33 protein-coding genes (2 of these 33 cut by a window edge) are annotated in these 57671 nt (G+C 65.6%); 12 read left to right on the top strand and 21 right to left on the bottom strand.

Features of this window, described 5'->3' with window-relative positions; all coding sequences use genetic code 11:
• The 19 genes from ligA to J2808_RS14315 form a co-directional block, all read right to left on the bottom strand.
• Positions 1–152 carry the 5' portion of an NAD-dependent DNA ligase LigA gene (ligA, locus tag J2808_RS14405; RefSeq protein ID WP_309818317.1) on the bottom strand. 2107 nt of this gene lie to the left of the window's left edge, so only the first 152 of its 2259 coding nucleotides appear in the window; it begins with the start codon at positions 150–152; the stop codon falls past the left edge of the window.
• A 185-nt stretch (positions 153–337) separates the two neighbouring features.
• Entirely contained in the window at positions 338–601 is a 264-nt protein-coding gene (locus J2808_RS14400; protein WP_309817848.1) for a WXG100 family type VII secretion target, read from the bottom strand.
• 166 nt (positions 602–767) lie between these two features.
• Positions 768–1355, bottom strand: coding sequence for a hypothetical protein (locus J2808_RS14395; protein ID WP_309817846.1), 588 nt, complete (start codon positions 1353–1355; stop codon positions 768–770).
• Between the two features lie 121 nt (positions 1356–1476).
• Positions 1477–5922, bottom strand: coding sequence for an FtsK/SpoIIIE domain-containing protein (locus J2808_RS14390; protein WP_309817844.1), 4446 nt, complete (start codon positions 5920–5922; stop codon positions 1477–1479).
• Entirely contained in the window at positions 5919–6623 is a 705-nt protein-coding gene (locus tag J2808_RS14385; RefSeq protein WP_309817842.1) for a hypothetical protein, read from the bottom strand. The genes J2808_RS14390 and J2808_RS14385 overlap by 4 nt, the downstream gene beginning before the upstream one ends.
• Before the next feature lie 61 nt (positions 6624–6684).
• Positions 6685–8493 carry a serine/threonine-protein kinase gene (locus tag J2808_RS14380; RefSeq protein WP_309817840.1) on the bottom strand — a complete coding sequence of 603 codons (1809 nt, stop codon included), beginning with the start codon at positions 8491–8493 and terminating at the stop codon, positions 6685–6687.
• Positions 8490–10430, bottom strand: a complete 1941-nt coding sequence (locus J2808_RS14375) for an FHA domain-containing protein (protein ID WP_309817838.1) — start codon at positions 10428–10430, stop codon at positions 8490–8492. The genes J2808_RS14380 and J2808_RS14375 overlap by 4 nt, the downstream gene beginning before the upstream one ends.
• On the bottom strand, positions 10417–11319 hold the full coding sequence (locus J2808_RS14370; protein WP_309817835.1) for a PP2C family protein-serine/threonine phosphatase: 903 nt from the start codon (positions 11317–11319) through the stop codon (positions 10417–10419). The genes J2808_RS14375 and J2808_RS14370 overlap by 14 nt, the downstream gene beginning before the upstream one ends.
• Positions 11316–12731, bottom strand: coding sequence for an RDD family protein (locus J2808_RS14365; protein WP_309817833.1), 1416 nt, complete (start codon positions 12729–12731; stop codon positions 11316–11318). Before J2808_RS14365 ends, J2808_RS14370 begins: the two co-directional genes overlap by 4 nt.
• Before the next feature lie 218 nt (positions 12732–12949).
• Positions 12950–15559: a transglutaminase-like domain-containing protein gene (locus tag J2808_RS14360; RefSeq protein WP_309817831.1), complete on the bottom strand. Its 2610-nt coding sequence runs from the start codon at positions 15557–15559 to the stop codon at positions 12950–12952.
• Positions 15556–16887: a DUF58 domain-containing protein gene (locus J2808_RS14355; protein WP_309817829.1), complete on the bottom strand. Its 1332-nt coding sequence runs from the start codon at positions 16885–16887 to the stop codon at positions 15556–15558. The genes J2808_RS14360 and J2808_RS14355 overlap by 4 nt, the downstream gene beginning before the upstream one ends.
• Positions 16888–16939: 52 nt before the next feature.
• Positions 16940–17911 (bottom strand): AAA family ATPase, encoded by a 972-nt coding sequence (locus tag J2808_RS14350; RefSeq protein WP_309817827.1) that lies wholly within the window; start codon positions 17909–17911, stop codon positions 16940–16942.
• A gap of 50 nt (positions 17912–17961) precedes the next feature.
• Positions 17962–24084: an Ig-like domain-containing protein gene (locus J2808_RS14345; protein ID WP_309817825.1), complete on the bottom strand. Its 6123-nt coding sequence runs from the start codon at positions 24082–24084 to the stop codon at positions 17962–17964.
• A 144-nt stretch (positions 24085–24228) separates the two neighbouring features.
• Positions 24229–30363, bottom strand: a complete 6135-nt coding sequence (locus J2808_RS14340; protein WP_309817823.1) for an Ig-like domain-containing protein — start codon at positions 30361–30363, stop codon at positions 24229–24231.
• Between the two features lie 174 nt (positions 30364–30537).
• Positions 30538–36624 carry an Ig-like domain-containing protein gene (locus tag J2808_RS14335; RefSeq protein ID WP_309818315.1) on the bottom strand — a complete coding sequence of 2029 codons (6087 nt, stop codon included), beginning with the start codon at positions 36622–36624 and terminating at the stop codon, positions 30538–30540.
• A 410-nt stretch (positions 36625–37034) separates the two neighbouring features.
• The gene (locus J2808_RS14330; protein WP_309817820.1) at positions 37035–38156 is read right to left on the bottom strand and encodes an adenylate/guanylate cyclase domain-containing protein; all 1122 of its coding nucleotides are present in this window, start codon (positions 38154–38156) and stop codon (positions 37035–37037) included.
• Entirely contained in the window at positions 38146–38745 is a 600-nt protein-coding gene (locus J2808_RS14325) for a PH domain-containing protein (RefSeq protein WP_309817818.1), read from the bottom strand. Before J2808_RS14325 ends, J2808_RS14330 begins: the two co-directional genes overlap by 11 nt.
• Positions 38738–39646: a biotin--[acetyl-CoA-carboxylase] ligase gene (locus tag J2808_RS14320; protein ID WP_309817816.1), complete on the bottom strand. Its 909-nt coding sequence runs from the start codon at positions 39644–39646 to the stop codon at positions 38738–38740. Before J2808_RS14320 ends, J2808_RS14325 begins: the two co-directional genes overlap by 8 nt.
• A gap of 66 nt (positions 39647–39712) precedes the next feature.
• On the bottom strand, positions 39713–40627 hold the full coding sequence (locus tag J2808_RS14315) for an SDR family oxidoreductase (RefSeq protein WP_309817814.1): 915 nt from the start codon (positions 40625–40627) through the stop codon (positions 39713–39715).
• A gap of 237 nt (positions 40628–40864) precedes the next feature.
• Here J2808_RS14315 and J2808_RS14310 point away from each other — a divergent pair, with 237 nt between their 5' ends.
• The 4 genes from J2808_RS14310 (at position 40865) to J2808_RS14295 (ending at position 46175) form a co-directional block, all read left to right on the top strand.
• Entirely contained in the window at positions 40865–42448 is a 1584-nt protein-coding gene (locus tag J2808_RS14310) for an acyl-CoA carboxylase subunit beta (RefSeq protein WP_309817812.1), read from the top strand.
• Positions 42445–42702: an acyl-CoA carboxylase subunit epsilon gene (locus J2808_RS14305; RefSeq protein ID WP_397428061.1), complete on the top strand. Its 258-nt coding sequence runs from the start codon at positions 42445–42447 to the stop codon at positions 42700–42702. The genes J2808_RS14310 and J2808_RS14305 overlap by 4 nt, the downstream gene beginning before the upstream one ends.
• A gap of 9 nt (positions 42703–42711) precedes the next feature.
• Positions 42712–44397, top strand: a complete 1686-nt coding sequence (locus tag J2808_RS14300; RefSeq protein WP_309817810.1) for a DUF885 domain-containing protein — start codon at positions 42712–42714, stop codon at positions 44395–44397.
• Positions 44398–44726: 329 nt separating this feature from the next.
• Complete coding sequence (locus J2808_RS14295; protein ID WP_309817808.1) at positions 44727–46175, top strand: dicarboxylate/amino acid:cation symporter; 1449 nt, start codon at positions 44727–44729, stop codon at positions 46173–46175.
• Between the two features lie 126 nt (positions 46176–46301).
• On the opposite strand, the gene J2808_RS14290 is transcribed toward J2808_RS14295, so the two are convergent.
• Complete coding sequence (locus tag J2808_RS14290; RefSeq protein ID WP_309817805.1) at positions 46302–46877, bottom strand: hypothetical protein; 576 nt, start codon at positions 46875–46877, stop codon at positions 46302–46304.
• A gap of 159 nt (positions 46878–47036) precedes the next feature.
• Between J2808_RS14290 and J2808_RS14285 the strand changes: the two genes are divergently transcribed.
• From J2808_RS14285 to J2808_RS14260, 6 genes are all read left to right on the top strand, one after another.
• A complete protein-coding gene (locus tag J2808_RS14285) occupies positions 47037–47675 on the top strand; it encodes a TetR/AcrR family transcriptional regulator (protein ID WP_309817802.1) in 639 nt (212 codons plus the stop codon).
• Positions 47676–47711: 36 nt separating this feature from the next.
• On the top strand, positions 47712–50237 hold the full coding sequence (locus J2808_RS14280; RefSeq protein ID WP_309817801.1) for an MMPL family transporter: 2526 nt from the start codon (positions 47712–47714) through the stop codon (positions 50235–50237).
• 9 nt (positions 50238–50246) lie between these two features.
• Positions 50247–50948 (top strand): Maf family protein, encoded by a 702-nt coding sequence (locus J2808_RS14275; protein WP_309817797.1) that lies wholly within the window; start codon positions 50247–50249, stop codon positions 50946–50948.
• Between the two features lie 129 nt (positions 50949–51077).
• The gene (locus J2808_RS14270) at positions 51078–52892 is read left to right on the top strand and encodes an acetyl/propionyl/methylcrotonyl-CoA carboxylase subunit alpha (RefSeq protein WP_309817794.1); all 1815 of its coding nucleotides are present in this window, start codon (positions 51078–51080) and stop codon (positions 52890–52892) included.
• Positions 52893–52910: 18 nt separating this feature from the next.
• Positions 52911–53363 (top strand): YybH family protein, encoded by a 453-nt coding sequence (locus tag J2808_RS14265; protein ID WP_309817791.1) that lies wholly within the window; start codon positions 52911–52913, stop codon positions 53361–53363.
• A gap of 118 nt (positions 53364–53481) precedes the next feature.
• Complete coding sequence (locus J2808_RS14260; RefSeq protein ID WP_309817788.1) at positions 53482–54213, top strand: glutamine amidotransferase; 732 nt, start codon at positions 53482–53484, stop codon at positions 54211–54213.
• A gap of 137 nt (positions 54214–54350) precedes the next feature.
• On the opposite strand, the gene J2808_RS14255 is transcribed toward J2808_RS14260, so the two are convergent.
• Positions 54351–55763 (bottom strand): MFS transporter, encoded by a 1413-nt coding sequence (locus J2808_RS14255; protein WP_309817785.1) that lies wholly within the window; start codon positions 55761–55763, stop codon positions 54351–54353.
• A 273-nt stretch (positions 55764–56036) separates the two neighbouring features.
• Between J2808_RS14255 and J2808_RS14250 the strand changes: the two genes are divergently transcribed.
• Both J2808_RS14250 and J2808_RS14245 read left to right on the top strand, forming a co-directional pair.
• The gene (locus tag J2808_RS14250) at positions 56037–57512 is read left to right on the top strand and encodes an MFS transporter (RefSeq protein WP_309817782.1); all 1476 of its coding nucleotides are present in this window, start codon (positions 56037–56039) and stop codon (positions 57510–57512) included.
• Between the two features lies 1 nt (position 57513).
• On the top strand, positions 57514–57671 hold the beginning of the coding sequence (locus J2808_RS14245) for a molybdopterin oxidoreductase family protein (protein ID WP_309817779.1). 2086 nt of this gene lie beyond the right edge of the window; only the first 158 of its 2244 coding nucleotides appear in the window; its start codon is at positions 57514–57516; the stop codon falls past the right edge of the window.

The raw sequence follows: 57671 nt of genomic DNA, 5'->3' as shown, positions 1-57671 counted from the left end.
TCCAGGCGCCGGAACAGATCATCGAATTCCGCGTCCGATACCAGGGGTTCGTCCTCCTGGTAATACGCGAATCGGTATTTTCTGACCAGGTCGACCAGGTTCTCGTATTCTTCGCGGACAGACCCGGAAGGGACGGCTTCCGGTTCAGTCAGGGTCTCAGTACTGGCGGCTGTAGCCTCTGCGGGGCCCGGTGCTGTGCTCACAGACCTATCTTGCCTTACCGCCCTGACATTGCGCCCACACGCCGTATTGCCCGGCACGCCGAACGCACGAACGGAGCCGGGCACACGGAGGGCCCGGACACTTGTGGTGTCCGGGCCCTCCGTCAAGGTGATGGCTAGCGTGAAGCCTGGTCCTGCTCGTTGGCGTTCTGGGTTGCCTTCGTGCCAGCATCCTTCAGCGCCTGGATGACCTGGTTCAGAGCACTGCTGTGCGTGCCGCTCCACTCGCTGCGGAAGAGCTTCGCGTCCGGGCCCTCCCACGTGGTGCTGTCCAGCATGCGGGAAAGGTTAATCCGCTGCTGCTCGATTTCCGAAGCACCGGACTGCAGCCTCGTGCCAAGAGTCCTGAGCTGCTCTACATCTGCGCCCCAAATAGCCATCAGTTTCTCCTCATATGTCATTGGATCCGATCCAGATCGGCATCCCCAGCGGCCCCCGGCTCATCCGGAAGATCCATTACCTAGAACCTATCCCGGCCCCGGAAGCACTGTCGATGGGCACCGCTGCCCATGCACCACTGCCCATGCATCGCACCCATCGGCCCCGTCAGTGGGAGGAGAGGCGGTTCCGGCCCCACCAGGCGAACGCCAGGCCGGCGATGCCCACCAGCAGCACGCCCGCCATGATGGCCAGCAGCCCTGGACTTCCAAAAAGCCCGGAGCCATCGTTCCCGGACACGGCGGCTGCCTGGGTCGCCTTTGCCGACTTCGTGATGGGTTTGTCCCAGTTCGATTCGGTGGACGGACTCGCGGAAGTCGCAGAAGGGGAAACGGAGCTGGTGGTGGCCGCCGGCGTCGGCCTTTCCTGAACTGCAGAAACCGTGGGGTCCGGGGCGACGGCGGAAACCGGAGCGGGGGCGGTTGCCACCGGAACGGCGGGAACTGTTGGCGCGGGTGCGGTCACCACCGCGGAGGGGCGGGAAGTAACTGGCGGCTCGGTCGGCTTCCCGGTGCCGGGAGTGTCCGGCGGGGTCTTCTGGTCCCCGGGCAGAAGCTCACAGACGGCTCCGCAGGTGGTGTCAGAATCGCCGTCGTCGGCCTGCGCGGAAACAGCGGCCGACAGTCCCACGGTAAGCGCCAGCAGCGCTATGGCCGCCGCGGCGGCGGCGTCGCGGAACACGGAAGATCGGATCATGGTTACCTTTGGGGAGGCGCGCGGCACCCTTCCGCGGCGAACGAGTGTTTCCCGTAGTCTCCTATAACGGGCTGCGGGCCCGCAAATCCTTGGACTTACGGGCCCGCACTGACATCTGGACTCAATCCCGGTTTTCCGGCGGCAAAGCGATCTGCAGCTTGCGCGCCTTGCCTCGTCCCACGATGTAGCCGCGGCCCGGGATGAACTCCGGGCTGACGCGGCCCAGCGGGGTGCTCAGCAGGCTGTCCCCTTCGATGTCCCCCGGGTTCATGAGCAGCCCGCGGCGGCCTGATTTGAACGGCTGGGAGAGTGACCAGGCAGAGGACCAGGTGGACGTCTCGGATTCGCCGATAACCCACTGGTCAGCCTTGAGGGACGCCGTCACGAGCTGCGAGACGCCCGATTCCGCCACCGTGTCCGTGAACTCGGTCAGGCCTTCGATGAAGATGGCCACCTTGCCCGGATTGCCGCTGGAGTGCTCCACCAGGTCTTCCACCACCTCGGACAGGTCGTCCGCTCCGACTACCGAGCGGTTCCAGAGCGGCAGTGATGCCACTGCGGACCGGCGCGAGCCGATGTACACCAGCTCCGTATCCGGGTTGGAACGGCGCAGCGCGTAGGCCAGGCTGACCAGTGCCACCGTTCGCCCGGCACCCGGAGGCCCTGCCAGCAGCAGCGGGCCCTTGGCCAGGATCTCGGCAGGCTGGAGGGTTTCGTCGTCGACGCCGATGACAGGGAGGTCCGGGCTTCCGGCCGGCAGCAGATCCAGGTCAACCTGTTCCGGGAGCCGCTGGATCTTTGGTGCCTGGTCCAGTCCCTGCCGCAGCATCGCCTGGCTCAGTTTGTGGACCTCGCGGGCCTGCAGGGCGAGGTTGGAGTTCCCGCCCAGGACTGCAAGCTGCACTTCGAGGCCGCCCAGCAGGCCGCGCCCTGGCGGGGAGGAGGCACTGAGGACATCCTTGGGGACGTCCATGGACATGTAGTCGTCTTCGGAGGACAGCCGCAGCACCAGGCGGCGCTGGATGGAGGCCAGCAGGGACGCCGGCACCGAGTTGGGCCGGTCGCCGGTGATGACCAGGTGGACGCCCAGAGGACGGCCGTCCGTGGCCAGCTGCAGGAAGATGTCCCACAGCGCAGACAGCCGGCTGTATTCGTAGGTCTCACGGAATGCAGACATGCCATCGAGCAGGACAAAGATGCGCTTCTCATCAGGGCGGTTTGCCAAGGTTCGGTACTCGACGATGGTGGAGGCCCTGACATCGGCGAAGCGGGCGGACCGTTCATCCGCAATGTCGCGGAGCAGGCGCAGCAAGCGGCCTACGCGTTCCACATCGTCGCCGTTAATGATTTCGCCGACGTGCGGGAGCTCGTCGAGCATCTTCAGCCCGGAGGATCCGCAATCAATCCCGTAGATGTGGACGGGGCCGCCGCGGGGCGTGACGGCGGCGGCGATGGCGATCCCGCGCAGAGCCGCGGACTTGCCGGAGCCGCCGGTGCCGAAGATGGCCATGTTGCCGTCTTTGTCCGGTTCGTAGAACACGGTGGGCTGGTCCTGGCGGGTGGGATCGTCCGCCACTCCCAGCAGCAGCCGCTCGTCCGTTCGCGGGTTGGGCAGCTTGGAGAAGTCGTAGGTGGTGGCGAGCTCGTCCAGCCACGGCTTGCGCGGCGGCCGGATAGCCAGCGACTCTGCTGCCCGGACGATGTTGGTGGTCATCCTGGCGATGTCGTTGGGACCGGCAGGAGCTTCCTTGACGGGCTTCTCAGGGGCGGGCGCTTCCCAGCTTTGCCCTGACCCGAACGCCATTTCCACGATGTCGATCTGTGGGCGCTGTGGCTTTTCGGTAGTCCAGCCGCCGGCGTAGCCGGTCTGGAAACCCTGAATGCGGCCAGGGCCAGTCTTCGCCGCACCGCGTCCCGGGATGGAGGGGTCGAAGTACGCGGCATCGGGGACGCCAAGGATGTCCGAGGCGTCGTCGGCATCAGCCATCCGCAGCGCCACGCGGAGGTTGGTGTTCGCGCGCAGGCTGTCCTTGATGACGCCAGCCGGACGCTGCGTAGCCAGGATCAGGTGCAGGCCCAGGGAACGGCCCCGGGCGGCGACGTCCACCACACCGTCCACGAACTCCGGCACTTCGGTGGCCAGCGCGGCGAATTCGTCAACGATGATGACCAGGTAGGGCGGGGCTTCCGGATCGGCTTCGCGCTGGAGCGCCAAAAGGTCCTTGGCCTTCTTCCGGTTCAGCAGGTGCTCCCGGTAGTGCAGTTCCGCCCGGAGCGAGGTCAGCGCGCGGCGGACCAGGTGCTGGGAGAGGTCGGTGACCAGGCCCACGGTGTGCGGAAGGTTGAGGCAGTCAGCGAACGCGGCACCGCCCTTGTAGTCCACAAACAGGAAGCTGACCCTGTCCGGGCTGTAGGCCGCGGCCATTCCCATGACCCAGGACTGCAGGAACTCGGATTTGCCGGCACCGGTGGTGCCGCCCACCAGCGCGTGCGGGCCCTCGTTCTTCAGGTCAAGGTACAGGGGCTCAATGCCCTTCGAACCCACCAGTGCGCGGAGGGTTCCGTTGTCCTTCCGGTTGGCTACTGCGGTGGCATGGACTGAGTTGTTCTCCTTCCAGCGCTCCGCGACGGCCTGCGGGTTGTCCAGGAAGTCCTTGCCGATCAGGGTGGCGTAGGAGACAGCACGCGGCAGGTCCGAATCGTCGGTGACCGGCTTGCCAACATCCACCACCGGCGCCAGCATCCTGGCCAGCTGGGCAGCCAGTTCGGCATCGAGGCTTTCGCAGCTGACGGGATACGTGTGCCGGCCCAGCCGGACCTGGCCTGTGGTGGTGCCGTTTTCGCCGTCCACCACCATGAAGTCGCGGCAGGCGGCGGGCAGGGCCTGGATGTCAGTGGCCACCCACATCACGTGGACGCCGGAGTCCGGCCCGCGTTCCGCGAGGCGGGTCAGCCTGCCGCGGTCAACCGGGGCGTCGTCTTCAACAATCACCAGGACCGCAGGCAGCACCGGGGCGGGAACCTCGTGTTTGGCGGGGTCAATAACTCCCCTGGGTACTTGGGCGGACCGCTTGGCCATGGCCTCCCTGACATCGAGAAGGTCCTCAAGCCGGGCCAGGAGGGAGGAGCCGCTGGCCGAGCCGGCAGCCAGGTGGTCGCCGGCGAGGGGGCTGTGGCCGGAGCCCACGTGGGGCAGCCACTGCAGCCAGTCCCAGCGCTCCCGGGACTGCGCCGAGGTAATGGCCGTGACCACCGCTTCAGCCGGCGAATGCAGCCCCACGAACTGCAGCACCATGCCGCGGGCCACGTCATCAACGAGGCCGCGCGCCCCGGCCACACCGAAAGCCCCCGCCGTGCGCAGCTGGGAGACAACGGGCACACCTTCGATGTCCCGGAACTGCTTGAGGCAGTCCTGGATCTCGCGCATGTATTCAGCTTCGGTGTCGTTGTTGTTAGGTTCCTCGAACATGATGCGGGACGGACTGGTGCCGAGCCCGAACCGCAGGCCCAGGAAGCCGACGTGTTCGGGGCGGTGGGTCCACAGCAGCGGGCCCAGCTTGTAGATCGAATCCACGGTGTCGCTGACTGACGGCGCTTCCTGCAGGCGGACCGCACGTTCCACATGCTGCAGTTCGGTGATGTCCTCCCGGAAGGCGGCCATGGACTCGCGGAACTGTTTGAGCTGCTCCTTCTGCTTCCGTTTGGTCTGCACCTTCTGGTCCACGTAGTGGCCCACAATGAACAGTGGCATCATCATCATGAAAATCACCGAGAGCATGTTCCGGGTGACCGCGAACATGATGCCGCCCATCAGGAGCGGCGCCATCAGCATGATGTACGGGAACGGCTGGTGATCCGGGCGTTTGGGGCCGGCAGGCGGCACCCGTTTGGGCGCGTCGAAACGTGGAACCACCCGCGGGGAGCGGTTGAAATCGACAAGGGGCGACGTCGGCGCTGCCGCATGGTTATGCCCCAGCGGCACCACCGTCACGGTGGTCTCCCCCAGGGTGACAGTGTCCGAGGAGTTCAGGGTGGCCCGGGTGACGGGAAGGCCGTCCATGAGGAGGCCGTTGGCTGAGTTGGTGTCCACGATCTCGACGCTCTCGCCCACCGTGATGCGTGCGTGGCGTTTGGACGTCAGCGGGTCCGTAAGCCGGATGTCCACGTCCCGGTCCCGTCCGATGTAGCTGGTTCCGGAGGGCAGCGAAAACTCCTGGCCGACGTCGGGCCCTGACAGGATCCGCAGGGTGGCGGCGGCCGGACCGCGGTTGGCACCGGGAGCACTGAAGTGTTCGCTGACCTCAGCCAGGGAAACCACGGACCCCGGCCGCAGCCCCGACTCCAGCAGGTTGTCCGTGCGGGTCAGGACGTTGCCGCGTATGCCGCCGCCCACAAACGCCTCGTCGATGCGCAGGGAAAGGTTCTCCGGCGCGGGCGAGCCCTTCCTGTCGGGGTCGGCGACCCACAACTGGGTGGCAATGTCCGCCACTGTTGCCAGGCCGTCGACCGTGACGGCCAGGTCCTTGGTTTCCGCCGGATCCCGGCGGAGTGTCAGCCGGATCCTCATCCTTCGTCCACGCCCCTCATCCTTTCCAAAAGGTACAGATCCTCAGCGGTCACCAGGTGCGTGGTGACGGCGTGTTCGACAAGCCGGGCACGGCGGTTAGTGGCCAGCTTTCCGCCGCCACCACGCAGCCCCACGACGCCGACTCGGTCAAGCTTGTCGCAGACGTTGTCCAGCTTCCGGTTGAACCGGGTCAGTGCCCAGCCCAGGGTTTTGGCCGCGGCGGCCGACGACGGAATGGCGCTGAATCCGGTCCCTTCGCGCCGCAGCATGGGCTCGGCGAGCGCAACGATGAGGGCCTTCTGTGAGTCCGTGAAAACGACAGGGCCGATCGTGGTGTCGCCGTTGCTGTCGTCCTCACGTGACTGCTGCCGGAAGGACGGCGTCTTGAGGTGCACGGCGAACTCGTACGTGGTGGGACCGGCAGTGAAAATGATGTTCGTGTGGCTGAACACCAGCGGAATCCGCGCACCCGGCGACAGCCAGGCCTGCATACCGCCGGAACCGTCCGCCACAGTAGCCGAAAGCATCCTGCCCACATTGCTGAGCCACCAGATCCCGTCGTAGCGGGCCACCTGCAGGAACTGACGGTGAAGGTACGGGTTGTCGTCCACCTCGAGATCGCCTTCGCGGCCGATGTTGAAGATCTCCTCATCGGACGGTTCGTACCACTCGCCACAGAAATCTATTGCTAGATCCCCCATTTTCCGTGCCTCCTCGACGGGCGTTGCCCGCGTTCACTGTCGTTTCGTGTCTGCCGTGCCGTCACTGCCGGATGCAGGCGATCGAGTCATCCTCCAGGGGCGAGAACGCTCCGTCGGTTCTGACGATCATGACCTGGATGCAGGTGGGTTCTACCGGATTCAAGGCCACTTGGGCGGTTGGCTCGGCTGTGGACTGGTACTCGCCGCTTTCGCCCACGGCGTAGACCCGCCATTTGTAGGCGTCACCGGACTTGGGCTGCGGGTTGGTCCAGGTGAAGGTGGCCTTGCCGGCGTCCACTGTGCCAACCAGGTCCGCGACGTCGGGGACGGTCCCGTTGTCCAGAGCATCTGCCGGGGGCTTGCTGACCTGGCCTGTCTCGGCCACCTTTGGCTCCGGTGCTGAGGAGCCCAGCACCACTCCCACAATGATGGCCAGGACCAGCAGCGTCCCGCCCGCGAGGGCGAGCCAGAGGTTCCGTTTGCCGTGGTCCGGGACAGCTTCCGGTGCCGTTTCCGGCACCGCCGCCGGACGGCTGACTGTCGCATCGATCTCGGGTTCTGACCGGCCCGGCCGGCCAGCCTGTTGCGCTGCCTGGGCAGGGAGGAGTCCGGGCCGCTGAACAGTTGAATCGGGTGCCGAGCCGTAGTCGGCGTCGGCAGGCGCGCTGCCGCGGAGCATCGTGGCGTGCGCCCAGTCCCCTGCGGGGTTGCCGGCCTGCTGCCCGCCGGCAGCGTTACCACCATCATGTTGTCCATCCGGCTGACCGGCAAACAGGTTGCCCGGTACCTGCGGCCGGGGCACGGAAGCGGCTGCACCGGCCGGGAGCGTTGGGCCGGCAGGAACGCCCGACGGCGGTTGGCCGGCACCAGGGCCCTGTGGCCGGGTGCGTGCCGGGAAAGTGGGGGCGCTGCCGGTCCGCTCCGGATCGATGGCTGCAATGCTCCGGACCCGGGTCTCCTCGAAGCCGTCATCCGGGTGGCCGTCGTCCTGGTGCGACTCTTCGAGCACCTCAAAAGGCGTGACAGACAGGTTCAGTTCGGCCTGGATCCGCTGCAGTGCCAAGGCGAAGGCATGGGCCGAGGAGTACCTGGACGCGGCAGGTTTTGCCATGGCCGTGGAAAGCGCACCTTCCAGGGACTCCGGAACGTCGGCCCGGCCCAGGCGCGGCAGCGGCGCGCTGGTGATGCGGGAAATCAGTTCGCGCTGTGAATTGTCGGTTCCGGGCAACACGAACGGCGACCTGCCGGCGAGCAGGGTATACAGCGTGGCGCCAAGCGCCCAGACATCCACCATCACGCCGTCGACGGGGCCGTCAGTGAACTGTTCCGGCGGCGACCACGGGATGGACATCCCGGCGTCCTCATCAGCGTCACCGCCCAGCGTTCCCGAGATCCCGAAGTCCGTCAGGGCGGGCCGGTTGTAGTCAGTCACCAGGATGTTGGCGGGCTTGATGTCCCGGTGGGCGATGCCGGCGCGGTGGGCGGTCTCGACGGCGGAGGCCACCTGGATGCCCACGGCAAGGACCTCGTCAACGCTGAAGCGCTGGCGGCGGTAGCGGACGTCCAGGCTGGGCCTGGAGCAGTATTCCATAGCCAGGTAGGAGTGCCCGGCGTCAGTCACCTCGGCCTCAAAAATCGTCACAATGTACGGGTGGGACGAGAGCTGGGCCATCAGGTTGGCCTCGGACTCGAACCTGCGCCGGGCGCCCTCGGTCTTCAGGTCTGAAAGGAGGACCTTGACGGCAACCTTCCGCCGCGGGCGGTCCTGTTCATAGAGGTAGACGTCGGAGAACCCGCCGGAACCGAGCAGGCTGATATAGGTAAACCCCGGGATAGGGGGCGGCGGCGCAACAGGCCGTTTGGAACTCAAAGAATCTCCTCAAAGCGCAATGAGATGTCGTCACCCAGTTCTGCGATATCGCCGTCGAGCAGGATGGCCATCTCGTTCTGGGCAAGGCGGCGGGGCTGCTGGCCCTCACGGACCAGGACCGTCCCGTTCGTGGCCTTCAGATCGCACAGCATGACGTGCCAGCCCTCAAGCCGGACTTCGACGTGCGAGCGGGAAATGTCCCCGCTGGGGCTGGACACCTGGACGAGCCGTGGCATCACGCCGCCCTGCACCCGGGACACAGATGGCTGGCGCCCGATCACCAGGGACTGGTCAAGGTCAACCAGTTCACCGGAGGAGACCCGCATCCGGCCCAGCCGCGGCCGGGCCACCTGGACGGCGTCGGACGGAAGCGGCAGGCTGCAGGCAGCGCACTGGGCATGGGTGGGCGGGTTGGAGTGGCCCCGGTCGCAGACCCTTGCCAGCACCAGCGGCCCGGCGCCGGCGTCCGGCTCCGCTACTGCCGCCGGGTGCGCGGCTATGCCGGCGAGGTCGCTCTTCATGATGGTGTGGCCGTCATGGTCGCCATCGAAGCCGGCGGGATCAGCGGCTGTATCCGGTGCGGGTGCCTGCACGGGAGCCTGCACCGGTGGCAGGAAGGACGACGGAACCTGGGCAGCCGGTGCGTTGCCCGCGGCGGTCCGCCACGGGACCGAGTCGATGAGGCCGCTACCCAGGCCAGTGGCCGGGATTGTTGCCGGCACCGGTGCAGGCGGTGCAGGCGCAGGCGGTGCAGGGTTGATGACGTCCGGCGCGTGCTGCGCGGCGACAGGCAACCCTGAAGTTCCTGCTTCCGCGTCAGCTGCGGGTGTGTCCACCTGAGGTGATGAGCTGGCGGCGGCCTCGTCCGGATCGTCCCGAACGGCTGCGTCCTCGATGCGGCGGACCACAGTCTTCTCCCAAAGGTGGTCGTAGGTGCCGGTCAGTTCGTGGGCGGGCGCCTGGTCGGCGTGCGACGCGGGCTCGCTGTCCGTTGGATGCCCGGTGTCCGCTGCAGGCCCGGGCTCAGCTTCCCGCCCTGGTTCAGGTGACTCCCCGGCATAGTGGGAGTCATCGTCCAGGAGCCCCATCACGGTCTCGGCCGAGACTTCAAGTTCGTTGTTCCCGCTACCGCTGCGGGCGCTGTTAGCCTCTGGCTCCTGTGCAGGTCCTGCGGCCGAGTTGCGCTCCGGCGCTGGTTCGGCGTCCGGTCCAGCTTCCCGTTCCGGGACAACAGAATCCGCCGCCGGGAGGTGTGCGGGCGCCAGGTCAGCTTCCTCGTCAGTGTCCGTTGCCGGCGCTGGTTCAGCGCCCGGTCCCACCAGAATCCCGGGTTTGACGGCGGGGCCGCGGTCAACGCCGGTGTCCGGTACGAGTTCAGATCCCGGGACAAGCTCAGGTGCCGGTGCGGCTTCCGGTGCAACGGCCGCCGCCTGTGCTTGGAGGTTGACCACAGCAGGCGCGGCCGGTTCCCCAGGCAGCGCGGCGGTCAGCCCGACAGTCAATGACTGCAGCAGGACTACGCCCTCGGTGAGGGGAAGCACCTGCCCTGCCTGGGTGTCACCGGCAACAGTCAGGCGGTACCACTCGGGCAGGTCGAGGCGCCGCTCCGTCCAGGTGGTGACGTCCCGCCCGTTCAGTTCGACCGGGCCTGCGGGCAGCTGTACGGTCAGGTCCATGTCACCGCGGAGGAAGACCCGGAGCGCGTCACGGGAGTCCACGATGCCGAATGACGGAATCTGCGCGAGCGAAACGCCGAAGCTGCTGGTGACGGCGTGCAGCACCTCATGCACTTCCGGAGCACCCTCGAGCAGATCCCAGATGGACTGGACAAGGGCCGGCGGGGTGCCGGGTCCCAGGAAGACTGCGGTACGGGACCGGACGAGGCCCAGCCAGGTGCCGGTGGTGTAGTTGGCGGTGGCCATCTCAGTGCTCCCCACTTTCGTTTTCCGCTGCCGCCGGCCGGCTGGCGTCAACAATCTGTGCCCTGGGCAGAGTGACCTCCACTTCCGCGTTGGCGAATGGGCGGGGAGCTGTAGTGGCCATGCCGGCGTCGTTCATCAGGTTCTTTGCGTCAACCACAATGACGGTGACGTTGTCCCGACCACCGTTGCGGAGTGCTGCCTGGATCAGGGCGTCCACTGCATCCTGGGGGTGGCCCACCGTGCTGAGGATGCGGTGGATGTGCTCATCCGTCAGCTCGGCGTTGAGGCCGTCCGAGCAGATCAGGATCCGGTCGCCTTCCTCAACAGGCAGCAGCCAGTAGTCCGCTTCCGTCTCATCGCCGGTTCCCAGCGCACGGGTGACCACATGGCGGCGCGGGTGGACAGTCGCCTCCTCAGGGGTGATCTCACCGGCGTCAACGAGTTCCTGGACCTCCGAGTGGTCCACGCTGACCTGGGCGAAATTTCCTTGGCTCAGCCGGTAGGTCCGGGAATCGCCGATGTTCATGACCAGCCAGTACGGCATGCCCATCTGCTCCACCACCACGGCACCCGTCAGGGTGGTCCCGGCCCGGGCACCGGTCACGTCCCTGATGGAACTGTCTGCCCGGAGCAGGTACTGCTGGAGCACAGCTGCCGTGACGCTGCGTTCTCCGCTGGCGAGCTGCGGCATCGCGGCCAGGGCACGGACGCACATGCCGCTGGCGATCTCCCCGGCTTCGTGTCCGCCCATGCCGTCCGCCACTGCGAAGACTGGGTCCGAGGCGATGAAGGAGTCCTCGTTGAGCTCCCGGCGCAGTCCGCGGTCCGTGCCATAGCCGTAACTCAGGCTGAGGCCGGATCCGTGAACTTCGTCGGGGGAATCACTGGCGGGCTGAGAGTTCATGCCTGTCCTAGGTGGAAGGAACGGTCACCAAAGTGGACAGTGGATCCCGGGCTGACAAAGGCGGGCACACCCGGCTGCAGTGGCGTGCGGCGGCCATCCGGCGTGGTGACGGCACTGCCGTTGGTGGAGTTTCGGTCGGTCACCCAGATGCCTGCACCGTCGGTCAGCACGTGAAGGTGGGTCTTGGAAATCGAGCGGCCCGGGTCGGTTACGGCCAGGAGTTGCGCCTGCTGCTCCCCTGCCTGGCCCACGGGGTTCCGGCCCACCAGGACGCTGCGATCGAGCTGGAAGTCCCTGCCGTCGTCGAGCTTTATCCGCAGCACCGCGACGGGCGCCGCATAGGCCGCACCGCCGCGCATCTGCGTGCGGTCCAGATCGTCGTCAGGATGTGCAGCGCCTTCGGAGGGAACCGGAAGGGTTGCCGTCTGATTTTCCGGTACGTGGAACGGGTTGGCGGCCGGCGGGGAGAACGACTGCGGCGCATAGGACTGCGGCGCGGCATAGGGCTGTGTGGGGGCTGGCTGTGCAGCATACGGCTGGACAGGAGCCGGGTGCTGCTGTGGCGGCTGTTGGGCAGCAGCCTGCGCGGGAGCGGCCTGCGGGGGTGCAGCCTGCGGCTGCCATTGGAAGGGCTGAACCGGCGCGGCGTTCCCTGGCTGGTTCACCGGCGTCGGCGTACCCGCTGCGGGGGCCACTGGCTGGTTCACCGGCTGCTGGTTCACCGGCTGTTGGTTCACAACCCGCTGCGGCAGGGCCGCGCCGGCTACGGGTGAAGCGACCGGCTGGACGGGCGGCAGGTCCAGGGGCGCAAAACTGTACGGGCCCTGGATTCCGCCGGAGGTGATGGGGTTGCGGCCGGCGTTGACGTCGAACATCAGCGTCTTGGCCGCGGCATCATGCCAGCCGCGGAGTTTCCCATTGGCGTCCCAGGTGTTGGAAACCACTACCAGTACAGCCCACACGGCGCCCACCAGAACCAGCGGACCGAGGATGAACAGCGCGATGTCGAACCATTTGAAAATGACCACGGCCACTGCGGCAACAAGCGCCAGGATGATGCCCGCACCCGTGACAAGGCCGCGCAGGAACACTCCTCCGGCCCCAGGAGCGTAGCCGTCCTTGTCAGCGCTGCGGATCCCCATGACCCGGTTCCCGATGGTCGTACCGGAGCGGCCTTCCATACCCAGGAGGACCACCAGATAGACGAGCGTCAGGCCCATGCCGATGCTGCCGAACAGGACCAGGGAGGCCGTGTCGTAGATAATGAATCCGCCGCTGAGGGTCCGGGTTATCCCCGCGAAACCGATGGCGAAAGTCACTACCAGGACTGCGATGGGTGCGAGCCAGTCCAGCACCGCGGCGCCGAGCCTTTTGCCGGCCGTGGCCGGAACCAGCTCAAGAGTGGCTGCCATTCCCGTTCCTCCCCCTGGAGCCGTTTGTACTACCGGGATAGTACCGGGAATCTGTGCTGCATGCGCCGCAGCGCTTTCCATCATGGCCCGCTGCGCATGGTCCACGTTGCGTCCGCTGCGCGCAGATCTGTTGGGCAGCGGAGCACCGCACGCCGTGCAGAAGGTGGCGCCGCCGCGGATCAGTTGCTGGCACCGCTGGCAGCGCTCGGGCTCGTTCATCATGATTCAGTGTGGTTCTTCCTGCCAGGGTTCCTTAGAACGGTGGTCTCATCAGCCTCGGAGGCGGCCGCCGTCGTGCCCGGACCGCCGCCCTGCACCGCAGGACCTGTGCCTCCGGCAACGTCCGGGCCGGTCTCCACCCTACCGGTGGCAGGCGGCCGTCCCGCCGGACCGGTGCCGGCTGGACGCGAAGGCGGCAGGAAACCCAGCCGGGCACTGCGTACTTTGAGCGCCGCGCGCCCGTCGGCCAGAAGCGACCGGGGCGAGAACCTGGCCCGCTGGCGGCGCCAGAAGCCCACCGTCCCGGTGATCTCCTGCAGCGAACCGTCCACGATGGTCCAGTACTCCCGGACTTCTTCCTCGGTCGGCTGGCCGGCCCCGAAGATGGACGCGTCCGCCCGGTGCGCCAGCATCGTGGTGGTCTGCCCCGTGGCAGGAAACGCCTCGGCGAGGACGGTCGCACTTTCGCGCCGGGTTGACCGGGTATCGATTCCGGCACCCATGTCCGTGGCGAGGCTCAGGACCTCATTCCAGCCCCCGCCCACACGCTGGGCCGGGTGCCCCTCGGTGAAACGGGCCTTCCGGCGTCGCGATTTGAGGAGCGCGATGAGCAGCAGCGGCAGGGCAAGGATGGCCAGCGGGATGAGGGCAACGCCCAGGGCCGCAAGCAGGGCACCCCAGAACAGCCACGGGTTGTCCTTCTTCTCGTCCGCGTCAAGCGCGTCCGGCGAGGAATCCGTGGGCAGGTCTACCGGTTCCTGCGGCGGGGGCGGCGGCTGCAGCACCTGCGGCTTGGGCTTGGACTTGTTCTCGGGGTCCGGCGGGATGGGGACGTTGTCCTTGGGCGGCGTGGGGTCGAAGCTGACCCAGCCCACCCGGTCGAACGCCACTTCCACCCAGGCGTGAACGTCCTTGCCCGTGATCCTGACTTCGCCGGCCCCGTTTTCCGGGCTGGTCGGATCAGGGTAGAAACCCATAACAACGCGGGACGGGATGCCCAGGTGCCGGAGCATCAATGACATGGACACGGCATACTGCTCGTCGTCGCCCAGCATCTGCTTGGCGGTCAGCAGGTTCCGGATGCGTGACGAGCTGTGGCCGGACACGCTGGGCAACTGGCCCTCAGTGACCAGCCCGTTGCTGAAGGCACCGGTCTTTTGGAAATGCGCCTCGATCTGCCGCACCCGGTCAATCGGGGTGGGCGCATCGGCCGAGAGGTCATTGGCCTGTGAGCCAACCACCGGCGGGACCTCGACGGCGTCGGGGAGGGCGATTTTCGCGAAGTCGTACTGGGTCAGCTGGCCGTGCTCGAGCTTGACCGGATCGGACACCTGGACGCTGTAGGAATCACCCTTGGCCAGGCCCTGGGTGGTGACCGCAGTGTCCGTGCCTGCGTTGAAGTAAAGGCCCGATGCCGCTGCGGAAGCACTCTGGTCAAAGCTCAGGCCGGTGGTCTTGCGGCCGCCCGGGACGAAGTATCCCTGGTAGTCCTCAATGGTGATGTCCATCGAGTAGTCGTTCGTGGGCACAACCCCGGAGGTATCGGCCAGCGTGTTGATGGACTCGGTGTCACCCACCTTGCTGAAGCTGCCGGAGCCGTGGGGGTCCATGTTGTAGTTGGTGCCGTTGAAGGCATCCAGGGCACCCAGCCGGACCCTGCCGTCCCGGGGAAGTCCCTTGACCACGAACAAGGTGTCGTCCTTCTGGTCTTTGACGAAAGTGCGGAAGCTCGCCAGGGGCGTGATGTAGTCCTTGGGATCAAAGGGCGGGACCACCACGTTGCGCAGGACCTTGCGGTCGCTGCCGGCGGTGACCAGCGGTGCGGCCACAGCCGTGATGGCCACGCAGGCCGCGATGACGGCCGCTGCCGTGCCAAGCCGGCGCAGCCTGGCCCGCTGCGCAGTGGCAGTATCCGTCTGCGGACGGTTGACCGAGACTTTCCGGGTATCGCTGCGGCGCAGCGCGTCCCGGCGGAACGTGGCCCAGGCGATCGCAACGACGGTCAGTCCAATGCCGCGTTCAACGGTGAGGAAGGCGGCGTTGGTGCTGAAGGCGATACCGGTGACGAACAGGGCCAACACCGGAAGCAGCGGCCAGTACGGGCTCTTCAGGCGCCAGATGAGCAGGCCGGCAACGAGGGAAGTGAGCAGCGAACTCAGGAACGGGACAATGAGGACGCCGCCCGCGGAGCCCACGGGAACGCCCACCGTGAGCATGTCTTTCCAAGCGAACACTACGCCCAGGAGCAGGGTACGCAGTGAGTCGAGGCTGGGAACGAAGCCGGCAATCGCGGCATCCGGCACAGCGAGGAATGTCCCGAACACCAGATAGGCGCCCAGGGCGAGGGCGGTGGTGATCAGAAGGCCCAGGCGCAGGTGGGCGTTGGCGGTTGCTATGCCGAGCCCCAGGATGATGCCGCCGAATCCGGAAAGCAGGTAGTAGGGGTCGCCGCCGAAGCTGAGGCTGAAGCCCAGGATACCCAGCCCGAGCAGCACGGTGAGGGCGCCGGCGTCGAGCATAAAATGCCAGGCGGGCTGGCTGTCGGCGAAGGCTGACTGGTCCTGCCGCCGCGAGGCCGGCCGGGGCCGGAGGTCGGATGCGGAGCTCATGCGGCTGCCTTTCTGAGGACGATGGCCAGGTCGGCGAGGTCGCCGAGCGTCAGGACTGTCAGGTCGGCGATGTTGGCGCGGCCGGGGGCTGCCCCGGCCTGGAGGCGGACAGCCAGGCTCCGCACTCCCGGCGGCACGGACGCCGCGGCGGAGCGGAGCTGGGTGGGCGTCACGTTGCTGCCCACCACAAAAAAGACCACCGACGCGTTGGGCACGGTGTCGGCCAGTGTCCTGGCGAGGTCGACGGCGGTGCGCCGCATGGGTGCCCCGGCGATCCGGGTCATGTCATCCAGCAGGTTCCGCCCGGTTTCACAGCGAAGCGGCCCTTTCTGGGTGAGGACATCGAGCTCGCGCTGTTCGCGGATGGCCTGCCGCCCGATCGAAGCGGCCGCCGAGATGGCCATCTCGAATTCCTGTTCTGACGCGTATTCGTCCGTGTTGATAGAGAGCGAGATGGCCAGGTGGGCGCGCCGGGTCTCTTCGAACTGGCGCACCATCAGCTTGTTGGTCCGGGCTGTGGTTTTCCAGTGGATGTGCCGCCGGTCATCGCCGGGGACGTAGTCGCGCAGGGCATGGAAGGAGACGTCCGCGCTGGAAAGATCGGTGGTGGGCATGCCTTCAAGGTCGCGGATGAAGCCGGCTGCGGAACCGGCCAGGGCTACCGTTTTCGGGTGGACGAAGAGGTCCTCCGGTTCGGTCCACATCACCTGGCGGCGGAGCAGGTGCAGCGGGTCTGCCCGGACGGAGCGGACCGGTCCCACCACGATGACGGCGCGCCGGGCCGTGGGGATGGTGAAAAGGTCCTCGTGCACCTGCTGCGGCTTCATCCTGGGCAGGTGGAAGACGGCGGTGGCGTTACCCACCGGCAGTTCCAGGGCGGCCGGCAGCAGGGGGCGCGTGGAGGTATTGGAGACTGCGATGCTTCCCACCGCGCTGTCCCCCACTGCCACGCGGGTCCGGGCAAGGTCCAGGATCACGCCGTAGGAGGACCGGCCCAGGATGAACCCGATGGCGATCAGGAACAGGACAAAGGCGGCGATGGCCGCGGCTTTGGCCTCCTGCCAGCCGAACGCCTGGCCAGCGGCCCACAGCAGGATGGAGGCGGCCAGGACGGACCAGCCCAGGACGCTGACCACCGAGAGGACGGGCCACAGGTATCGCAGCCACAGGCCGCGGACCTTTTCCCAGGCCGGTGTGAGGGCGAGGGCGGCGGTGCCGGTGGCCTCTGCCCAGACAGACGACGGATGAAGCCTGGTGGGTTTGCCGTTCCGGTGGAAGGGTTGCCGGAGGCGTTCAGCAAGCCGGGTCATCGGAGTGCTGCTGGACATAGATGTACCTCTGTTCGCGCTGGAGGATGGTTGTCTTGGGCTCCGGGGAGCGTCAGACGGTGGCGCGCTGCTGCGGTGCCGCGACGTCGGACAGCACCCGGGCCAGGACAGCCTCTGCCGTAGCTCCGGAGAACTCCGCCTCAGGGTCCATCACAAAGCGGTGGGTCCAGACCACGGGAGCCAGGTCCTTGACGTCGTCCGGGAGGACGAAGTTCCGTCCCTGCCCCGCGGCCCAGACCTTCGCGGCCCGGACCATGGCAATGGCGCCACGCACGGAGACGCCCAAGCGGGTCTCGGGCGCGTTGCGGGTCTCTTCGCAGAGCCGGGAGATGTACTCCAGGACAGCCGTGTCCACATGCACGGTGGCTGCCAGGTCGGCCATGTCCGCCACTGCCTGCGTGGTGATGACCGCGGTGATGTCCGCGGAACGGTCCTTGAGGTTGGAGCCCCCCAGCAGCCTGACCGTGGAAGCGTGGTCCGGGTAGCCGATGGAGGTCTTGATCAGGAAGCGGTCCAGCTGCGCCTCCGGCAGGCGGTAGGTGCCGGCCTGCTCGATGGGGTTCTGCGTGGCCATGACCATAAAGGGGCGGCCGGCCTCGTAGGTGGTGCCGTCCACCGTGACCCGGGATTCCTCCATGACTTCCAGCAGCGCCGACTGCGTCTTCGGCGAGGCGCGGTTGATTTCATCGGCCAGGACGATGTTGTTAAAGATCGGGCCCTTGTGGAACTCGAACTTCTGCGTCTTCTGGTCGTAAATGGTCACGCCGGTGACGTCCGACGGCAGGAGGTCCGGAGTGAACTGGATGCGGTTGTTCGAGCCCTGGACGGTGGCGGCCAGCGCCCGGGCGAGGGAAGTCTTGCCCGTTCCGGGCGCGTCCTCGAACAGCACGTGTCCCTCGGCCAGCATCGCGGTGAAGGTCAGCCGGATGACGTGCTCCTTGCCGAGCACCGCCTTGCCTACGTTGGCGACGAGCGTCTCGAAAGTGCCTGCAAACCATTCGGCCTGCTCGGTGGTCATAGTCATGAATTAGGTCCTTTTCTTATGGTGCCGGTGCTGGATGTTTTGGGGCTGGTCTACCGTTTGGGCATGTTGTTCGGCGGGTTGCAGCCAAGGGAGACTGTGTCGCACCGGGCATAGTTGCCGGACGCTCCCCCAGAGGTCAGGTGGTACCAAATTCCCGACGGGTTGGACGAGGTCTTGTACCAGACCACGTAGAAATCGGTCTGGGCGACCGTTCCCGAGTTGAACCAGATGCCGGGACTGATGCACTGGTCCGGATTCGTGTTCCTGTAGCTGTCCGTGCCGTACCGTGGCTCAGTGCATGTGCGTACGGGCGCGGTGACACTCCACGAGGTCGGAACAGGCGGCGGCGGCTCCGCGCCGCTCCGCGAGGTGTCGCTGCCGATCCGGCCCGGCTGGTTTGCGCTGACCGCGCGGACTTCCAGCTTGTGAGTCTCACTGTAGCCAACGCTCCTCGAGAACGACCGCTGGTCCGTGTTGACCCAGCCACCGCCGTCCAGGCTGTACTGGTAGCCGGTTACCGGACGTCCGTTGCCGCTGGGCGCGTTCCAGCTCCAGGAAACAGTCTTGTCTCCGACGCCGCTGCTGTTGCTGCCTGTCACGGTCGGCGCGAACGCCAACCCGTAAGGATTGACAGTGTTCGAGGCAGGACTGGCGTCCCCAGCCGCGGAACTGCGCGAAGAAACGGCCCACACCACAACGGCGGTATCGGTGCCGTTGGCTGCTGCCACGACTCCGCCGCCGGCAGGGATGCTGCCGCTTCCTCCGCCTGAGGTCAACCGGTACTGGTAGGTGATCTCGCTGCGCGCGGAACCGTTTCGCTGGGCGTCGGTCAGTTGCGTAAACCGCACGTCTATCCGGCCGCCGTCGCCATTGGTGCCGACAAGGGTGGCCGACGGCGTTCCCACCATGGCGGGCTTGCCCACCGCACGCACGGCCGCGGATTGCGCGCTCGTCCCGGAAGTGCCCGCCTTGTTGGTGGCGGACACGGTGAAGGTATAGCCCGATTCGGAGTTGTCCACCGTGACGTTCTGCGAGGTGCCGGATGTCACGGGTTGCGTGGCCACCGCAGCCCCGCCGCGCAGGATGGTAAGCGTGTAGGAGGAGACCGCATCACCGTTGTTGTCCGGAGCCGTCCAGGACACATTGAGCTGGCTCTGGGCACCTACCGAGGGGGCCGCCGTCGCTGATGGCGCGGAGGGAGTGGCCGGCACGCCGGCAGGCACCTCGGCGGCCGAGTACGCACTCCACTCCGACGGTTCCTTGGCGTCGTTACGGGCCAGGACACGCACCTTGTACGACACCCCGTTCTCGAGGCCCTTCCAGACGTAGCTGACAGACGTCAGGTTCTGGATCTGCGCGTTCTGACCGGCAGGGGGCGGCGAAATTTCCAGGTCGTAGGATTTGACCGGCGATCCCTTGCTGGCCGGGGCCACCCAGTTCACCGCAAGCTGCCCGTCGCCGAACTTAAGGGCAGGCGCCAAGGGGGTGTCCGGTTTGACGTCGGGCCGGACCTCCGCCGAGGCCGGCGAGCGGTCAGACTCGCCGAACTCGTTGGTGGCAGTCACTTCAAACGTGTACTTGGTGTTGTTGACCAGCCCTGTCAGCGTGCAGGTGTTGGCCGGGCAGTCCTGCCTGAAGCCGGCGCCGTACACCGTGTATTTGGTGATGGGGGCCCCGCGGTCGGCGGGCGCGCTCCAGGACAGCAGTGCCGTCTGGTTTCCGACGCTCTGCGCCTGTGGCGTGCTCGGCGCCAGCGGCTTGTCCTTGACTGTGAGCCGGACCCGGGCGGTGGCCTGCCGTGAGGCTTCCTCGGTCTTATCGGCCACCGTGTACGAAACCACCAATGATCCGCTGAACCCCGGGGCGGGCGTCACAGCCAACGAATCGCCGGCGACCTCAACGTTGCCGCTTCCCGTTTCGGTGGCGGCAGCAATGATTTTCAGCGGCGTTTCCGGGAACGGGTTCGAGTCGTTGGCAAGCACATTGACGGTGAGCGGCTTGCCGGCTGCTGCGTTGGGTTCAAGGTCGTCGTTGGCCACTGGCTTGGGCCGGTTGGAGGCGATCACGGCCAGCTGGTAGGTGGCTGTTGCCTCCAGGCCACGCGGATCCGTGGCCTTGACCTGCACGGCACCCGAGGTGCCCGTGGTTGTTGCACCGTCAACGGACGTCTTAAGGACCTTGCCGTCGATGCGGGAATTGAAGCTGGCCGGGCTGCCGCCCACCAGTTCGTACTTCATGTTGTCCACGTCGTCGCGGTCCGGATCGGCGGTCAGCCGGCCCAGGTCTGTGTCGGCGGATTCCCCCTTCGGGATCTCAACGCTGGCGCCCAGCAGTTCGGGCGGGTTGTTGCGGTTTGGATCGGGCAGCACTTTGGTGCGGATGCTGAGGGTGGATTTCAGTCCAGCAGGATCATCAACAGCTGTGCCGTCGGTCACCTCAAAGCTCAGCGAGCCAGGGCCCACGTAGTCGGTTCCGGCTGTGTACTTCAGCGCGGTTCCGTCACCGGAGACAGGGTTGCTGCCGTCCGCTCCAATGAGCTTGATCCGGTCCGTCTGGGTTAGGCGCGGAGAGCGGCCTTCACGGACCTTCACCCATTCCGTGAGGTCCACGTCAACGGACTGGCCGGAAATGACCTCGATTACGTCGTCCCTGGCCAGGGTGGGAACCTGTTGTCCCAGCCCGGGCACCCAGATGATCGCCGTGGATTTCTGCCCGTCCACGTCTTCAACGTAGTAAGGGATCAGCTGCGGCTGCTCGGTCAGCTCCACGATCATATTGCCGGCCGTCCCGGGGCGTGCGGTCACGGCCTCGGTGGTGATCTTGAGGTTCTCACCCACGCCGTCCGGGTCTTCGTCGTTCTTCAGGACGGGCACGTCAACGGCGGTTTTGCCCATGGCCTGGGCGGACGTCACCCGGTCATCGCGGGCAATGGGAGCCTTGAGTGGCACGTCGGTGTCCACCACGACGCGGATGGCGGCCTGCGCGGTTGCCCCGCGGTCATCGGCGATGGTGTAGCGGACGTTGACGGTTCCGGCGGTGTTGGGGGCCAACAGGATGATACGTCCGCTGGTCTTGCTGACGGTTGCCTGGAGGGCTGCGTCAGCTTCGATACCGTCCGTGAGGATCCGGATGAGGTCCCCGTCAGGGTCGGTGTCATTGCCGGTCGCATCGACGGCGATCTGCCGTCCAGGACGGACCTTCACTTCGTCATCAACGGGAGTGGGGTTCTGGTTCGTCTCGCCCCGGGGAGCGATGCCCACAGTCACGGTTCCGGTATTGACGGCACCCTGGCGGTCCACCACCTTGTAGCGGAAGGTGTCCGTTCCCGCGCCGTCACCCGCGGCGGTGAAATCGATGAAGTTGCTGCCCACCGTTGCGGTGCCCATGGCGGGGGTGCTGTCGATCCCGGTGAGCTGCACGGAGTCGCCGTCAGGATCGATCCCGTCCAGAGGAACGGGGATCCGGACGGTGCCGGCAGCCACCACGCGGGCGGTGAGGTTCCGCGGTTGCGGCCGGGAGTTCTCCGCGCCCTCGAGGGGAAGGATGTGGATGGTGACGGCGGCGGCGCTCTTCTGACCCTGAGGGTCCACCGCGTTGTAGATGGCCCGGACCGTTTTCGGCTGGGCGCCCGCGATGAAACGCACGGTGTTTTCAGAGACGAAGCTCTTGCCGTCCACTTCGTTCACACCCTGCGGCAGGACAGGGTCGACGGTCAGCTGCTGGCCCTGCGGGTGGGTGTCGTTTTCCAGCACCGGGATAGTGACGACATCGTTGACGCGGACGTTCACTTCGTCCGGTTTGGGCTGGGGCGCTTCCACGACGGCAGGAGCCGGGACCGGGACCACCGAGACGCTGCCGATGGCTGACTTTTTCCCGTTGGACATGGTGTATTCGAAGCGGAAGGGCTCCTTGGTGCCCAGGACGTCGGTGATGCGCAAGACGCCGTGATCGATCACGCTGACTGACGCGGTGTTGTTCTCGGGCAGCTTCACGGACTGCAGCACCAGCACACCGCCCGATGGATCCGAGTCGTTGGCCAGCGGGTCCAAGAGGACGCTGCCGCCGGTTGGCATCAGTGCAACGTCATGCACCGCAACCGGATCGCCGGAGTCGTTGCCGGACTCAACGTCAACCCGGATGAGTCCCTGGCTGCTTTGCGGCCCGTTGCTGGCAATGTAGGTCAGATAGACCGGACCGGGAGTGGTGCTGCGGAAAGTAAAGGTTCCGCCGTCGGTGACCGGGCCCAGCTCGGCTGGGCCGTTCGCCTCCACCTGCGCCAGGCGGAGGGCGCCACCATTGGGGTCAACGTCATTCTTCAGTGGCGCGATTACCAGGTCCTGTCCCACTACCGCCGTGACGTGGTCAGCATTGACCACCGGCGCCAGGGCACCTGGCGGCTGGACGTTGATCACAACCTTTCCGGTGACCGAGGCGCGGCCATCCCAAATGGTGACGTCCACGTTTTTCTTTCCGGCCGTGGCCCCGGAGTCCTGGTAGGTCAGCAGGCCGTCGCGGCGGACCTTGACCTGGTCCTGGTCGTTGTCCGCCTTGGCATCCATCAGGACGAGGTCGTCGCCGTCGGGATCGGCCCAGTCCGTGAGGATGTTCTGGCTGACGGTTTTACCCTGTTCCACCAGAATGGTGGTGGCGTCACCGCCGCGTTTGAAGGCCGGCGGCCGGTTTTCCTCGTCGCCCACAATGTTCAGTGTCACCTGGCCACCGGCGGAAAGCCCGCGGCCATCGGCGGCGTTGTAATTAAACGTTTCGGTGCCGGGCCTGGCGTCTGCCGGGACGGAGATCTGGAATGCCGTGCCGCCGTAGATGCTTTGCAGGGTCCCGGTTTTGGGGCCTGATTCGCCGACCGCGGCGGTCAGGACGTCGCCGTCCGGATCGGAATCGTTGTCCAGGACGCTGAGAATGGTGGTGCGTCCGGGACGGACACCAACAACGTCGGGTTTTGTTTCCGGCGGCCGGTTGGGTTTGGTGCGGTCCGGCAGGACGTTAATCGTGTTGTTGTCTGCCGATTCCTGGTCATGCTCATCGGATTCATTTTTGGGCGGTACAACATCGTCCCAGTTGTTCACCAGTTGCATGTTCTGGTTCACCAGCCACACATTCCCCGAGTTCACATCGTTCAGGACCACCAGGTCCCGGTTCACCCGGAAAACATACGACGGCGACGCACTCGCCTTCGGCACCTCAACGTTCTTATCATCACCATCATTGACACAATCACGGACATACTTGTTCGCCCCCGACCACGCCGCATGCACACACCCGCCCAACTGCACCGGCGCAGCCGGCACACCCTCACCATCAAAGGTCACCGTCTTCGCCGTCGAACCATCCAGCGGCTGCTTCAGCAGCGCCTTCTGCGTCGACACCGCCACAAAATCACTGACCGGGCCACCCTGCTGCAACTTCGCATCCCGCGCACCAGCCAACTGCAGACGCTTCCCGCCGGGCAGAAACAGGTTCCCCGCCGCAGCATCGAGCACCACCGGCTTATCCCCCACCACCGTGATCTGCAGATCCCCCGCACCCTTCAGCTCAGCCCAGGTGTCCGTATCAGAGCTCACAACCTCACCGTTCGCATCCACGGCGGTCACGGTAACCACCCCGGACTTCGGATCCGCCGAGTACACCCGGTCATCAGCACCCACCGCCGACACCAGACCCTCCGAACCCACCATCACCGGTTCAGACGCTTCCTCATCAAAACCATTCACCGTCGACGGCGAAAGCGCCCACACCTTTCCCGCAGCAGGATCAGTCACCGAAATAACGCCGGTGCCGAAACTCACGTCTGCGGAGGCCGGCAGCTGCTTGTCCCCACCCAGGCGCATGTTCGCAGGAGAGACCTGATTCAGGGAAGAACCGGTCTCATCATCCACAAACACATCCCCGGCGCTCTGGAGAATATCGAACGTGGTACTCGCCGGCGTCACCGCACCATCGAGCACACGCGACTGATAATTCAGCCGCCCCACCGCGTTATTGGACTTACTGACAACCCACACACCGCCGTCGTTCAACTCCACCTCAGTGGTCCTGAACCCGGGATACAACACTGCACCGGTCACCAAAACCACCACCACGGCACCAAACGCCGTCCCGGTGACCATCTTGTTGTGGCGTTTCCTGAGACCAAGCTTCCCCAGCAAAGTTGTCACAGCGTTTCTTTCCCCTGAATTTTGTGGCGGCCCCCCGGCCCATCCGTCCAAAGACCCGGTAGAGGGCTCTTTGTTCCCGCGTTAGCCTACCGAAGCCGGATGGCGGCCGCGATGGGGAGCCCTCCCCCACCGCGTTACCTGTCGCTAACATTGCGGGATTCCGTGCTGCTCGGGTTCTCCCAAGGTGGTGTTGCCCACCTGGATGGTGCGGCCAACGTAGCGGCCATCAGGATGGGAGCTGACGCGGTACCACTTGTACGTTCCCCGGGCGTCCGGGACAGTCCGCCACATAAAGCAGTTGACGGTGAAGGACGGACCGGTGCCGTAGATCCAGGGATAGTTGCGGATCACACCATCACAGGTATGTTCCGCGCCGGTCGGTGACCGCCATGAGGTCTGGCCTGAAGCAGGGGCATCCGTACATGTGCGGAAACCCACGATCGAGTTGTCCCAATCTGTCTTGGCTGGCCCGGATCTGGCCGTCGCCCCGGCAACGGGGCCTCCGGTCCCCACGGAATTCACGGTCTGCACCTCGATGGAGTGCGGTTCGTCAAAGCCGCCGGTATTCACGGTCCGGCTTCCCGACGCCGCGACCCTTTCCCAGCCCCGGCCGTCAATGTTGATGTGGGTGTAGGCGACGTCATTGGTCGCAGTGGACGGCGAGCTCCAGCTGAAGCTCAGGGATTTCTGGTTCTGCCCGCCGTTCTGCCCCGACGCGGAGGGCGTGCCCGGCGCCCCATGCGGTGTGGTGCTGGCCGCTGCGCTGGCATCCGAGCTGGGCGCCACACTCGAGTTGGCCACCACAGTGATGGCGGTGGACGTACCGTTCGTGAAGCCGCTCACGGTCTGCCCGGGCCTGATGGGGCCACGCTGGCCGGTGCTTGCGTTGTAGCTGTAGCTCACCTCGCCGTACGCCGAGCCGTTGCGTTCCGCCGCTGTGAGTTCCTTGAAGTTGATGGTCACTTGCCGCCCTGCGCCTCCGGTGTCCGCGGCGGCGGCACTTACCCCTGAGACCTGGCTCAGTTTGCCCGTGGCTCGTCGGGGTGCTGAAGCGGGACTGACAGCGCCCTTGCCTGCCTTGTTTTCGGCCTGGACGGTGAAGCTGTACTCGGCTTCGGAGTTGTTTGCCGTGAAGTTGGCCGTGCGCACCGTCCCCGCGATGGTCTGGGTCTGCGGCGCACCGCCGCCACCGCTCATGGTGACGTAGTAGTTCCTGATCGCGTCCCCGTTGGTGTCAGGTTCGGTCCAGTTCACCCGCAGCTGGTTAGTGGTTCCCACTGCGGACGCCACGGCGGATGTCGGCGCCGCAGGTGCAGCCGGCACGCCGGCCGGGTTGTCTTCTGAAGAGTAGATACCCCAGTCGGACGGCCCCAGCTCGTTGACAGCCTGGGCGCGCACCTTGTAACGGACCCCGTTGGTCAGGCCGGGCCACGTGTAGGTCAGGCCCGTCACACCGTTCTTCACGGCAATGCCGCTGGACGGTGGCGGCGAGATTTCCAGGTTGTAGCTCTTGACAGCTGAGCCCTCGGTCTTGGCAGGCACCCAATCGATAACCATGTTCTTGTCGCCGGCTTTGACGCTCGGCGGCTCCGGCGGCGACGGTTTTTCATCCGGCCGGATCTCGTTGGACTGCGCAGATCCCGGGGAATCGCCCACTTCGTTCGTGGCGGTCACGGTGAAGACATATTTCACGTCGTTGGTGAGCCCGTTCAGCGTGCACGTGGTGGTGGCGCACTGCTGCTCGAAACCGTTGTTGGACCGGACGGTGTAGCCGGTGATCGTGGCTCCGTTGTCCGACGGCGGCGCCCACTTGAGCACCGCCGTGCGGCTGCGAACGTCCGTGGCGGTGGGCGCAGAAGGCGCGTCCGGCTTATCCCGAACGGTGATACGGACCCGTCCGTTCGCCTGGCGGGAAGGATCGCCGGTTTTGTCCAGGACGGTGTAGCGAACCACCATGACGCCCTTGAATCCCTCCGCGGGTGCCACCGTGAGCGAATCCCCGCTGCTGACCGGCTGCCCGGCGGCGGAACCCGTTTCCACAGCAACCGAGACGATCTTCAGCGGAGTATCGCTGAAAGGATTGAAGTCATTGGCGAGAACGTTGATGGTCTCGGTCCGGCCGGCATTGGCCTTCTCGATGACATCCTCACTGGCAGTGGGCAACGGCCGGTTGGAGGCCACCACCGTGGCGGTCACTGATGCCCTGACCGGTTCCGACCGGCCGTCCGTGACCTTCAGCGGGATGGCGCCCTTGCGTCCGGCGGTGAGACCGTTTGCGGCACTGACATTGAGGGTCTGCCCCTCAATGGTGGCGGTGAAGCCTTCAGGCATGGGCCCGTCAAACTCGAACTTCAGCTTCTCCTGGTCCCCGGCATCCACATCCTTGGCCAGGTTGCCCAACTCCAGGCTGGCAGGTTCGGCCTTCGGCACGTCAAGCTCGGTCCCGCTGAAGGTTGGCTCGTGGTTGGCTGCCGGGTCAGGAACCACCTGGGTGATGATGGTGAGTGTTGCTTTCAGGCCCTGCGGATCTTCCGGGCCGGAGCCATCCGTCACTTCAAAGGTGACGGAACCGGGGCCCACATAATCCTTGAGCGCCGCATAGCGCAGGGCGTCGCCGTTTCCGGAAATGACGTTTTGGGTGTCGGCGCCCTGGACCCGCACCTTGTCGGCCTGGGTAATCCGAGGTGAACGGCCTTCACGGACCCGGACATACTCACCGAGGTCAAGCTGCACTTCCTTGCCGGCCATCACTTCCACCACGTCGGCGCGGGCAAGGGTGGGGCGTTGTTCGCCCTGGCCGGGCACCCAGATGACAGCAGTGGCGCTTTGCCCGTCCACGTCAGTCACCGTGTAGGGGACCAGCTGGTCCTGGGGTGCAAGGCTCACCACCACGTTGCCGTCGCCGCTGACGCGTGCGTTCGGGTTCCCGTCCGGCAGGCTGACCTTCAGGTCTGCGGCCACACCATCGGGATCGGAATCATTTTTCAGGACCGGCACATCAACCGCGGACTTGCCCAAGGTCTCCGCTGGAGTGATGACATCGTCCTTCGCCACCGGTGCCTTGAGCGTGGCGTCGGGGCTGATCCTGACCCGAATCACCGCACTGCCCTGGGCCTTCTTGTCGTCCTGGATCCTGTAACTGACGCTCTCGTTACCGGCGGTGCCGGGTGCGGTGAGCAGCACCCTGCCGTCAGCGGTCGCTATTCCGAGTTCCGGCCGTGCTTCAAAGGCGTTGGCTACGAGCCCGATCGGGTCCCCGTCGGGGTCCGAATCGTTACTTAGCGCGTCCACGGCGATCTGGCGGCCGGGGCGGACATCGACCGAGTCGTCAACTGCGAGGGGCTTCTGATTGTTGGCTTCGGGCGGCGCGATGCCCACGATGACCGTGCCGGTGTTCTCGGCGCCGATCCGGTCCCGGACGCGGTAGGTAAAGGTGTCCGTCCCGGCAGCCGTTCCGGTAGCCGTAAATTCGAGGTAACCGTCCTTCACCAGGGCTGTTCCCATGGCGGGGGCTTTGTCCACGCCGATCAGCTGCACGGAGTCGCCGTCGGCGTCGATGCCGTCCAAGGGCACCGGAATCCGGACCACCATTCCGGATACCACGCGGGCGGTGATGTTCTTCGGCTCCGGACGGGTGTTCCGCTCGTCGTCGCGGGCGCGGACGCGGATAGTTATTTGCTGGGAATCCGATTGACCGGATGCATTGGTGACCTTGTAGATGGCGTAGACGGTCTTGGGCGTAGCTCCGGCAATAAACCGCAATGTATCGCCCGCGTGAAAGATCCGTCCATCGGCATCATCGGGCTTCTGCGCCAGCTCCGGCTCAAGCGCGAGCTTCCCGCCGTTGGGATCGGAATCGTTGTCCAGGACCGGGATGGTCACCACGTCGCCCACCCGGACTGACACTTCGTCCGGTTTAGCCTGGGGGGCCTGGAGCTTAGCCGGGGCGGGCACCACCAGAACCGAGATGTCGCCACTGATAGATGACGTGCCGTTCGAAATCGTGTACTTGACGTTCAGTTGGCCCTGCGCCCGGATGTCGGTAATCCGGACCACGGCGTGATCAAGTACTGAGACGCTGACTGGCAGGCCGTCGGCAGCCGTAACCGACTGGACCACCAGCACACCACCTGAGGGGTCCGAGTCGTTGCCCAGCACATCAACCAGGACGTCTCCGCCAGTGGGCAGCAGGGCAATGTCACGTACGGCCACCGGCGCCCCGTCCCCGGCACCGGAAACCACGTCCACCCGGACCAGCTGCTGGGCGCTGGCAGGACCGTTGGTCACCAAATACGTGACGTAGTGCGCGCCCACGGAGGTGGAGGTGAACGCAAACGTCTGCTGGTCTGCGCCCAGCGTGGCTGTGGAGTTCCCATCCGGGGTGACCTGTGCCAGGCGTAAGGCGCCACCCTGCGGGTCGGAATCGTTCTTCAACGGTGCTATCACCGTGTCCACGCCGGCGACGGCGACCACGTGATCAGCGTTGGCAATTGGCGGCAGCGCACCCGGAGCCCGGACGTCCACGGTGATTTTTCCTTCGGCCGTCGATTGACCGTCCGACACCGAGAGGGTGACCACTTTCCGGCCGGGTTCAGTCCCGGCGTCCTGGAAGGTGAGCAGTCCGTCGGGCCGGACCTTGACCTGGTCACGGGGATCGCTGCCGGTAGCGCTGACGACGTACAGATCGTCGCCGTCGGGGTCGATCCAGTCGGTGAGGATGTTTTGGGTGACACTCTTGCCGGCCTGCACCACCAGGGTGGTGCTGCGGTTCGGCTTCTGCCGCGGCGCGGAGTTCTCCCCGGGCGGGATGATGTTGAGCGTGACGTTGGAGGACGAGGTGAGTCCCCGGCCGTCGTCCACGGTGTACTTGAAGGTTTCGGAACCTGTTTTGTCCGCAGGGACGCTGACCTGGAAACCGGTGGCGCCGTAGATCGGGGCAAGAACACCGGACCTGATGGGATCGGGGGAACGGACAGTCAGGATGTCCCCGTCGGGGTCGGTGTCATTGTCCAAAACGGGCAGGATCACGGTCCTGCCGGCGCGGACGCCGAAGGTGTCCGGCTTGGCCACTGGCGCGGTGTTGGGTTTGGTGCGGTCCGGCAACACGGTCTGCTGGACTTCGTCGGCGGAGTCCTTGTCCGCATCATCCGAAGTTTCCTTCGGCGGGATGACATCTTCCCAGTTGTTCACGAGCTGCATGTTCTGGTTCACCAGCCACACATTCCCCGAGTTCACATCGTTCAGGACCACCAGGTCCCGGTTCACCCGGAAAACATACGACGGCGACGCACTCGCCTTCGGCACCTCAACGTTCTTATCATCACCATCATTGACACAATCACGGACATACTTGTTCGCCCCCGACCACGCCGCATGCACACACCCGCCCAACTGCACCGGCGCAGCCGGCACACCCTCACCATCAAAGGTCACCGTCTTCGCCGTCGAACCATCCAGCGGCTGCTTCAGCAGCGCCTTCTGCGTCGCAATCGCCACAAAATCACTGACCGGGCCACCCTGCTGCAACTTCGCATCCCGCGCACCAGCCAACTGCAGACGCTTCCCGCCGGGCAGGAACAGGTTCCCCGCCGCAGCATCGAGCACCACCGGCTTATCCCCCACCACCGTGATCTGCAGATTCCCCGCACCCTTCAACTCAGCCCAGGTGTCCGTATCAGAGGAGGTAGCCTGACCGTCCGCGTTGGCCGAGGTAACAGTCACTTCGCCCGTCCCGGGGTCGGCACTGTAAATCCGGTTGTCTGCTCCCACCGCGGAGACCGTGCCCTGCGACGCCGCCAGCACCGGTTCAGTGGCTTCCTCATCGAAGCCGTTCACCGTGGACGGAGACAGAGCCCAAACCTTGCCCTTGGCCGCGTCTGTAACGGAAATGATTTCGGTGCCGAAACTGACGTCGGCCGAGCCCGGCAACTGCTTATCCCCACCCAGGCGCATGTTCGCCGGCGAGACCTGGTTCAACGTCGAGCCCGTCTCATCATCGACAAACACATCCCCCGCGCTTTGGAGAATATCGAACGTGGTACTCGCCGGCGTCACCGCACCATCCAACACACGCGACGGGTAATTCAGCCGGCCCACAGCGTTGTTGGACTTACTGACCACCCACACGCCGCCGTCGTTCAACTCCACCTCAGTGGTCCTGAACCCGGGATACAACACTGCACCGGTCACCAAAACCACCACCACGGCACCAAATGCAGTACCCGAAAGGAGTTTGTTGTGCCGCTTCTTGAGACCAAGCTTCCCCAGCAGACTTGTCACAGCTTTACTATTCCCCTGAAATCACCGCCACCAAAATGGCAACTACCAACACCCACCCGCGATGGGGAGCACTCCCCCAGCACCAACGCACCGGACCGCCACCACGACCGACTATAGCGCGATACACCATCAACTGGATAAACCCGCAGGTCAAGTCGGGCGGGGCCCAGGGGTTCAGCACATCGGCACTCCGTTGCTGCCTGGAACGCCAAGCGTCGTGTGACCTGCGTAGACATACCGACCTACGTTTCGGCCGGAACCCTCCTCCACGCGGTAGTGGGGCTGGTCCGGTGCGCCCGACCAGTTGTCGTTCTGAACGATGTAGCACCTGACCACAATCAGATCCTGTGAGACCACGTAGAACCAGGGCGGAACGTTGCCGCCTTTTCCGTCGCACGTGTTGTTGGCGGGATTGTAGTTGGCTCCACCGAAGGTGAAAGTGCAGGACCGCTGCAGACTGGTGCCGGTCACCAGCCTTGTCTGCCATTCGCCCTGGGCGCCAGATCTTGCCGTCGCCGAAACCACCGCGCTCTCGGTGCCCAGGGAGTTGACAGTCTTCACCGCGATGGAATGCTGCTCGCTGAAGCCGGCGGTATTGATGGTCCGGCTTCCTGACGGAGCCACACCCTCCCAGCCTCCGCCGTCAATGCTGATCAGGGTCCGGGCAACATCGTTAGTGGACGTCGAAGGCGAAGCCCAGTTCAAAACCAGTGATTTCTGGTTCATGCCGCCGTCCTGGCCTGATGCCGAAGGCGTGCCCGGCGATCCGTAAGGTGTGGCGGTGGCTGGGGCGCTGGCGTTGGAACTGGGTGCCACTGCCGAGTTGGCGACGACGGTGATGCTCACCTGGGTGCCGTTGGTGAAGCCGCCGATCGATTGCCCGGGAGTGATGGGACCGCTGGCTCCATTGCTCGCGTTGTAGCTGTAAGTGACTTCGTTCTCAGCAGAGCCGTTGCGTTCAGCCGCTGTGAGCCGCCGGAAGTCGACTCTGACCTGCCGGCCGGCCCCGCCAGTGTCGGCCGGGTTGGCGCTAACCCCTGAGACCTGGCCCAGTTTCCCGGTGGCTCGGCGGGGCGCCGAAGACGGACTGACGGCCCCCTTGCCTGCCTTGTTTTCGGCCTGGACGGTGAAGCTGTACTCGGCTTCGGAGTTGTTTGCCGTGAAGTTGGCCGTGCGCACCGTCCCCGCGATGGTCTGGGTCTGCGGCGCACCGCCGCCACCGCTCATGGTGACGTAGTAGTTCCTGATCGCGTCCCCGTTGGTATCGGGTTCGGTCCAGTTCACCCGCAGCTGGTTAGTGGTTCCCACTGCGGACGCCACGGCGGACGTCGGCGCCGCAGGTGCAGCCGGCACGCCGGCCGGGTTGTCTTCTGAAGAGTAGATACCCCAGTCGGACGGCCCCAGCTCGTTGACAGCCTGGGCGCGCACCTTGTAACGGACCCCGTTGGTCAGGCCGGGCCACGTGTAGGTCAGGCCCGTCACACCGTTCTTCACGGCAATGCCGCTGGACGGTGGCGGCGAGATTTCCAGGTTGTAGCTCTTGACAGCTGAGCCCTCGGTCTTGGCAGGCACCCAATCGATAACCATGTTCTTGTCGCCGGCTTTGACGCTCGGCGGCTCCGGCGGCGACGGTTTTTCATCCGGCCGGATCTCGTTGGACTGCGCAGACGCCTGGGAGTCGCCCACCTCGTTGGTGGCGGTCACGGTGAAGACGTACTTCACATCATTGGTCAGCCCGCTCAGGGTGCACGTAGTGGTGGCGCACTGTTGTTCGAAGCCATTGTTGGACCGCACGGTGTAGCCGGTGATCGTGGCTCCGTTGTCCGACGGCGGCGCCCACTTGAGCACTGCAGTCCGGCTGCGAACGTCCGTGGCGGTGGGGGACGACGGTGCGTCCGGCTTATCCCGAACGGTGATGCGGACCCGGCCAATCGCTTGGCGGGAGGGGTCGCCGGTTTTGTCCGAAATGGCATAGCGAACCACCATGACGCCCTTGAATCCCTCGGCGGGGGTCACCGTGAGCGAATCCCCGGCGATGACCGGCTGTCCTGTGGCGGAGCCTGTTTCCACAGCAACTGAGACGATCTTCAGCGGTGTGTCGCTGAAGGGATTGAAGTCATTGGCGAGAACGTTGATGGTCTCGGTCCGGCCTGCATTGGCCTTCTCGATGACATCCTCACTGGCGGTAGGGAGCGGCCGGTTGGAGGCAACGACGGTGGCTGTTATCGAGGCTTTGACGGGTCCCGAGCGGCCATCGGTGACCTTCAGCGGGATGCTTCCCTTGCGGCCCGCGGGCAAGCCCGTTGCTGAGCTGACTTTGAGCGTCTGCCCCTCAATGGTGGCGGTGAAGCCTTCAGGCATGGGCCCGTCAAACTCGAATTTGAGCTTCTCCTGGTCCCCGGCATCCACATCCTTGGCCAGGTTGCCCAACTCCAGGCTGGCCGTTTCGGCCTTCGGAACCTCGAGGTCGGTTCCACTGAACGTGGGCTCGTGGTTCGCGGCCGGGTCCGGAATGACCCGGGTGATGATGGTCAGCGTGGATTTCAGGCCCTGCGGATCTTCCGGACCGGACCCATCCGTCACTTCGAACGTCACGGAGCCGGGGCCCACATATTCTTTGAGCGCCGCATAGCGCAGGGCGTTGCCGCTTCCGGCGATGACGTTTTGGGTGTCAGCGCCCTGGACCCGGACCTTGTCTGCCTGGGTAATCCGAGGTGAGCGGCCTTCCCGGACCCGGACATACTCACCGAGGTCGAGGGTTATTTCCTTACCGGCCATCACTTCCACAACGTCAGCACGGGCCAAGGTGGGGTGCTGTTCACCTTGGCCGGGCACCCAGATGACAGCAGTGGCGCTTTGGCCGTCCACGTCGGTAACGGTGTAGGGGACCAGTTGGTCCCCCGGCGCAAGGCTCACCACAACGTTGCCGTCGCCGCTGACGCGTGCGTTCGGGTTGCCGTCCGGCAGGCTGATCTTGAGTTCGGCGGCCACCCCGTCAGGGTCCGAATCGTTCTTCAGGACGGGGACGTCCACGGCGGATTTGCCCAGCGTCTCGGCGGGAGTGATGACATCGTCTTTGGCCAGCGGAGCCTTGAGCGTGGCGTCGGGGCTGATCCTGACCCGAATCACCGCACTGCCCTGGGCCTTCTTGTCGTCCTGGATCCTGTAGCTGACGCTCTCGTGGCCGGCGGTGCCGGGTGCGGTGAGCAGCACCCTGCCGTCAGCGGTCTCGACGCCGAGTTCCGGCCGGGCTTCAAACGCGTTTGCGACGAGCCCGATCGGGTCCCCGTCGGGGTCCGAATCGTTGCTGAGTGCGTCCACGGCGATCTGGCGGCCGGGGCGGACATCGACCGAGTCGTCAACTGCGAGGGGCTTCTGATTGTTGGCTTCGGGCGGCGCGATGCCCACGATGACCGTGCCGGTGTTCTCGGCGCCGATCCGGTCCCGGACGCGGTAGGTAAAGGTGTCCGTCCCGGCAGCCGTTCCGGTAGCCGTAAATTCGAGGTAACCGTCCTTCACCAGGGCTGTTCCCATGGCGGGGGCTTTGTCCACCCCAATCAGTTGCACAGAGTCGCCGTCCGAGTCGATGCCGTCCAACGGCACCGGAATCCGGACCACCATTCCGGATACCACGCGGGCTATGAGGTTCCTCGGCTCCGGACGGGTGTTCCGCTCGTCATCGCGTGCGCGGACGCGGATGGTGACCTGCTGGGAGTCCGACTGACCGGATTCATTGGTGACTTTGTAAATTGCGTAGACAGTCTTGGGGAGGTCTCCGGCGATGAAGCGCAGCGTAGCGCCGGCGTGGAAAATCCTTCCATCGGCGTCATCGGGCTTCTGCGCCAGTTCCGGCTCAAGCGTCAGCTTGCCACCGTTGGGGTCGGAGTCGTTTTCGAGGACCGGGATGGTCACCACGTCGCCTACCCGGACTGACACTTCGTCCGGCTTGGCCTGCGGGGGCTGAAGTTTGGCCGGGGCGGGCACCACCAGGACCGATATGTCTCCGCTGGCGGAGGACTTGCCGTTCGAAATCGTGTACTTGACGTTGAGTTGGCCCTGCGCACGGATGTCAGTGATCCGGACCACGGAGTGGTCCAGCACCGAGACGCTGACCGGCAATCCGTCGTCAGCCGTGACGGACTGGACCACCAGCACGCCTCCGGAGGGGTCCGAGTCGTTGCCCAGGACGTCCACCATCACGGTTCCACCGCTGGGCAGCAGCGCCATGTCCCGGACGGCTACCGGCGCGCCGTCTCCAACCCCGGAGACCACATCGACCCGGACCAGTTGCTGGGCGCTGGCAGGCCCGTTGGTAACGAGGTACGACACATAGTGCGAACCCTCCGCTGCAGAGTTGAAGGTGAACGTCTGCTGGTCCGCGCCCAGGGTGGCTGTGGAGTTGCCGTCGGGGGTGACCTGGGCGAGCCGGAGGACACCGCCCTGCGGGTCCGAGTCGTTCTTCAACGGTGCTATCACAGTGTCAACACCGGCGACGGCGACCACGTGATCCGCGTTGGCAATTGGCGGCAGCGCACCCGGAGCGCGGACGTCCACCGTGACTTTGCCTTCGGTAGTTTCCTGGCCGTCGGAAACAACCAGCGTGACTACCTTGCGGCCGGGCTCCGTGCCGGCGTCCTGGAAGGTGAGCAGTCCGTCCGGCCGGACCTTGACCTGGTCACGGGAGTCGCTGCCAGTGGCGCTGACCACGTACAGATCGTCGCCGTCGGGGTCGATCCAGTCGGTGAGGATGTTCTGGCTGACGATTTTGCCGGCCTGAACCACGAGCGTGGTGTTCCGGTTCGGCTTCTGCCGCGGGGCAGAGTTCTCCCCGGGTGGAATGATATTGAGCGTGACGCCGGAGGAAGCGGTGAGGCCTCGGCCGTCGTCCACGGTGTATTTGAAGTTCTCTGAACCCGTCTTGTCCGCAGGGACGCTGACCTGGAAACCGGTGGAACCGTAGATCGGGGCCAGGACCCCGGACCTGATGGGATCGGGAGAACGGACGGTGAGGATGTCGCCGTCGGGATCGGTGTCATTGTCCAAAACGGGCAGGATCACGGTCCTGCCCGCCCGTACCCCGAACGTGTCCGGCTTGGCCACGGGTGCGCTGTTGGGCTTGGTGCGGTCCGGCAACACGGTCTGCTGGACTTCGTCGGCGGAATCTTTGTCCGCATCATCTGATGTTTCCTTCGGCGGGATGACGTCCTCCCAGTTGTTGACCAGCTGCATGTTCTGGTTCACCAGCCACACATTCCCCGAGTTCACATCATTGAGGACCACCAGGTCCCGGTTCACCCGGAAAACATACGACGGCGACGCACTCGCCTTGGGCACCTCAACGTTCTTATCATCACCATCATTGACACAATCACGGACATACTTGTTCGCCCCCGACCACGCCGCATGCACACAACCGCCCAACTGCACCGGCGCCGCCGGCACACCCTCACCATCAAAGGTCACCGTCTTCGCCGTCGAACCATCCAGCGGCTGCTTCAACAACGCCTTCTGCGTCGCAATCGCCACAAAATCACTGACCGGACCGCCCTGCTGCAACTTCGCATCCCGCGCGTTATCCAATTGCAAGCGCTTCCCACCCGGCAGGAACAGGTTCCCCGCCGCAGCATCGAGCACCACCGGCTTATCCCCCACCACCGTGATCTGCAGATCCCCCGCACCCTTCAACTCAGCCCAGGTGCTGGACTCGGTGGAGGTTGCCTCCCCGTCCGGGTAGGCCGAGGTAACAGTCACTTCGCCCGTCCCGGGGTCGGCACTGTAAATCCGGTTGTCGGCACCAACCGCGGAGACCGTGCCCTGCGATGCGGCCAGCACCGGTTCGGTGGATTCCTCATCGAACCCGTTCACGGTGGACGGAGAGAGGGCCCAGACTTTGCCCTTCGCGGCGTCTGTAACGGAAATGATTTCGGTGCCGAAACTGACGTCGGCCGAGCCCGGCAACTGCTTATCCCCACCCAGGCGCATGTTCGCCGGCGAGACCTGGTTCAACGTCGAGCCCGTCTCATCATCGACAAACACATCCCCCGCGCTTTGGAGAATATCGAACGTGGTACTCGCCGGCGTCACCGCACCATCCAACACACGCGACGGGTAATTCAGCCGGCCCACAGCGTTGTTGGACTTACTGACCACCCACACCCCGCCGTCGTTCAACTCCACCTCAGTGGTCCTGAACCCCGGATAGATAACCGCCCCGGCCACCAACACCGCACCCAAGGCAGCAAACGCCGTCCCGGTGACCATCTTGTTGTGGCGCCCCTTGAGGCCAAGCTTCCCCAGCAGACTTGTCACAGCTTTACTATTCCCCTGAAATCACCGCCACCAAAAGGCAGCTACGTCGCCCGCGATAACCACCACAGACCGATAACTTCCGCCACTCCCCCATAGAGACACCGGAATAATCCTGACAACTTTCTGACCACCCACACCCGGCGCGCAGGGCCCGAAGCAAGCAGAACGGCACCTACTTCCGACGCCAGCCTACCCAGCCCAACACCCACCCGCGATGGGGAGCACTCCCCTCCACCACCGCACCACGCCGCCACTATAGCGCGATACACCATCAACTGGACAAACCCGCACCCCGGGAGATCGCACGCCCGTGTCCTCAGTGCATGCGACACCCCGCATCGCGGTCTGGCCGACGTTAAGTCCTAGTCGAGAACCAGGCCCTTGCCTTCGCCGCGCTCCAGCCGCACCGGGTGGATTTCGCCGAACCCGCGCACGTTTTCGGCGGGCTGCGGAACCAGGACGAAGCGTTCGTCCCGGTCCAGCGCGGACGCCGTCATGGAGTCAATCAGGACCGTGCCCGGGTCAGCCAGGGTGGTGAGCCGCGCTGCAAGGTTGACCGTGGGGCCGTAGATATCACCGAGCCGTGACAGGATCCGTCCCCAGACCATCGCCACGCGCGCTTCGGGGAGGATCTCGTCCTCGGTGAATGCCTGCGCCAGGGCGAGCGATATTTCGGCGCCGGCAGCAGGCGTTTCCGCGATGTAGAGGACTTCGTCGCCGACAGTCTTGACCAGCCGGCCACCACCCACGGAGATGATCTCCGCACATTTGTTCTCAAAGCGCTGGACCAGCCGGGCGAGCGTCTTTTCATTCATCCGGCGGGACAGGCTGGTGTAGGAAACCAGGTCAGCGAAGCCCACCGCGCGTGCCAGGGGCAGCGGAGCGTCGTCTTCGTCGCCTTCGCGGCCTTCTTCACTGGCCTGCAGGCCGGCCTCAGCGCGGACGGCCAGCCGCTGGACGCCGGCGTTGAGCTGCCTCCGCCACGAGTAGACGAGCATGTGCTCCAGCGCGTCCAGCAGGGCAGGCAGTTCCTGGACCAGGCGCTTGCGGGCCACGGCATCGGTGACACCCTGCTCGTGGACCATGTCCTCCACGAGGGCCTCGATCTGCCAGACCACCATGCGGTCGGTCATCTGCCCGATGGACCGCGTCACCGAGATGGCGGCCTCCTCGGTCAGGACCCCGGAGCGGACCAGGTCCACCACCGTAGAAAGCGCTGCCTGGTCACGTTCGGTGAAGGCCACGTCATCGTCGCCGAAGTTCGGGAAACCCAGGGCACGCCACAGCTTCCGCGCAGACAGGAGCGACAACCCGGCCCCTGCGGCCACCTCACGGCGCCGCAGCTTACGTTCGCCGCCCAGGAGCTGGGTCTCGAGTGCTTTGGCCGCCAGCCGCTCGACGGACAGCGTGCCGGTTGGAGGGTGGGCACTATCAGCCGCGGGGGCTGGCAGGGCCGGCTGGCCCTGTTGGTCCTCATCGTTCATCGTGTCCACCTTCTCTCAACTCCCAAGGCAATATGTCATCGGCATAGTCAGACATTTCGTCAGTCTCTGAGCTCCTGCCCATAGGGAGCTCAGCAACCGCATCCAGCACAAAGTCCCGGAACCGTGCGGCTTCCGGGACGTCCAGGATGGTCACCACACTTTGATACCCGGTTTCCAAGGATATATTCCCGGAGCGCAATATGCGCTGCACCACCGACTGGTGGACAGTCACGTTGCGGACCGAGGCAAGATTGACCTGCTCGTCGCGGCGCCGCACCATGCCGTAGCGGGCCACAATCCTCCGGCTGGTGAGGATGTACCGGGTTCCCTGCCACCGCAGCAGCCGGGGAAGGCAGTAGGTCAACCATATCCACGCCGCCGTCAGCACGCAGGCAAGCACGATCCACGGGGTCCAGTCCGCCGAAACTGCCGGCACCAGGCGGGTAGCCTCCCCCCGCAGGGTCCAGGCGCTGGTGAAAGCAGCAGCGGCCGGCGCGGCGATGAAGGCTGCGGCCGGTCCGGCCAGTTTCCTCGGTTGCGGACGCGTGATGGTAATGACCTGTTCGCCCGGCACGAGGCCTTTACGCATAGCCGCCTTCGGTACCCTGGCCCGGCGGGGTCCACGGACGCAGGTGCACCACATCGCCGGCCGTCACCACATGCTCCCGGGCGTCTTTATCCACCACGAGCAGCGAGCCGTACTCATCCAGCCTCGTTGCATGCCCGATGAGCTCGTGGTCACCCGGCAGCTGGGCGCGCACCTGGCTGCCCAACGTGACCATCACGGACTCCACCCGCTTGTGGAGCGAAGGGCCACCGGCCATCCCTGCGGTGGGGTCGCCGTCGGCATTGCAGAAACTGCGGTAGAGCAAGGCAAAGTGCGCCAGGTAGCTCTTGAGCAACTGGGTCCGGTCAACAGTCAGCGGCTGTTCAAGTGCCACGGAGGTGGCGGTGGGCACCGGCAGTTCCGCGGACGTCAGTGTCACATTCAGGCCAGTCCCCAGGATGACCGCCGGTACGGAACCGTCGCCCATGGGCCCCATCTGGGCCAGGATCCCGGCGATCTTGCGGCCGCGGACCAGGACATCATTGGGCCATTTGAGCTCAGCCGGAATGCCGGCCGTCTCCAGCAGCGTCTGCCGCAGCGCCAGGGCGCCTAAAAGGGAAAGCCATGAATAAGTGTGCGTGGGCAAAGGCCTGCCCTCCGCGTTCACCGGGCGCAGGACTATGGACACCGAAACGGAGCTCAGCGGCGGCGCTTCCCAGCTCCGGTCCAGCCGCCCTCGTGCTGCGGTCTGGTATTCAGCAGTCAGCACTGACAGGTCAGGCCACTCTTTAGGCTCAACGGTCACAGCGCGCAGGAGATCCGCGTTGGTGGACCCGGTGGAGTCCACCACAACCATTTTCGCGATGCCGGTGGCGGCCAGGAAATCCTGGTCCGCGAGGGCTCCGCGGTTCAACGGACTTCCTGGGGTGTGTGAGTCAGCCATGCTTGAATCCTATCGACTCAGGCGCTGCCGGCGGCTCTTCCGGCGGCCACATGACTGGAACGGGTTTCAGAGAAAAATGTCAGGAACCAGCTGCTCCTCGGCGGCCCCGAGACTGTAGGGCCGGAAGTCGGTGACTCCCGCCGCCTTGAGCACCTGCTCGTCCGTGTAAAAGTTGCCGCTGGCCGAGCCCTTGCCCGCAAGCGGGGTGCCGGCCTGATTACTGCCGGTCAGGATGGCGTGGGCCGCGTCGGCCATGATCTGGGGACCACGGGCTGCCTGCACGATCGCCTCGCCACCGGGCATGTTACGGATGGCGGCGGTATCGATGAGCGTGCAGGGCCACAGGGAGTTGACGTTGATTCGATCGTTCTTGAGCTCCTCGGCCAGGCCCAGGGTGGTCAGGCTCATGCCGTATTTGGCCATGGTGTACGCAAGGTGCCTGCCGGCCCACTTGGGGTCGAGGTTAAGGGGCGGTGAGAGTGTCAGGATGTGGCCGTTGCCGGACTGGCGCAATGCAGGCAGCGAGAGCTTGGACAGCAGGAAGGTCCCGCGGACGTTGATGTCCTGCATCAGGTCGTAGCGCTTCATGTCGACGTGGTCCGTGGTGGACAGATCGATGGCGGAGGCGTTGTTGATCACCACGTCGATCCCGCCGAATCGCTCGGCGGCGGCCGCCACGGCGCCGGCGACGTCCTCGTCGTTGCGGACGTCACCCACGATGGCCAGGGCCTGGCCGCCGGCTGCCTCGATCTGTTCGGCAGCACTGTGGACGGTGCCGGCGAGCGTGGCGTGCGGCTGGTCTGTCTTGGCCAACAGGACAATGTTGGCGCCGTCCTGCGCGGCCCGGGTGGCAATGGCCAACCCGATGCCGCGGCTGCCGCCGGACATCAGAATGGTGCGGCCCCGCAGGGAACCGGCGGCCCGGTACGGCGTTGCGGAGGCGGCCCGGTTCGGAGTTGCGGCATCGTTGCTGGAAGTCATGGCCTCCACTGTAGCCGAGATATGTTACTGACCAGTAACATGCGTCTTGGCCGCCGGATGCGACGGAAAATTGTAGGTTTTCTACAGCCGTGCCGCGCAGAAGCGTCATTAGACTAGCCAGCAAGGTTCGTTTTTTGTGTGGAAGCTACTTAAATCCACACGTGACCTGCCAACCACCACCCCACGCAGCCCCATATTTGTTACAGCACCAATCTGCTACAGAGCCGGAGACACTTGATGAGCCACGATCTGACCACGACAGCGGGAAAAATCGCCGACTTCCGCGACCGCCAGGCCCGTGCAGAGCAGCCATCCGGCCCCGAAGCCATCGAAAAGCAGCACGCCCGTGGCAAGAACACTGCCCGCGAGCGCGTGGAGCTCCTGCTGGATGAAGGCTCCTTTGTGGAGCTGGACGCGCTGGCAGTCCACCGCTCCACCGCCTTCGGCATGGAAAAGAAGAAGCCGCTCGGTGACGGGCTGGTCTCCGGCTACGGCACGGTGGACGGGCGTCCGGTAGCGGTTTACAGCCAGGATTTCTCCGTCTACGGCGGGTCGCTGAGCCAGGTCAACGGCGAGAAGATCGTCAAGGTCCAGGAGTTCGCCCTGCGCAACGGCTGCCCGGTGGTGGGCATCCTCGATGGCGGCGGCGCCCGCATCCAGGAAGGTGTTGCCTCGCTGGCCATGTTTGCGGACATCTTCCGCAACAACGTCCATGCCTCCGGTGTGGTCCCGCAGATCTCCCTCATCATGGGGCCGTCCGCCGGCGGCGCCGCCTACTCCCCCGCGCTCACGGACTATGTAGTGATGGTGGACAAGACCTCGCACATGTTCATCACCGGCCCCGACGTCATCAAGACCGTCACTGGCGAAGATGTGGACATGGAGACCCTGGGCGGCGCCCGGCAACACAACGCCACCACAGGTACGTCCACCTACCTTGCCTCCGACGAAGCCGACGCGATCGGCTTCGTCCGCGAACTACTGGACTTCCTGCCGTCCAACAACCTCTCCGAGGCCCCGGTGCTGGAGCACCAGCAGGAGCTCGAGGTCGACGACGACGACCTCGCCCTGGATGCCCTCGTCCCCGACTCGGCCAACCAGCCCTACGACATGCGCACCGTCATCGAACAGATCGTCGATGACGCGCACTTCCTGGAAATGCAGTCCCTGTACGCCCCCAACGTGATGATCGGTTACGGCCGGGTTGAGGGACACACCGTGGGGATTGTGGCCAACCAGCCCCTGCAGTTCGCCGGCACCCTGGACATCGCCGCCTCCGAAAAGGCCGCCCGCTTCGTCCGGAACTGCGACGCCTTCAACATCCCCATCATCACGCTGGTGGATGTTCCGGGCTTCCTGCCCGGCAAGGACCAGGAGTTCCAGGGCATCATCCGCCGCGGCGCCAAACTGCTGTACGCGTACGCCGAGGCCACCGTCCCCAAACTGACCGTCATCACCCGCAAGGCCTACGGCGGAGCGTACATCGTGATGGGTTCCAAGAAACTCGGTGCCGACCTGAACCTGGCCTGGCCCACAGCGCAGATCGGTGTGATGGGCGCCCAGGGTGCGGTCAACATCCTGTACCGCCGCGACCTGGCGGCCGTTGCCGAGGCAGGCGGGGATGTTGAGGCCCGCCGTGCCGAGGTGATCCGGCAGTACGAAGAGGAGCTGCTGAACCCCTACCAGGCTGCCGAGCTGGGCTACGTGGACGCGGTCATCGCACCGTCCGAAACCAGGGCCCAGATCATCAAGGGACTGCGCGCGCTCCGCGACAAACGGGCCAGCCTGCCCACCAAGAAGCACGGGAACATCCCGCTGTGATCGAAGACCAGAACCCTGCGGTCGAGGTCGCCGACGACGAGCCGGCGGCGGAAAGTGCCCAACCGCTGCTGTCCGTGGTCAAAGGCGAACCGTCGGTCGAGGAACTCGCGGCACTGACCGCCGTCGTGCTTTCCCTGGGCGGCACGGACGCTGAGGAGGCCAATAAGCCCACCGTCCGGCACTGGGTGCGCCGGCAGCAACTTCGGCTCGCGCCGACGCCGGGTCCCGGCGCCTGGAAGCGAAGCCGGGGTTAGGCTCGTGGGGTGACTACCGAAACCCCATCTGCCGTTCGTCCGCACTCCGCCATCGATGCCGTGGCGGATGACTATACCGACACGCTCATCCGGTTGAATCCGTCCTTTGCCACCACCCTGGGGCTGCCCGGCCACGAGACCGAGTACCCGGATTACTCCCCGGCCGGCATCGCCGAATTCGCGGCGGAAGCCCGGGGAGCCCTGGCGGCCTTGGAGGGCCTGGCACCGCAGGATGACGTGGATGCCGTCACGCTGGACGCCATGCGCGAGCGCCTTGGCCTGCAGTTGGAAATCCACGCGTCCGGCTGGGACGAAGCGGACCTGAACAACATCGCCTCCCCCGCGCAGGACATCCGGGCCATTTTTGACCTGATGCCCACTGACACCGCGGAGGACTGGGCGCACATCGCCGGCCGCGCCCTGAACGTTCCCGGCGCCCTGGCCGGCTACATCGAATCCCTTCGCCAGGCGCGGGACAAGGGCAAGGTATCGGCGGCACGCCAGGTCTCCATCGTCATCGAGCAGACCACCAAATACGCCGCCGACGACGGCTTCTTCGCCAAGCTCGCCGCCGCGGCGCGGACCGCTGACGGCCCCCTCGAAACGTCCGTGCAGGAAAAGCTCGACGCCGGTGCTGAGGCTGCGCGCGGCGCATACCGGGAGCTGGCGGACTTCCTCCGCACGGAACTGCTGCCTGCTGCCCCGGCGAAGGACGCCGTCGGCCGCGAACGTTACGCGCTGGCCTCGCGCTCTTTCCTTGGCGCCGCCGTCGACCTTGAAGAGACCTACGCATGGGGCGTCCAGGAACTGGACCGACTCATCGCCGAGCAGGAAGACGTGGCCGCCGCCATCAAGCCAGGGGCCACCATCGCGGAGGCGAAGGAGGTCCTCAACAACGACCCCGCACGCCAGCTGAAGGGCACGGACGCCCTCAAGGCGTGGATGCAGGAGCTCTCGGACAAGGCCGTGGCCGATCTTGCCGGCGTGCATTTCGACATCCCGGACGTGATGAAGAAGCTCGAATGTTTGATCGCCCCCACCGATGAGGGCGGCATCTACTACACCGGCCCCTCCGATGACTTCAGCCGGCCCGGCCGGATGTGGTGGTCCGTTCCCGCCGGCGAAGACACCTTCACCACGTGGGCCGAAACCACCACGGTCTTCCATGAAGGTGTACCTGGCCACCATCTCCAGGTGGCCACCGCCACGTACCGGCGGGAGCTGCTCAACAAGTGGCGGCGCAACGTCTGCTGGACCTCCGGCCACGGCGAGGGCTGGGCCCTGTACGCCGAAAAGCTGATGCAGGAACTCGGCTACCTCTCCGATCCGGGCGACCACATGGGCATGCTGGACATGCAGCGGATGCGCGCAGCCCGCGTGGTGTTCGACATTGGCGTCCACCTCGAGCTCGAGATCCCCAAGCGCTGGGGCAGCGGAACCTGGACACCGGACAAGGGCTACGACTTCCTCAAGGACAACCTGGCCATCAGCGAAGGCCAGCTCAACTTCGAATTCACCCGGTACCTCGGCTGGCCCGGCCAGGCCCCGTCCTACAAGGTGGGCCAGCGCCTCTGGGAACAGATCCGCGCCGACCTCGAATCCCGGCCCGGCTTCGACCTTAAGGCCTTCCACACCAAGGCCCTGAAGATCGGCTCAGTAGGCCTCGATACCCTCAGGCGGGCGCTCCTCGGGTAGCCGCGGGGGAAAGCCATCCTCTGCGTGCTCGCTCGTTCCTCGCTTAGACGCACGCTGCCGGATGCCGTTCCCCCGCCCCTTTAGCGCGGCGCCGTGGGCGTCTTCCGAAAGCGTGCGTCAGAGCGACGAAGGAGCAGCACGCGTGGAAGGCGGCCATGTCGCCGCGCGCAACGCGAGACGTTTGCCACATCCGGCACGGGAATAACTTCACAATTACCTTGTATGACGCCGGTATATCGGGGATTTCAGGGCGCGAATCGAAATGTGGCGGCGTAACATTTCTCAACATCCGTTCGCCGTGATAAGAGCCTGCGCCCTAGCGTGTTCTGGTGAGCACTCAAACCCGCACCCCCGAATCCGCAGGAAAGTCCGGCTTCCAGCTGCCCAAGTGGGCTGGCTCGTTCGGTTTCCAGATCATCGCCGCCCTCATTGTGGGCCTGGGCCTCGGCCTGCTGGCCAAGTACACCGGCAGCACCAAGGAAGCCCCCAACGGTCTCGGCGCCACGCTGCAGACCATCGGCTCGAGCTACATCTCGCTGCTGCAGACCGCCGTTGTCCCGTTGATCTTCACGGCCGTGGTCAGTTCCATCTCGAACCTGCGCCAGGTGTCCAACGCCGCCAAGCTGGCCTGGAACACCCTGCTGTGGTTCGCCATCACGTCGCTGATCGCGGTCCTGATCGGCATTGGGCTTGGAGTGCTCCTGCAGCCCGGCGCGAACACCGGCATCACCGGAGAGGGCGAAGCGCCCAGCAAGGTGGGCAACTGGTGGGCCTTCCTCACGGGGCTGTTCCCCAAGAACTTCCTGGGCCTCGGCGCCAGCTCCACGGTGGCTGAAGCCGGCGCCGTCACCACCGCAGTCAGCTTCAACGTGCTCCAGATCCTGGTGATCGCCATTGCCGTTGGCGTGGCCGCCCTCAAGGTGGGCAAGGCTGCTGAGCCGTTCCTGACCCTGAACGCTTCCGCACTGGCCGTCATCCAGAAGGTCCTCTGGTGGATCATCCGGATTGCTCCCCTCGGCACCGTGGGCCTGATCGGCAACGCCGTAGCCGTTTACGGCTGGGACACCATCGGTGCGCTCGGCAAGTTTACGTTCGCCATCTACGTTGGCCTGGCCCTGGTGATGTTTGTTGTCTACCCGGTCCTGGTCCGAAGCCACGGGCTGTCCGTCAGGCAGTACTTCTCCGGCGTCTGGCCGGCCGTGCAGCTGGCCTTTGTGTCCCGCTCCTCCATCGGAACCCTGCCGCTGACCCAGCGCGTCACCGAACGCAACCTGGGCGTTCCCCGCGCGTACGCCTCCTTCGCCGTGCCGCTGGGCGCCACCACCAAAATGGACGGCTGCGCCGCGATCTACCCGGCCATCTCCGCCATCTTTGTGGCCCAGTTCTTCGGCGTCCAGCTGGACCTCAGCCACTACCTGCTGATCGCCCTGGTTTCCGTTCTCGGCTCGGCAGCTACTGCCGGTACCACCGGCGCCGTGGTGATGCTCACCCTGACGCTCTCCACGCTGGGACTGCCGCTCGCCGGCGTCGGCCTCCTGCTGGCCGTCGACCCCATCCTGGACATGGGCCGCACCGCGCTCAACGTGGCTGGCCAAGCCCTCGTCCCGGCCATCGTGTCCAAGCGCCAGGGCATCCTGGACGAGACGCTCTACAACGCCCCCCGCAACGGCAACCCGTTCGCGGACGACGACGACTCCGCCACCGCGGATCCCTCCGCCGCCGTCCGGGGTGCTGACGCGGCCGAAGCCGGACGCGAACTGGCCGACGCGAAGGCCTGACGCCACCGCAGCAGCCACGCCAAAAAACACCCCGCCCCTCGAGTTTTTGTCCAGATAATGCGCCCTAAGACGGCAAAAAGAGGCATTATCTGGACAAAAACTCCCTTGGGGGCGGGGTGTTTTTCGTTAACGTCCGCCGCCGCCGATCACCCCGTTCTCCACTGCCTTGGTCACAGCATCCGCCTCAGCCTGCGTCAGCTTGCCGTCGGTGACCGCCTTGTCCAGCCTGGTCTTCAACGCCGCGGCCCGTTCTGCCTGCTCAGCGGTCCGCAGCTCCGCCAGCGCCGACGTCACCTTCGCCTCGTCGATGCCGAGGGCAGCCGCGAGGGATTTGGCGAGCTCGGCCTGCTTGACCGCGGGGTCCGGCCTGGTTCCCTCTGCCCGTTTTGTGGTGGGCTTGTTGGCTTCCCGGAACGCCTTCAGCGCATCCGTCACCTTGGCCTCGTCCACACCGAGCTTGGTGGCAAGTTCCGCGGCGGCCGTACCACCGAAGCCTCCGAAACCGCCATGCCCGTGGCCGCCCCGCCCGCCTTTGCCGTCACCGGGTGCGGTGCTGCTGCCATCCGACGGCGTCGTCGAACTGGCGCTCGGGCTGGGCGTCGGCGTTGTGGTTGCCGAAGCCACGCCGGCTATGCCGAACCCCGCACCGAGGGCCAGTGCGGCGGCCGTCAGGCCGACGGTAATTCTCTTCTTTCGTACCATTTCTGTCTCCTGGATCTGCCGTCCGGTGACGGCTGGCCGTGTGTCCCGAAAGGGACTCTCCCAGTCTCCGGCGGCAGCATCAGGGGAAGCTGTCGGGAACCTTTCACCTTCCTGTGAATTTATTTGCCCGATGTGCAAACTTGCACGTAGTGTAACTTCATGCCCGAACTCCTCTCGCGCCGTGAGCTCAACAAGGCCGCCACCCACCAGGCCATCACCGACGCCGCTCTAAGACTGCTGCGCGGCAAAGGCCCAGGGAACTTCACCGTGGAAGACATTGCCGAGCTGGCAGGGATCTCGCGCCGGACCTTCTTCAACTACTTCAGCAGCATCGAAGCCGCGCTGGCCGCGGTGACGCACGGGTTCCTTGACAGCGCCCTGCAGCAGTTCCGGCAGCGCCCTGCCGACGAACCCATCCTTGAATCCGCGCGCGCCGCCCTCATGCAACTGGCGGATCCCATGACCGTGGCGCCCCTGGCCGAGCTGTTCACCCTGACCCAGGAGAACGCACTCTTGTCCCGCTCCGAACTTGAGGCCTGGGACCACTGCACCGAACAAATCATCAGCGCGGCCCGCGAACGATTCGCCAGAACCCCGGGCGCCGCCGTCGACGAGCTCTACCTGCGTGCCCTGGCCGGTTCTGTCATCTCCTGCGGACGGGCCGCCATGGACGTGTGGTTCAACGAATGCGGCGCCGACCTCTCCCCCGCCTCGCTCGCCGTCCTGCGCCAACTGCTGATTGATGCCATGGGCCATCTGGGCTCCGGCTTCGACAGCCCGGCCACCGCCGCCCCATAACTGCACCCACCACCCACCTCAAAGAACGGCTCTGACATGGCCCTGCTGCTCTACCGCCTCGGCAAGTTCTCCTACCGTCACCGCTGGCTGGTCATCTCGCTCTGGCTTGCCGTCCTGGTGGCGGTTGGCGGCTCCGCCGCAGCCTTCCACGGCACACTTTCCAACAACTTCCAGATTCCCGGCACCGAGACCCAACGCATCGCGGACAAGCTGAAGCAGGAACTCCCGTCGGCTTCGGGCGGCTCCGCCAGCATCGTGTTCGAAGCCCCCGCGGGCGGCTTCACCGACCAGAGCAAGGCCGCCGTCACGGCAGCCCTTGACGAACTCGGGGACCTGCCGGACGTCAAAGCCACAGTGGATCCGTTCGCAACGCAGGCGCAGCTGGACCAGGCCGGACAGGCCATCACTGACGGTGAGCAGCAGCTCGCCGCCGGCCAGGCCCGCCTCGACGCCTCAAAAGCAGAGCTCGACGCCGGTGCAGCGCAGCTGGGTGCCGCGGAGCAGCAACTCACCGCCGCCGGCGCCCCCGCCGCCGTGATCGAGTCCCAGCTGGGACAGCAGAAGGCCGCCCTGGCCCAAGGCCAGGCACAGCTTGCTGCCGGCACGAAGGAATTGGAAGCCGCAAAGGCCAAGCTGGACCTCGGCAAACGGCAGGCCGAAGCCTCCGCCGGGATCCGGTTTGTGTCGGCGGACAACCAGGCTGCGGTGGCCCAGGTGCAGTTCAATACCTCCATCAACGCCCTCACGCCCGCAGTTCGCCAGCAGGTCCAGGACATCGCTCACAAAACCTCGGCCGCCGGTGTCACCGCACTGGCCAGCAAGGAAATCACCGAAGACATCTCGGAACTCTTCGGCACCGCCGAAATCATCGGCATCGCCGTGGCCGCCCTGGTCCTCATCCTGATGCTCGGCACCCTGATCGCCGCCGGACTGCCCCTGCTCATGGCCGTGATCGGCGTCGGGGTTGGCGTGGGCATCACCTTCGCCCTGTCCGGAGCATTCGAGATGAGCTCCATCTCCCCCATGCTCGCCCTGATGCTTGGACTGGCCGTGGGCATTGACTACTCCCTCTTCATCGTCAACCGGCACCGGACCCAGCTCCTCGCGGGCATGGACCCGGAGGAATCCGTGGCCCGCGCCACGGGGACGTCAGGCAACGCTGTGCTCTTTGCCGGCCTGACCGTCATCATCGCCCTGGCTGCCCTGGTGGTACCGGGCCTGCCGTTCCTGAGCGTGATGGGCCTGGCGGCGGCCGGCACGGTGGCGGTAGCCGTCCTGGTGGCGCTCTCGCTGACGCCGGCCATGCTGTCCGTGACCGGGCGGCGCATTATTTCCCGGCGGGCCTGGGCCAAGGCCGATGCCCACAACGCCGAGGCCGGCCATGAGGTTGCAGACCAGGCCAAGGACGAAGCGAAGAGCACCCGTGGCTGGGGCGGCCTGGTGACAAGGCACCCCATCGTGGCGCTTGTCGCCGGCGTCCTCCTGCTGGGCACCCTGGCCCTGCCTGCCGCGCAGCTTCAGCTCGCGCTGCCCGACGGCGGCTCCGAACCGGTCGATTCCGAGGCCTACCAGGCCTACGACGTCACGGCCCGCAGCTTCGGCGAGGGCGTTACCGGCCCCATCGTGGTGGTGGGCGAATTTCCTGCCGGCCTGGACGAAACCCGGGCCCAGGATCTGCAGTACGACGTCGCGGACCTGATCCGGGGCGTGGACAACGTGGTGGCCGCCGTTCCGGTGGCCCTGAGCGAAGACCGCCGCACCGCCGTTTTCCAGGTCATCCCGGAAGAAGGTCCGGCCAAGGCAGGCACGGTGCAGGTGGTGAGCGAACTCCGCGAACGCGGCGCGCAGATCCAGGCCGAAACCGGGGTTACCATCGGGCTGACCGGCCAGACGGCCGGCAATATCGATGTCTCCACGAAACTCGGCGACGCCCTGCCGCCCTACCTGGCGATCGTCGTCGGGCTTTCCCTGATCCTCTTGCTCCTGGTGTTCCGCTCCATCGTGGTTCCGCTGCTGGCAACCGGCGGCTTCCTGTTGTCGCTGGCCGCCGCCTTCGGCCTGGTGGTGGCCGTCTACCAGTGGGGCTGGCTGGGCGCAGTCTTCGACGTCGCGAATCCCGGCGCCGTCCTGAGCTTCCTGCCGATCATCCTCATCGGTGTGCTGTTCGGCCTGGCCATGGACTACCAGGTGTTCATCGCCTCCGGCATGCGTGAGTCCTACATGCACGGCGCCCCGGCCAAGAAGGCCGTGCGCATCGGCTTCAGCCATGCCGGCGCCGTGGTGACCGCCGCCGCCATCATCATGGTCAGCGTGTTTGCCGGCTTTATCTTCAGCCACCTGACCATGGTCCGGCCACTGGGCTTCGCCATGGCCTTCGGTGTGCTGCTGGACGCCTTTGTGGTCCGGATGACCATCGTTCCGGCCGTGATGTACCTGCTCGGCGAAAAGACCTGGTGGCTGCCGAAGTGGCTGGACCGGATCCTCCCGGACGTGGATGTGGAAGGCGCCCGGCTGGAACGCCTCGAAAACGAGCCGCAGGAACTCGCCCAGCCGGTCCACTAGGCTGAACCCGTGACCCGACTGATCCTGGCATCCCAGTCCCCCGCCCGCACCAAACTCCTGGCAGACGCCGGTATCCAGCACTCGGTGCTGGTCTCCGACGTGGATGAGGACGCAGTCCAGGCCCGCTATGGGGTCACGGATGCGCACGATACCGCGCTGCTGCTGGCCCGCGCCAAGGCCGAGGCCGTGGCCGCGCTGCCGGAAGCGGAGGGAGCGCTGGTGATAGGCTGCGACTCCGTGTTTGAGTTCGACGGCGAGTCGCACGGCAAACCGTACACCGCCGGCGTCGCCCGCGAACGGATGCTCCGGATGAGCGGGAACAGCGGGGTGCTGCATACCGGGCACTGGCTGGTGGACTGCCGCGCGACGGCGGCGGACGAAACGTCCGAGGACGAGGAGTCCGACGAGGCAGGCACCGGCGCAGCGTCCGACGGCGGGGCACAGGTTCAAGGGTCCGGCGCCACGCTCGGGGCGGTCACCTCCGCCGAAGTCCATTTCACCGAAATGGACCCGGACGAAATCGACGCCTACATCGCCACCGGCGAGCCGCTGCACTGTGCAGGCTCGTTCACCATCGACGGCTTCGGCGGGGCATTCATCCGGAAGGTCGACGGGGACCCGCATACCGTCGTCGGGCTTTCCATTTCGACGTTGCGGGCGCTCCTGGGCCAGGCAAACGTGCGCATCACGGAGCTTTGGCCTGCGCAATAATCGGCTCGATTCGGCAGGGCTTTGTAGGTTCCCTACAAAGCCCTGCCCGTTTACACGCGGAATCCGCAAGTAATATCGGCGGAACCCTCAAAATCGCGCTAGGCTCCCTGAAGGAAAGAAGGAGACGCCTTGTCAGCAATTTTGGAGCAGTCCGCAAGTCCCGTGCAGTCGAACCTCACCAAGGTGCTGATCGCCAACCGCGGTGAAATCGCAGTGCGGATCATCCGCGCGGCACGTGATGAAGGCATCGCCTCCGTGGCTGTATACGCCGATCCGGACCGTGACGCGCTGCACGTCCGGCTCGCAGACGAGGCCTACTCCCTGGGTGGCAACACCGCTGCCGAATCCTACCTGGTGATGGATAAGATCATCGACGCTGCCCGGCAGTCCGGCGCCGACGCCATCCACCCCGGCTATGGATTCCTGGCTGAAAACGCCCAGTTCGCCGCCAAGGTCATCGAAGCCGGCATCACCTGGATCGGCCCGTCCCCGGACGCCATCTCCGCCCTCGGCGACAAGGTCCAGGCCCGCCACATCGCCGAAAAAGTGGGCGCACCCCAGGTCCCCGGCACCGCCGATCCGGTGCGTTCGGCCGAGGAGATCCTCGAATTCGTGGACAAGTTCGGCCTGCCCGTGGCCATCAAGGCAGCCTTCGGCGGCGGCGGCCGCGGCATCAAAGTGGCACGCACCCGCGAAGAAATCCCCGAACTCTTCGAATCTGCCGTCCGTGAAGCAACGGCGGCATTCGGCCGTGGCGAGTGCTTCATCGAGCGCTTCCTGGATGCCCCCCGCCACGTCGAAACCCAGTGCCTCGCGGACGCCCACGGCAACGTGGTGGTGGTTTCCACCCGCGACTGCTCCCTGCAGCGCCGCAACCAGAAACTGGTGGAAGAGGCCCCGGCCCCGTTCCTCACCGAAGAGCAGAACCGCCGCCTGTACGAATCCTCCAAGGCGATCCTGAAGGAGGCCGGCTACCTCGGTGCCGGAACCTGCGAGTTCCTGGTGGGCCAGGACGGCACCATCTCCTTCCTCGAGGTCAACACCCGCCTGCAGGTGGAGCACTGTGTGTCCGAAGAGGTCACGGGCATCGACCTGGTCCGCGAACAGTTCCGCCTGGCACGCGGCGAGGAACTGGGTTACGGCGACCCCGAGGTCCGCGGCCACTCGATCGAATTCCGCATCACCGGCGAGGACCCGGGCCGCAACTTCATGCCTGCGCCGGGAACCATCACTACCCTCAAGAACCCCACGGGCCCCGGCATCCGGATTGACTCCGGCGTGGAGCAGGGCGATGTCATCAGCGGCAACTTCGACTCGATGCTCTCCAAGCTGATCGTCACCGGCGCCACCCGCGCCCAGGCCCTGCAGCGTTCGCGGCGGGCACTGGAGGAAATGGTGGTGGAAGGCATTCCCACCGTCATCCCGTTTGACCTGGCCGTGGTCAGCAACCCCGATTTCGCCCCTGCCGAGGGGCCGTTCAAGGTCCATACCCGCTGGATCGAAACCGAATTCGAAAACAACCTGCCCGCCTGGACGCCGGACGGAGCAGGCGCTTCCGCTGACGGCGCCGATGAACGCCAGCGCGTGGTGGTTGAAGTTGGCGGCAAACGCCTCGAAGTGGTCCTGCCGGCATCCCTGGGCTCCATCAGCACCGGTTCCGGCGGCGGCGCAAAGGCCGGTAAGTCCAAAAAGCGCCTCCGCTCGGGCGGCGCTGCTGCGGCCGCCACCGGCGATTCCCTGACCTCCCCCATGCAGGGCACCATCGTCAAGGTCGCCGTGGCCAACGGCGACGTTGTGGCCGAAGGTGACCTGGTGGTGGTGCTGGAAGCCATGAAGATGGAACAGCCCCTGACCGCGCACCGTTCCGGGACAATTACCGGACTCGGCGCAGTGGCCGGTGAGACGGTTTCGGCCGGCGCCGTCATCGCCACGATCGAAGACTAGACCCGCCGGAGGCACCCCATGCTCGCACCCAGTTTCGAAGAAGAAGTGGACCGCTACCACCTGGCGGTTCCGGAGATCACCCGCGGCAATCCCGGGCCGGTCAAGGACCTCTACTCCAGGCTTGACGACGTCACGCTGGCCAATCCGTTCGGCGGCATTGCCCGCGGCTGGGCCCAGGTGGAGGCCCGGCTGGACCAGGCGTCCCGGCAGTTCCAGGACGGCGAGATGCTCGGGTTCGAGACCATCACGTCGTACACCGCCCGTGACACGGCGTACCTGGTGGAAACCGAACACTTCCGGGCCCGCCTGGAAGGTGCTTCGCTCACCGAGGAGTTTGCCCTCCGGGTGACCAGCGTCTTCCGCCGCGAAGAAGGCTATTGGAAGCTGGTCCACCGGCATGCCGATCCCGCCGCCCGGCCGCAGTCCCGGCGGTCCCTGGCCCAGCCCGCCGGCGAACCAGCCGGACGCTGAGGCAGCGGAGACCGGTCACCAGGCACAGGTCAGCCCGGACCAGTGTCAGCCCGGACGCTGAGTCCGGGCTGACATTGGTTTACTGGCGCTGAGCTGGGGGCCCGGGCACACTTAGCGTGTGAAGCCTTTCCTTCTATTGGCCTCCCGGGCGGAAGATGCCGCCGCTGAGGACGAGTATGCCGCCTACCTGAGGTACGGCGGACTGGCACCGGAACAGCTCCACCGCATCCGGCTGGAGGCCGCTCCCCTGCCGGACCTGGACCTGGCTGAGTATGCCGGCGTGATCGTGGGCGGCAGTCCCTTCACCTCCAGCGACCCCGCAGAGAAGAAAAGCGTTACCCAGCACCGGGTGGAGCGTGAGCTTGCCGGGCTGCTGGACCGGATCGTGGCTGAGGACTTCCCGTTTCTGGGCGCCTGCTACGGGGTTGGGACACTGGGAAGGCACCAGGGCGCCCTCATCGACAGGACCTTCGGCGAACAGTTGGGCGGGGTGGAAATCGAGCTGACGCAGGAAGGGCTCGCGGATCCGCTCCTGCGCGGGATGCCGCGCCGATTCACCGCCTTCACCGGACACAAAGAGGCCTGCACTAAGCTGCCTTCCCACGCCGTGCTGCTGGCATCCTCCCGGACCTGCCCCGTCCACATGTTCCGGATCAAGCAGAACATGTACGCCACGCAGTTCCACCCTGAGCTTGACGCGGAGGGCCTGGTCACCAGGATCGACATCTACCGGCATGCCGGCTACTTCCCGCCGGAGTCCGCCGAGGAACTCATGGCGGATGCGCGGCGGTTCACGGCCACGGAGCCCATGAAGATCCTGACGAACTTCGTGGCCCGCTACGCAAGCTGAGCCTCACGGACGCGCGGCGGACCCGCCGTCGTCCGTTCCCGCCCAGTTGCCTGGCCCCGGATACAGAAATGCCCGGCGCGCTCCCCGGAAAATCAGGGAACACGCCGGGCATTTCCGGCAGTAAGCGGGCTGGAACGTCAGGCTACGTTGTTCTCGTAATCGGTGTCCTTGGTTTCCTTGCTCACGAACAGCGCGAACAGCGTCAGGACTGACATCGCGGTGAGGTAGACACCCACCAGCACCGGGCTGCCCTTCGCCATTTCCCACAGCCAGACGGCGATGAACGGTGCCACCGCTGCGCCCAGGATGCTGGAGAAGTTGTAGCTGATGGCCGAACCCGTGTACCGGACGTTGGTGGGGAAGAGTTCCGGCAGGACCGCGCCCATGGGTCCGAACGTGAGTCCCATCAGCGAGAAGCCGATGATCAGCAGGGCCATGGTGCCCACAAAGCCGCCGCTGAAGAGGGGGACGAACAGCAGGCCGAACACAAAGATGCCTGCGGTCACGGCCAGCAGCGTCTTGCGGCGGCCGTACTTCTCGGCGAGCGGCCCAGAGATCAGGGTGAAGATGCCGAAGAACACGACGCCGGCAATCAGCATCCAGAGGAAGTCGTTCCGGGTGAAGCCCAACCCGGGAACGAACGCAGCGGCCGCGGCTTCGGTCATGGGCTTGCCGGCCTTCTCCGCGGCTGCCTTGGCGGCATCCAGGCTCGAGGCGCGGGTGCCGTACGTCAGCGTGAACGTGGTCATCAGGTAGAAGAGCACGTACGTGGCGAGCATGATGAACGTGCCCAGGATCAGCTGGCGCCAGCTGGTCTTGAAGACGCGGGCCAGGGGCAGCTTGGCAACCTCTTTGGATTCGAGGACCTTGGTGAAGGCAGGCGTTTCGATCAGCTTGAGTCGGACGTACAGCCCGATGATGACCATCACGGCGCTGATCAGGAACGGCACACGCCAGCCCCAGGCGAGGAAGTCGGCGGGTGACAGCGCGTAGCTGGCAACGAGGAAGATGACGTTGGCGATGATGAAGCCAATGGGTGCGCCGAGCTGCGGGAACGTGCCGTAGATGGCGCGTTTGTTGGCGGGGGCGTTCTCGGTGGCCAGCAGGGCCGCGCCGCTCCACTCGCCGCCGAGGGCCAGGCCCTGGGCGAAACGCATCACCACGAGGAGGGCCGGAGCCCAGAACTGCCAGCCTGGAACGAGGGCGGTGGGCAGGCAGCCAATCAGGAAGGTCGCAATTCCCATGGTCAGCAGCGAGGCCACCAGGGTGCCCTTGCGTCCGAACTTGTCACCGAAGTGGCCAAAAACGATGGACCCCAGCGGGCGGGCGACGAAGGCCACGCCGAACACAGCGAAGGAACTCAGCAGCTGCGTGGTCTCGTTCTGGTTGGGGAAGAACAGTGCCGGGAAGACCAGCACAGCCGCGGTCGCGTAGACGTAGAAGTCGTAGAACTCAACGGTGGTGCCGATCAGGCTGGCCACAATTACGCGGCCGCGCGTGTTCACCGCCTTCGGCGATCCTGGCTCCGCGGTGGTTTGTGTGGATGACATATGAACACTTTCATGAGGACCGGTCCGGGCGCGGGGGACGCCCGGCGCGCGTTAGTTAGAGTTCAATATTAGTTCCCGGCGTCCAGTCAATGGACAAAAGGTCCAGAATGTGGACTTGTGGGCTTCGTCTCATTTCTGGCCACTCTACGCCGCCTCACACCGTCGCGGGACCCCCGATAGGCAAATGTCACAGCGCGTTAACAAACGGCGACCGTCCGCGAAACGCACCTTCTCTACCTTGGAAGGACAACATCCCCCAAGAGGAGGTACACCGTGACTGTTGATCGCAGCGCAGATGCCGGCACCGGCAATTCCGTAGATATAGACACCGACCCGTTGCATGCAGGCGTGTCTTCATCCGCCAGCGCACAGCCCGGCTCCACCCGTACAACCGATGCCCCCGCCCTTGAATTCCGCCCGGGCCGCTGGATCGCCAACTGGAACGCCGAGAACAAAGAGCAGTGGGAGTCCGCCGGCCGTGCGATCGCCCGCCGCAACCTGAACTGGTCCATCTTCGCCGAGTTCCTCGGTTTCGTGGTCTGGCAGCTGTGGTCCATCGTGGTGGTCCAACTGCCGTCAGCCGGCTTCACGTTCACGACGTCGGAAATCTTCTGGCTGATCTCGATGCCCAGCCTGGTAGGCGCCACGCTCCGCATCCCCTACACGTTTATGGTTCCCCGCTTCGGCGGCCGGAACTGGACCATTGTGTCCGCTCTCCTGCTCCTGATCCCCGCCATCGGCCTGGGACTGTGTGTCTCCAACCCCGAAACCCCCTTCGGCGTCATGCTGTTCGTGGCAGCCCTGGCCGGGTTCGGCGGCGGCAACTTCGCCAGCTCCATGGCCAACATCACCTTCTTCTACCCCGCCCGCGAAAAGGGCTGGGCCCTCGGCCTGAACGCCGCCGGCGGCAACATGGGTGCCGCCGTGGCACAGCTGGCCGTCCCGATCGTCATCACCTTGCTCGCCGTCGGCAGCGTCAACCTGCCCATGGCCGGCTGGATGTGGGTTCCCTTCATCCTGATCGCCGCTTTCGGTGCCTGGAAGTACATGGACAACCTCACCAGCGCCAAGGGTGACGTGGCCGGCTCGGTCGCCGCCCTGAAGGAACCGCACCTGTGGATCATGGCGCTGCTGTACATCGGCACCTTCGGTTCGTTCATCGGCTTCGCCGGCGTCTTCCCGAAGCTCATCAAGGACTACTTCCCGGAGTTCTCCTCCATCGGAGTCGGCACCGTGGCGCTCTCGCTGGCCTTCCTCGGCCCGCTGGTCGGTTCGCTGGCCCGTCCCTACGGCGGCCGGATGGCTGACCGCATGGGCGGCGCCCGGATGACCGTGGCAGCCTTCACCTCCATGGCCGTCATCACGCTCACCATGATCTGGACCCTGCCGCTGAAGAACTTCTGGCTCTTCCTGGTCCTGTTCCTGATGCTCTTCACCGCCAGCGGCTTCGGCAACGGCGCAACGTACCGGATGATCCCCATCATCTTCGCCACGAACAGCCGGGCCGCCCGGAACGGTGCAAACTCGGTGGCCACCCAGCGGCTCGCCTCCTCAGCTCTCGGCCTCATCTCGGCCATCGGCGCCTACGGCGGCTTCGTGATCCCGCAGGTGCTGAACGCCTCCAACACGGCCAGCGGCTCGTACACCCCGGCGTTCTACGGTTTCGTCGGAGCCTATGTCCTGATGCTGGTTGTGTGCTGGTTCTGCTACATCCGCAACGCCAACCGAAATGCGATGGGACACGTCTAACATGACCAAAAGCGCCGACACGCACTGCCCTTACTGCGCCCTGCAGTGCGCCATGACGCTCACGTCTCCAGCGGAACTGACCCCGGCTTCCGAGCCGGGGTCAGTCCCCGTGCCTGCCGAAACCGCCGTGCCGGGCACCTTCGAGGCCCCGCTCCTCGA

The sequence above is a fragment of the Pseudarthrobacter sulfonivorans genome (genome assembly GCF_031454915.1).
Classification (GTDB): Bacteria; Actinomycetota; Actinomycetes; order Actinomycetales; family Micrococcaceae; genus Arthrobacter; species Arthrobacter sulfonivorans_C.
The sequence above is the reverse complement of the archived record's forward strand: the minus strand, read 5'-3'. Positions and strand labels throughout refer to the sequence as shown.

Coding starts and splice junctions, on each gene's coding strand:
- J2808_RS14400 (WP_309817848.1), bottom strand. CDS start 601: ATGGCTATTTGGGGCGCAGATGTAGAGCAGCTCAGGACTCTTGGCACG.
- J2808_RS14395 (WP_309817846.1), bottom strand. CDS start 1,355: ATGATCCGATCTTCCGTGTTCCGCGACGCCGCCGCCGCGGCGGCCATA.
- J2808_RS14390 (WP_309817844.1), bottom strand. CDS start 5,922: ATGAGGATCCGGCTGACACTCCGCCGGGATCCGGCGGAAACCAAGGAC.
- J2808_RS14385 (WP_309817842.1), bottom strand. CDS start 6,623: ATGGGGGATCTAGCAATAGATTTCTGTGGCGAGTGGTACGAACCGTCC.
- J2808_RS14370 (WP_309817835.1), bottom strand. CDS start 11,319: ATGAACTCTCAGCCCGCCAGTGATTCCCCCGACGAAGTTCACGGATCC.
- J2808_RS14365 (WP_309817833.1), bottom strand. CDS start 12,731: ATGGCAGCCACTCTTGAGCTGGTTCCGGCCACGGCCGGCAAAAGGCTC.
- J2808_RS14360 (WP_309817831.1), bottom strand. CDS start 15,559: ATGAGCTCCGCATCCGACCTCCGGCCCCGGCCGGCCTCGCGGCGGCAG.
- J2808_RS14355 (WP_309817829.1), bottom strand. CDS start 16,887: ATGTCCAGCAGCACTCCGATGACCCGGCTTGCTGAACGCCTCCGGCAA.
- J2808_RS14350 (WP_309817827.1), bottom strand. CDS start 17,911: ATGACTATGACCACCGAGCAGGCCGAATGGTTTGCAGGCACTTTCGAG.
- J2808_RS14335 (WP_309818315.1), bottom strand. CDS start 36,624: ATGGTCACCGGGACGGCGTTTGCTGCCTTGGGTGCGGTGTTGGTGGCC.
- J2808_RS14330 (WP_309817820.1), bottom strand. CDS start 38,156: ATGAACGATGAGGACCAACAGGGCCAGCCGGCCCTGCCAGCCCCCGCG.
- J2808_RS14325 (WP_309817818.1), bottom strand. CDS start 38,745: ATGCGTAAAGGCCTCGTGCCGGGCGAACAGGTCATTACCATCACGCGT.
- J2808_RS14320 (WP_309817816.1), bottom strand. CDS start 39,646: ATGGCTGACTCACACACCCCAGGAAGTCCGTTGAACCGCGGAGCCCTC.
- J2808_RS14315 (WP_309817814.1), bottom strand. CDS start 40,627: ATGACTTCCAGCAACGATGCCGCAACTCCGAACCGGGCCGCCTCCGCA.
- J2808_RS14310 (WP_309817812.1), top strand. CDS start 40,865: ATGAGCCACGATCTGACCACGACAGCGGGAAAAATCGCCGACTTCCGC.
- J2808_RS14290 (WP_309817805.1), bottom strand. CDS start 46,877: ATGGTACGAAAGAAGAGAATTACCGTCGGCCTGACGGCCGCCGCACTG.
- J2808_RS14285 (WP_309817802.1), top strand. CDS start 47,037: ATGCCCGAACTCCTCTCGCGCCGTGAGCTCAACAAGGCCGCCACCCAC.
- J2808_RS14280 (WP_309817801.1), top strand. CDS start 47,712: ATGGCCCTGCTGCTCTACCGCCTCGGCAAGTTCTCCTACCGTCACCGC.
- J2808_RS14265 (WP_309817791.1), top strand. CDS start 52,911: ATGCTCGCACCCAGTTTCGAAGAAGAAGTGGACCGCTACCACCTGGCG.
- J2808_RS14255 (WP_309817785.1), bottom strand. CDS start 55,763: ATGTCATCCACACAAACCACCGCGGAGCCAGGATCGCCGAAGGCGGTG.